Below are 56777 nucleotides of genomic sequence, written 5' to 3' on the forward strand. Positions count from 1 at the left end.
GAAGGAAGATCAGCGGTTGTGGTCTGCGGTACAAAAGCAAACGGGCTTTGATCCTGAACGCACGTTATTTGTCGATGACGGTGAACCCATCCTGAATGCGGCAAAAACCTTCGGTATCCGCTATTGTCTGGGTATAGAAAATCCGGATTCGACCATGGCAGATAAGTCATTTCAGGGCCATCCCTCCATTAATGACTTCCGTAGCCTGTTGCCCTCGATTCAACCCGTAACAGGCCCAGCTAAATAATTCCGGCAGGTTCAGGGGAGTTAGATGAAAGGTAAAACGGACGACGACGATAATGCAGTACGTCTCGATAAATGGCTGTGGGCGGCTCGTTTTTATAAGACGCGCGCTCTGGCTCGCGAGATGATTGATGGTGGCAAAGTGCATTACAACGGTCAGCGGGGGAAACCCAGCAAGCTGATGGAACTGAATGCCGAAATCACGCTACGTCAGGGAAATGACACAAAAACGATCACCGTTCTGGGGCTGACCACTCATCGCCGCAGCGCGGAAGACGCACAAAAACTGTATCAGGAAACCGACGCAAGCATTGCCAGCCGGGAGAAAATCTCCGAGGCACGCAAAATGAATGCTATGCCGCATCCGGACCGACGTCCGGACAAAAAGGAACGGCGGACCCTGATCAAATTTAAATATGGCGATTCTGAATAAATCGCCACAAAGAGAGAAAATTATGTCTAATCACGACCAATTGCATCGCTACCTGTTCAATCATCACGCCGTTCGCGGTGAACTGGTCTCGCTCAAAGAAACCTTTCGGGAGATTGTTGCCGGTCACGACTATCCGGCAGAAGTGCATAATCTGCTGGGCGAAATGCTGGTGGCGACCAGTCTGCTGACCGCGACCCTGAAATTCGACGGCGATATTACCGTACAGCTGCAAGGCGATGGCCCGCTGAAACTGGCCGTGATTAACGGTAATAATAAACAAGAATTGCGCGGTATTGCGCGTCTGCAAGGCGACATCGCCGAAGGCAGCTCTCTGAAAGAAATGATCGGCAACGGTTACATGGTTATCACCATTTCTCCGACCGTTGGCGAGCGTTATCAGGGCGTAGTCGGTCTGGAAGGTGAGAACCTGGCAGAGTGTCTGGAAAACTACTTCATGCAATCCGAGCAGCTACCAACCCGTATCTTTATCCGTACCGGAGAAGTGGAAGGCCAGCCAGCGGCAGGCGGTATGTTATTGCAGGTTCTGCCCGCGGAAGATACCGACCCGGAAGAATTCAGCCATCTGGCGCAGCTGACCACCACCATCAAGACCGAAGAGCTGCTGAACCTGCCGGCTAACGAAGTACTTTACCGCCTGTATCATCAGGAAGAAGTCACATTGTACGAACCGCAGGCAGTGTGTTTCCGCTGTACCTGCTCGCGTGAACGCTGTGCGGGTGCGCTACTGACGCTGCCGGATGAAGACATTCTCGAAATGCTGGAAGCTGATGGCAAAATTGAAATGCACTGCGATTATTGCGGTGCAGACTATGAATTTGACGCGATGGATATGGCGACGCTGAAAGCTGGCGGAGATGTTCACTCCGGTGATGACCACGTTCACTGATCGTTAACAACTTAAAACTGAGGGACTTTTTACCGAAAAGTCCCTTTTTTATTTCCTTCACATAACCTTTTTGCATACCTTTCGAGTTTTTCATCACAATTCTGGAAAAACATTTACATCTCCCGTTATTCTTTGAGACTTGTCGCGGTTAAAACGCGATAAATACCTACAATAACAACTGATTTATCCCTACCGAGGGATTCAAAGTTCAGTGAGGAGCAGGGAAATGCCTACGACTATCGGGATCACCGCCGAAAAACTCGCCCTTTATGGGATCCATCAGAATAGCGAAATCGTCTATAACCCTGATTACGAAACTCTTTTTAACGAAGAGACGGCGCCGGGTCTCGAAGGCTTTGAGCGCGGGCAGGTAACAGAACTGGGTGCCGTCAATGTCGATACCGGCATTTTTACGGGTCGTTCGCCGAAAGATAAATACATCGTCCGCGATGACACCACCTGCGATACGCTGTGGTGGTCTGATCAGGGCAAAGGCAAAAATGATAATAAGCCGATGTCGCAGGAAACCTGGACATCACTGAAGGCTCTGGTGAGCAAGCAGTTGTCCGGCAAACGTCTGTTTATCATTGATGCTTTCTGCGGCGCAAACGCCGATTCCCGCCTGAAAGTCCGCTTTATTACCGAAGTCGCCTGGCAGGCGCATTTCGTCAAAAACATGTTCATCCGCCCGACGGAAAGTGAGCTGGAGAACTTCGAACCAGATTTCATCGTGATGAACGGGGCGAAATGCACCAATCCTGAATGGCAGAAACAGGGGCTGAATTCGGAAAATTTCATCGCCTTCAACCTGACCGAACGTATCCAGCTGATCGGCGGCTCGTGGTATGGCGGCGAAATGAAGAAAGGCATGTTCGCCGTCATGAATTATCTGCTGCCATTGCAGGGCATCGCGTCCATGCATTGTTCGGCTAATGTCGGCGAAAAAGGTGATGTCGCGGTATTCTTCGGGCTTTCTGGCACAGGTAAAACCACGTTATCGACGGATCCGAAACGCAAACTGATCGGCGACGATGAGCACGGCTGGGACGACGATGGCGTCTTCAATTTTGAAGGCGGCTGCTACGCAAAAACCATCAAACTCAGCAAAGAAGCCGAGCCGGAAATCTTCAAAGCCATCAAACGCGATGCTTTGCTGGAAAACGTGATGGTCAGCGAAGATGGCAAAATCGATTTTGATGATGGCAGCAAAACCGAGAATACCCGCGTTTCTTACCCGATTTATCATATTGAAAATATCGTGAAGCCGGTTTCCAAAGCCGGACATGCCAGCAAAGTGATTTTCCTGACCGCTGATGCGTTTGGTGTGCTGCCGCCGGTTTCGCGCCTGACGGCTTCGCAGACGCAATATCATTTCCTTTCCGGTTTTACAGCCAAACTGGCGGGCACTGAGCGTGGCGTCAATGAACCGACCCCGACATTCTCCGCCTGCTTCGGTGCCGCATTCCTGATGCTGCACCCGACGCAATACGCACAAGTCCTGGTGAAACGTATGGAGGCCGCGGGCGCGCAGGCATATCTGGTGAATACCGGCTGGAACGGCACCGGCAAACGCATTTCGCTTAAGAATACTCGTGCGATTATTAATGCCATTTTAGATGGCACTATTGATGATGCCGAAACGTTCACTCTGCCGATGTTTAACCTGGCAGTTCCGACTGAGCTGCCGGGCGTCGACGCTCATATTCTGGATCCGCGCAATACTTACGCCAGCCGTGAACAGTGGCAGGAAAAGGCAGAGCATCTTGCGCAGTTGTTTATCGATAACTTTGATAAATATACCGACACACCGGCAGGTGCCGCATTAGTCAGCGCCGGACCAAAACGGTAGCCCGGCATTTATCCCCCATCAGGCGCGGGCTTCCGCGCCTTTTTTATTGCAACCGGTCAGGCGGCATTTAGAATGACTGCATTGCTGTCAGAGGAACCTCATATGGCGACTATTACCGTTCGTAATCTCGATGACGATGTGAAGGAATTACTGCGTATCGCGGCGGCCAAAAAAGGCCACTCGATGGAAGAAGAAGCGCGCTTAATCCTGAAACAGGCGTTAGTCCCCACTCAGCCTGACTTTGGTTTGGGCAGCCAGCTCCGCCAGCGTTTTTCCACCGTGATTACAGAGCCACTGGAACTGCCACCCAAATGATTATTCTCAACACTTCCGTCATTCTTGAGATGATCAACCCCAGGCCACAAAAGAACGTTCTGCAATGGCTGGACGCGCAGGACACCACACAACTGTACCTGACCAGCCTGAGCGTGGCGGCACTGTTCACCTGGGTTGAGGCATTGCCGGAGCATCAGCAAAAAGCCCCGCTTTCACAAGCGTTGCTGGAGATGCTCAATCATGATTTTGCCGGTCGTTTATTATCGTTTGATGCGGCAAGCGCCCTGTATTACCCGCAAGTAGCAGCCTCACTCAAAGCAGCCAGTATTGAGATGCCGGAACGCGACATTCAGCTCGCGGCTATTTGTCTGCATCACCAGGCGACTCTGGCGACGGATCAGGCAGACATGTTTACCCACACAGCCGTCGCACTGATTAATCCATGGGATGCGGGGGATACGCCGAGATGGCGGGAAGAAGCAGCAGAGTATTACGTGATGAGCAGGAAGAGCTGAATTGTGGGTTGCCATCCGAACGTGAGCTGTCGCCCACACCGTCTTAGGTCAAAACCGTGAGCTGCCGCCCACACCGGCCTTAAGGGTGGCTTATCGCCACCACCCTTAAGAATCCCCGGCTCTTTTACTGCGCGCTATCGCGGGCACGACGGGCATGTTTCGGCGCAGCGCGATAAGTGATCAACGGTATGAAGAAACCGAAACTTTCACCTGTCAGCCCTAATCCCAATCAAGCGGGAGATTATGCTCCCCTTAATCAAACCGGCTTCTGCTGAACCGCCACCGCTTTCAGCATCTCCACCGGTAACGGCAGATAGGCCCGGATCCGTAATCCCCCGCGGTCACTTTTGCCGATATCCAGCGTACCTGAATGAGCATCCACAATACGCTGAATAATCGCCAGACCCAGCCCGGTTCCGCTGGTAGTTCGGGCGCTTTCGCCGCGCACAAATGGCTGGAAGAGATGTTTAAGCTGGTCCGGCTCAATACCCGGGCCATCATCTTCAACCTGGAACCATGCGCGCTGGAGCTCACGACCGCTGCTGACTTTGATCCAGCCATCGCCGTAACGGGCGGCGTTGACTACCATGTTCACGACAGCACGCTTGATTGAAAGCGGGTGCGCATTCACCAGCAATTCACCGTCGGCCAGATCAGAGTCGATCTCACGCTCATAACCACTTTCTGTCGCAATCACTTCGCCCAAAATACCGTTAAGATCGGTGATTTCTGTGGGCATTTCCTGACCGGTGCGCAGATAATCGATGAACTGCTCAATGATGGCGTTGCACTCTTCAATGTCTTTATTGATCGACTCGGCGAGATAACCATCACCATCGCTCATCATTTCAGTCGCTAATCGAATACGCGTCAGCGGTGTTCGTAAATCGTGACTGACGCCGGCCATCAGCAAGGTACGGTCATCGGCCAGAAGTTTGACACCGGCGGCCATCTGATTGAACGCCCGCGTCACTGAACGCACTTCAGACGCGCCGTATTCCCGTAATGGCGGAGGAATAATGCCTTTACCCACTTGTAATGCCGCATGCTCCAGCTCGACCAGGGGTCGGTTCTGGATGCGGATAAACAGCCACGCGCCACCTATCGCCAGCAACATAATCGCCAGTGTGTAACGGAACAGCGGGGAGAAGTCCCCCTGATGGATTTCAGTAAGCGGAACACGCACCCAGATGTCAGGCGACAGCCAGGTTTTCAGCCACACAACAGGGGTATTTTTATTCACCTCGACGCGCACATCGGTAGGGCCACCGAGTTGCTGTGCCATCTGCTGACTGAGGAATTCGTAGTGCTGCGCCCAGCGCAGACCACTCTCTTCGGCGGCAGAGTTGGTATAAAGGGAAATGCCCAGCTCGCGGTAAATTTCGCGACGAAACGCCGGTGGAACGGCCAGCAACGTACCATCTTCCAGCTGCAAGCGATCGGTCATCAGCATACGCACTTCGTAAGCCAGGACCTTATTGAACTGCTGCAGACTGGGAAGAATGGCGAAGTTAAGCACCACCAGATAGGTCGTCACCAGGCTGACGAACAGCAAGGTGACGATTAATAACAGTGTTCGGGCAAACGAGCTACGCGGTGAAAAGCGTATTCGCTTCATGCCTTACTGCCGTCCGGCACAAATACGTAGCCCAGACCCCACACGGTCTGAATGTAACGCGGATGCGCTGGGTCTTCTTCTACCATGCGACGCAGACGAGAAATCTGCACATCGATAGAACGTTCCATCGCACTGTATTCACGACCACGTGCAAGGTTCATCAGCTTGTCACGGGACAGCGGCTCGCGAGGATGGCTCACCAGCGCTTTCAGCACGGCAAACTCACCACTGGTCAGCGGCATAGGCTCGTCTTCACGGAACATTTCGCGGGTACCGAGATTCAATTTGAACTTACCAAACGAAATCACCGCTTCTTCCTGAGAAGGCGCACCCGGCAGCTCATTCGCCTGACGACGCAATACAGCGCGGATACGGGCAAGCAGTTCACGCGGGTTAAACGGTTTTGGAATGTAGTCGTCGGCACCAATCTCCAGACCCACGATACGGTCAACTTCTTCACCTTTTGCGGTGACCATAATGATCGGCATCGGGTTACTTTGGCTGCGCAGACGACGGCAGATGGACAAACCATCTTCCCCAGGCAGCATCAAATCGAGAACCATCAGATGGAATGACTCACGAGTCAGCAGGCGATCCATTTGTTCAGCATTGGCAACGCTACGCACCTGGAAGCCCTGTTCAGTCAGATAACGTTCCAAAAGTGCGCGAAGGCGCATGTCATCATCGACCACCAGAATCTTGTGATTTTCTTGCATTTAAATCTCCCAAAGGCGTGAATGCCTGAAGCTTGTATTGTTAGAAATGTCAGCTAAAACAGACAGCGTTTAATGGTATATATTCTAGACGAAATTGTAACAATGATTATGGATTTCCTAATTTATCAACAATATCAGAGGAATCTTCTGCCACCTAAGGTTGGTTTGTTACGGTTTGTCGTCATGGGCTTCGGGTCATGCGTTGTACGGGTTCCTTAATTCTGCTCATAAATTGTCCATCCGTGCCTTCGACGTTCGGTAAAGCGACACTTTGTGAAACAAATATTTCTCCAAAGCGTCTCAATATATTACCCAGGCAGCCCGTGCATTAATATTTTTAAGAACCGGGTGCATTATACGAATTCTATTAAAGCGTTTAATTAAAAATATAACCCCATTCAAATCCGTTAGATTTTATATTTCCAAAAAAAAAGAAAAATCAATACCATGAATTAAATACAACCAACTGATCATGAAAACATATATATAACCTTTGTTTTTATATCAAAATTCATCACAATAAAATCCCTACCCTGTTCAATCGATAAAACAGTTGATAGACTCCGTTTTACACAGACGCCTCATTAATATTACTTACCTATTTTTAGATGCATCTGTGCTCCGATTTTTCAATGTTTTATTTCAGAATGGATGCAAAATGAAAAAGACAAATAAGCTCATAGTTGGCACTTTACTCCTGGCGTTAGCGGGAAGCAGTTATGCAATAGATGGTAAAATAAACTTCACTGGTGCTATTATTAAAACGGCCTGTGTGATTAATAATGGCAGCGATATAGATGTTCAGTTAGGAACTTATTCCGCTGCTCAATTTCAGCAAATCGGTGATACTTCACCTGAAATCCCCTTTACTTTGCCGCTGACAAATTGCCCTGTAGCACAAAAAGACACTGATCCGGTGCCGCACTTTATCATCTGGATGGAGGCTGAGGCCGTGGATGCTACTCACCCGAATCTGGTCAAACTGGGGAATTCTTTTAGTGATCCGATGGCAGACGGCGTAGGTATTCAGATTATGGATGCGGCGACAAAACAAGTCATGCTTCTCAACACGCTGCCAACATTGAGTTATGACATCAAAACAGCCACGATGAATGTCAATCTTCTTGCGAATTACAAGTCATTCAAAAATCCAACAGAAATTATCGCAGGACCGGCAGATGCCAGCGTTAATGTCACCCTGGATTATCGTTAAGAAATAGAGCCCGGCAGATTTTTTATAGAATCTGCCAATAAAATAATAGCCTTACCTTTTATTCATATCACTTACCCGAGAGTAATAAAGACATGCGTGAACTGATATGCTTTATTATTAAAATTTCAATAATATTTTTTACTTTCATTCAGGTAAGCTATGGCGGGGGGATTCTTGTCGGACAGACCCGTGTCATTTATAACGCCGATAAAAAAGAAGCCTCATTGCCACTGAGCAATAAATCTGAAAAAAATCCTTTTCTTATACAGTCATGGATTGAGAACGGCGATACTAAAACTCGCGGACCCTTTGTTGTAACGCCACCACTGTTTCGGCTCAATGCAAATGAAGACAGCAGTTTACGGATCTCATATACGGGAGGTGAATTACCTAAAAACAAAGAATCTGTATTTTATATTAATGTAAGGGCAATTCCTTCAACACCTAAAAATAGTCTCAATGAACTCAGACTCATTATAAATACCCGGATAAAACTCTTCTACCGACCGTCTGGTCTGGAAGGGAAACCTTATGACGCTTACAAATTGCTGCAATTTTCCCGCACGTCAGGCGGGCTAACTATTAAAAACCCCACACAGTTTTATGTGGTGTTCAGCTATCTCATGGTCGGAACTACCCTCTATAAAGATGTGGAAATGGTCGCTCCGGGCGGACAAATCACCGTCAAACTGCCGGAAAGTAATCATAGCAATACCATTGAGTGGAGCTCGATTAATGATTATGGGGGCGACTCCCGACCAGAAAAACGAGCGCTGTAGCAGTCACGGAAAAAACAATCAGTCAGACAAGCCTTTTGAAGTTCAGGGACGATAACAATGGATCACCCTCCGTTTGCAAAACATCCGGCCTGCTGCCGGCACCAGTTTCATCAGCACCGTTTATTTTTACTGTTCTGCATGACTGGCTTGGTGAATATCAGCGCAATGGAGGTTAAACCGGCGAGGGCTGCAGAAGCAGCTTATTTTGATCCCAACTACCTACAGCGTACCGGTCAGGAAACGGGAAATGTCGACCTCTCGGTATTTACTCTTAGCGATAAAGCCCAGGTTCCTGGCGTCTATGACACAGTGATTTATGTCAATCATGACAAAGTCCTGCAACAGAAAATCCGCTATGACGCTTTGCCTGATGGATCACTGGCACCACAAATTTCGACTGATTTACTGCGATCTCTGGGCGTGCGGGTCGATGCTTTTCCGACATTATCCCGCCATCAACATGATGCACCGCTAGGGGCTTTAACACAGTATATACCTGCTGCAACAGCCACTCTGGATTTCAACCGCATGAGGCTCGATGTCAGCATTCCACAGGCCGCGATGGATAAAAAAGCGAATGGCTATGTTGACCCCCAAAGGTGGGATGATGGCGTACCGGTGCTGTTTTCCAATTACTCATTTTCTGGCGCTCAGCGTAAGAATCAAAATAGCAACGATGACTCAAACCAGTATCTGAATCTGCAAAATGGATTTAACGCGGGCGCATGGCGCTTTCGAAACTACAGCACTTACAGCAGCAGTGACGGACAGCAAAGCTGGGACGCTATTGCCAGCTATGTCCAGAGAGACATTAAACGGCTCAAATCTCAATTGCTCATCGGGGAAAGTGCAACACCAGGTGATTTATTTCCGAGTTTACAGTTTACGGGGATTCAGCTCTCCTCTGACGATAATATGCTACCTGACAGCCAGCGCGGATTTGCCCCGACTATCCGGGGCATCGCCAGTTCTAACGCAGAAGTTACCGTCCGGCAGGACGGATACATTATTTATCAAAGCTATGTCGCGCCGGGTGCCTTTGAAATAAACGATTTATATCCTTCTTCTTATAGTGGCGACATGGAAGTCACCATCAAAGAAGCCGATGGCAGCGAACGTAAATTCAATCAGCCCTTCTCCGCTGTACCAATTATGCAACGTCCGGGTCGCCTGAAATACAGCACCACATTCGGGAAATATCGTTCCACTGATAATGAGGATAATGAACCTGACTTTGCACAGGGAACGGTGATTTATGGCATCTCAAACGAAATTACTGTTTACGCCGGCACACTCGCTTCACCCGATTATCTTTCCGGCCTGGTGGGTACAGGGTTCAGTCTGCTATCTCTGGGATCTATTTCTTTCGATATGACCCACGCGCAAACTCAGCAGGACGATGGGCAGCGCGACAACGGGCAGTCCTATCGCATCCAGTACTCAAAAAACGTTGAATCTACTGATACCAATCTCACTCTCGCCAGTTACCGCTATTCGACCAGTAAATTCTATGATTTTGATGAAGCCAATCAGCGGCAAAATGACAATGATTCACAAGATAATCATAAACGCAGCAAGCTCCAGCTCAGCATTAACCAGACGATATGGGAGGGCGCCAGCTTATATGTCACGGCTTACAAGCAAAGCTACTGGGGTGGGAGTGAGCAGGAAAAAAACCTCTCGTTCGGACTCAACACCAGCCTGAATGGGATCAGCTATAACGTTTCTTACTCCTACAGCAAATTGCAGGGAGACGAGGATGATCAACAGATAGCCCTGAATATCCGAATTCCGCTAAGCCGCTGGCTGCCGAACAGTTGGGCTACTTACAATGCAACCCATCAGAAAGGGGCGCAAACGCGGCAGCAAGCCGGACTCACTGGCACATTACTTGATGATAACCGGCTCAGTTACTCGCTCCAGCAAAGTCATGCTAATCAGGGCGGCAGTGACAGCAGTAGTCTGAATGCCTCTTATCGTTCGGCGTACGGTACGCTCAATACCGGTTATTACTACGATAAAGAATCGCAGCAAACCAGCTATGGTCTGGCCGGTGGCATCGTCGCGCACTCACATGGCATCACACTATCCCAGCCATTAGGGGACTCGTTTGCACTGATTGATACCAATGGCGCGAGCGGCGCGCGTGTGCAAAATATCCCCGGCGTCAAAACCGACTGGCGGGGCTTTGCTGTGGTTCCTTATCTCACGTCTTATACCGAAAATCATATCGTTCTGGACACTGCCACCCTGCCTGCCGACGTTGATGTCACGCAAAACTCCGAACTGGTCATTCCGAACAAAGGCGCCATGGTTGTCGCACATTTTGATGCGCACGTGGGCGTTCGCGCATTGATTACGCTTATCCAGCCGGGCGGTAAAAAAGTACCTTTTGGCGCAGTCGCGGTGAGCGAAGACCAGACGCAGGAAAACATCGTTGACGATGGCGGCCTATTGTATTTATCCGGGATCAAAACGGATGAACCGAGTGTTATCCACGTGAAATGGGGCACTACCGCCAGTCAGCAATGCAAAGCCACCCTTAATCTGCAACCAGCGGCCTCTCAGATTCAGTCGGTAACAGCCTCATGTCTTTAAGGAAATTCACATGAAAATATCCAAACCTGGAACCTCCGTCGCTTTATTCGTAATGACTGCGTTTCTCGCGGGGATTTATTCTGCGCAGGTTCGGGCCGGAGTCGCCGTGTGTGAACCGACGAATGGCAGCGCGGGGTCTTATGAAAATACGTTGATACGCAATTTACGCAGTCAGGAAAATGTCAAAGGAGCGTCCCTCAACCAGGCGATGAACAGCCCTCAGCAAAGCTATCACATCAGTTGTAATTGCACGGATTCAGATGCCTCAGCAGCCAACGGTGTCCTCATCATGTATAGCCTTGTGTCCTCACTACCGCTTGGACATGCGACCAATTACTATAAAATTACTGATCATCTTGATCTGATGACGCAAATCACTCTCCCCAAGAATGGTGATGTGACCGTCCCCACCAGTAAAGCCGTCAGTGACGGCACTCATCACTGGGACAAAGGCGGCACAGGCATTTGTCAGCAGCAAAAGACTCAGGATACCTTTGTCACCGGCTCGCAAGGGGTTCTGACGTTTTATCTCACGACACCGTTTGTGGGTGAAATATTAATCCCTCGAACAGAAATCGCCAGAGTCTATGCTTCTTCGGCAACCAGCGTAACGACCGCGCCGCCACTAGGTGCGCCTGTTGCAATTCTTTATATCAGCGGCACACTGACTGCCCCGCAAAGCTGTGAAATCAATCAGGGTGAAGTTATTTCCGTTAACTTCGGCACCATTCAGGCCAGCCACTTCACTAAATTGAATAATGCGCCGGATAATTACCGGCCAGTGACATTTGATATCAGATACGACTGCACATCTCAGGGATTACCGGTGATCCCCACAGGTGACAAATTACTGATGCTATTAGATGGTGCAGACGTGGAAAAACAATATTATCTGGTTGCACGGCGCAGGCCTTCTGACAACAAGGCTGATATCGGCATTGTGGTCGAGGATTCTTCGGGAATTTATATGCCATTCCTTCAGGGGGTTTTACCGATGAACCAAAACGGGCTTGGCAAAATTACCCTGACAGCGATGCCGATAAATCTGGTCGGGGGGGAACTTGATACCGGTGAATTCCAGGCAATGGCCACCCTGAGAGTGGACATACGCTGAAGCGGTCATTGTGCCGCGCAACACTCTCTAATGTGCCTGGCCAGCGCCCTCAGTTCACAATCTCAATACTGATCAACCGGCTGTCCGCGCGTCCGTGATCGTCCACGGCGCGGATGCGATACTGCCCATTGTTAATGGGCTGCCAGTCGATGGCAGATTTGCTGGCCGAGCTGCCAAGATAGATATCATCCACAAACCAGTACACCGTTTTACTGTCCGCATCGGTTACGGCGTTAAATGAAATCCGGTCGCGGCCCTGCTGGGACTGGCGCAGCGTATAAGTGGTGTTTTTCAGTGGCGATGTAATGCGCGGCGGATTGCCGCTCACGTCCACGCCCTCATCTTTGCAGTGGTTCACCGGTGGTTTGCGTTTGGGTAATCCGGCCTGAGCAAATACGTTGGCCAGATCAGATGGCCAGAATTCAAACACTTCCGTGCGAGTCTCGTCCTCGTCATAAGGCGGGCAGGCGACTTCACCAGTCAGTTTATCGAGCAGTACCGGGCGGTAAACGGTATCGACTTTGATTGGAGACTTTCCGGGAATAAACCAGGTTTTGCCTTTTTGCTGGCACCACGGCGTTGGCAAATCTCCGCTGGCAAGGCAGATGTCTACCCGCTTCACCCCTTTGGGCAACGAGCGTTTAGGCTCCTGCACGTCGGGATAACTGGCCGTAATGCTGTCGATAATATTGAAAAACAGCGGCGCAGCTGCGTCGGCACCGACAAATACGTTATTGCCTTTGCTGTCGAAATTCCCCTCCCATACCACTAATACGTAAGGGCCGAAAATACCGACACTCCATGCATCGCGAAAGCCCCAGGACGTGCCGGTTTTCCAGTACACCGGCAGCGAGGACGGTGCCTGAGCCAGCGTATCGCCCGGACGGCGGTGCTGACGCAGCATATCCAGCGTCATAAAACTGGCTTCTTCACTCAGCAAACGAACAGGAGTTGTCTGTTGCGGATCGTTTTTTTGCATCCGCAGCGGTTGCAGCACGCCGCGGTTCGCCAGCAATGCATACAGTTTTGCCAGTTCCTGCATTGTCACTTCACCGCCACCCAGCACCAGCGACAGGCCGTAATGGTTTTCACTGGCCATATCAGCCACACCGGAAAGCCGCAGAAACTGATAAAACGTCGGCTGACGCAGCTGCGATGCCACATAAACGGCAGGAATATTACGGCTGAAATTCAGGGCATCGGTCGCGGTCACCGGGCCGAGAAAACGCCGGTCAAAATTTTCCGGCGCGTAAGCACCAAAAGCAGAAGGCACATCCTTCAGGATGGTCATCGGATGCAGGACGCCCTGCTCCATCCCCAGCGCATAAATAAACGGTTTGAGCGCGGATCCCGGCGAGCGTTTAGCATTAGTGCCATTCACCTGCCCCTGAATGCCGCGGTTGTAATAATCGGCGGATCCCACCAGCGCACGCACGCCCATATCGCGGGTATCGACCAGCAGAACGGCGGCGTTGTGAATACCACGGCTTTGATTGCGGGTGATAAACGCGTTGACCTGTCGTTCAGTCAGTCGCTGCAAACCGGCGTCTATCGTGGTGTCAGTTCGGGTATCTGTTCCGGAAAACTGCTGATTTTGCTGACGCAGCTGTTCAATGAAATGCGGCGCAATATACGGCATCTGCTCGGGCTGGCGCAGTGCCAGCGGCAATCTGAACAGGGAAATCTGGCTGCTGTCTGTGGCGTATTGCGCCTGCCAGCGTACGAACAGACGGTTTCTCGCCTGTATCAGCGCACTGCCGATAACGCCGGTTTTAGGGTCAATGCGATAACTCGGTGATTGTGGCAAAACTGCCAGCGTCAGCGCTTCTGGCAAGGCCAGGTCCTTTGGTGCTTTATTGAAATAAATCAGGCTGGCTGCGCCGATACTCTCAATATTGCGGCCATACGGCGCACTGTTCAAATAGGCTTCAAGAATGTCGCGCTTGGAATAGCTCAGCTCAAGTTGTACCGCCCGCAGCACCTGCAAAATTTTGCCCGACGGTGTGCGGGTATTCAGATGCCAGTGCATGCGTGCCAACTGCATGGTGATGGTCGATCCTCCCTGCATTTTTCCGCCCGCCACATAACTGCGCCAGAATCCACGCATCAGACTGAACGGATTGAAACCGGGATTGTAGTAAAAACTACGGTCTTCATGCAGTAAGAGACCTTCCACCGCCAGCGGAGAAATCTGTTCCAGCGGCGTCCACAGACGATAACGATCGTCGTTAGCCAGTGTGATACGCATCAGCGTACCCTGCCGGTCGTAATAAACAGAGGAAAAGGGTTGTCCCTGAGAAAGTGGTGGATGGGGCCAGAGCCGGCATGCCAGTACGATCAGCGCCAGTAAAAAAAACGCCATCGCAATATTTTGCAGCAGACGTTTTGCTGTTTTGGAAAAGGCAGGAAAAGAGATCATCTTGCTACTCAGAACAGGTTACGCCCCGCCGTTAATGACGGGGCGACTGCGTTTTTGTTATTTTTTAGCAACAGCCGCTTCGTCAGCTGGCACGACAATCAGTTTTTTGTCACTAACGGAAAGCGCCTGAACTTCGCGGTCATACATCGCTTCACCGTAAGCTGGCGGAATCACAAAACTGCCGGTATTAGTGGCTTTAATCTGATACACAAACTCCTGCACATCAGTGCTGGCGCTGCCATAAATCACCACGCGGTCTTCACGAATATCGCTGTAATCCGGCGCCCATGTTGAACCCGATGCCGCCAGCGGTGACTGCCAGGACGCGGAAGCTTCTGCGTCACTGTTTTCGTCACTCCCGTCAGATTCCGGTTCCGGTGGCGTTTGCTGAATCACTTCGAAACCGCCCGGCAGCAAATCGACAATCGCCAGATTGCTTTGGCCTTCCGCTGAATTGGCGCGGACTTTCAGATGCACGTTGATCTTCTGCCCCAGCGTCACCTGCGTGACCGCATTGCCTTTTTCATCCGTGTAATCGCGGGTGATTTCCAGACCACGTGAAATCGCTTTCTTCGGCGCGGACAGGTCATAACCGGCCTGAGTCACCACATACCAGGCTGGCGCATTGTTGCCGTTTTCGATGCGAAGCGCCTGTGCATCCGCAGTGAAGTTCGCTTTAGCAAACAGCCCCTGAACCTGTGAAATCAGCTGTGGTTCCACATTTTTAGTTTTGCTTAACTGCGTAATCTTCAGCGCGTCCGGTGCAGTTGCCTGTGCCGCCACCTGCGTGGAATAACTCTCCAGCGCCAGAATACTCATCGCAGAAGAATACGTGGTATAGCGTTCCTCTTTCAGCGCTTTGACCATATTCTCCAGCACCTGCGGCGGAATAGCGGAAACCTTTTCCGGGAAGTGACGGGTGATCAGATACAGCCGCGTCGCGTCCTGCACCAGCGGATCAAAGTAATTTTGCGTCCACCAGGCTTTGTCATACGCCTTGCTCAGCTGCTTCCATGTCGGTTGCAACAACGTATTCGCTTCATCATCCATTTTAAGCAGACGATAAGACGACGCCAGATACATCGCGCTGAGATCGGTTTTCCATGTGTCCGGATAACGTTGCTGCAACGTGTCCTGCACCGACGCCAGCGAACTGGTGGTGATTTCACCCTGACGGGTCAGCAGATACACCGCCCACGCGCGCAGACGAAGCGTATACAAATCATCACTCTGATTCGTTGCCAGTTCGCGCAGTGCAGAATTTGCCTCTTCCAGCATACCGGCAGGCAATGCGACGCCAGCGGCTTTCGCTTCCAGCAGATATTGCACCACATAAGGCGTGACGAACGGATCGGTCTGCGGTGACGACCGCCAAAGGCCAACCGCACCGCTGTCATTCTGACGTGAACGTAATACCGCCAGCATATCTTTCAGCTGTTTGCTGCTTTCTGCCTGACTCTGTACGCCTTTCATCTCCGGATGGAGAGTACCGAGGATCAGAGGAACCGAGCGGCTGACAATCTGCTCAGAACAGTAATACGGATAATTCGCCAGATACTGTGACAACCCTCGGGTCAGCACCAGCGGCGAGTTGGAGACGGCCGCCGTACGTACCGCGTAGGCATCAAACATCTGGCGCAGATTATCGACGTTCTGGCTGCTGCCGCTCATGCGCCCCATTACCGACTGTGTGCGGAACGGCATTGCCGGACGCACCGACGTACTGATCGTCCGGCGGCTGGTTTTATCAGCGTACTTTTCATCTGAAACCCTGGCCTCAAACACCAGCGGTGCATCGCCCGGCAGGGCTTTGGCGCGCAGACGGAAGTTAACCACCCCTTCGCGTTTCTCAGCCAATGACAGGTTCTGATCGACGTTACCCACCACTTCCAATTGCGCCGGCACGCTCAGATGAATCGCTACCGGAATGCTTTTTCCGTTCAGCCCGTCGAGGTTATTGCTGACCCCGACACTGACGTCAAACTCATCACCCGGCGCTACCATCGACGGCACATTCGGCGTCATGATGAAGTTATCGCGCACGGTCGCAGAAGTCTGCGCCTTACCGATTTTGTCTGGCGTAACGGAAATCGCCATTACGCGGATTTTACCGTTGAAGTAATCCGGCACCTGATAATCGAACTGCTTCTCGCCGTTCACTTCAGTAATACCCGACCAGTACGCCACCGGCTTATCTCGTTTACGCTTGAACGGATTGACGTTCAGATCCAGCCCCTCACCGGCGTCACCGCCCGGCGCTGCGGCCAGCTGCATCAGTTTGCTGAACTCCGGCAGGATGAGATCGAGAATTTGCGAGCTTTCCACGCCCAGCTCGCGCTTGCGGAAGAAATATTCCAGCGGATCTTTCAGGCGATAACGCGCCACCTGCAAAATCCCTTCATCGACGGCAAACAACGCAACCTGCTGCGGACCATCCGTCATTACCGTCATCGCCAGGTTTTCGCCCGGTTTTATCACTTCAGGCGCATCGACTTCGAGGTAGTTTTGGCGCGCTTTTGTGCTGATTTTAAACGGCATCACGCCGTAGCTCAGCGGACTCATAAAGATTTCATTGGAATTCACATCACGCACGAACTGTACGTTGATGTAGCCATTGCCTTCCATTCCCGCAGGCACGCGGATTTTCTGCACCGAACTGGTGGTATCGGTGTGGAACCACTGCCAGCTGTAAACTTTATCTTTCTCGATAGTGATCAGCCCGCTGCCGGTATAAGGCGCGTTGATGGCCACTTCAATTTCTTCACCCGGCTGATATTGTGCCTGATTGAGTTTCAGTTTCAGCTCGGCATTTCGGTCGAGCGAACGGCTCAGATTGGCGTTACCGGCCACGGTGTAGCCGATGCGGTTCAGCACATTGCCTTTCGCATCTTCCACCACCAGCACGAAATCGCCCGGTTTATCCGTCGCCAGCGTCAGGTCATTGCCCTGCGCGGTCAGTGACAGCGGCTGTTCCGACAGCTGCACTTCTTTCATTTTTGACTGGTATTTGTAAACGCCAGAGTCCTGTTTGGTCAGCACAGAGATGTATTTCTGCTCGACGAGCGCAACTTTCAGGTCCGGCAACGCAATCTTATTCAGCGAAGGATCGACCGCAATCACGTTCAGATGACGAACGGCGTTGTGGTTGATGTAACCCAAATCGCCGTCGGCTTTCACCCCGACCAGATAGTCATAAGGCGAAACCAGTACCCGCGCCGTCGCGGCTACAGAACGGCCACCACCGGCCACAAAGGCTTCAGAAAGCAGTTGCAGCTGATAGGTCGCATCCGCGTAAGATTTCAGATCCAGCCCGATAGTCGCCGCGCCTTTTACATCGGTGGTACGGTCTTCCAGCTCTGTTTCAAAACCGTCGTTGTTCTGGCGGTTCTCGTAGAACGCGTAATCCGGGAACTGATCGAAGCTCGGATACATCGGGCGCAGCGTCAGTTTCGACGTCACACGCCGGTCCTGTGCAGGCGTGCCGAACAGGTTCTGCACGTCAATATTGGCCTGCAATTCAGACGGTTTCACCCAGCCTCGTTTACGATCTGGCGTCAGTTGCAGTGTGACCTTCAGCTGATCCGGCTCGAATTCTTTGACGTTGACTGAGGTATGACCCAGTAAAGTCGAAGACTCATTGTCTTTGCCGATCAGATATAAATAGACGTTCCATTCACCGGTTGGCGAATTATCGTCAGTCGTATAACTCAGCTCATTGAAACCGCTGGCACCAAGCGTCAGCGGGATAGTGCTCATCAGCTTGTCGCGCGGGTCATGAATTTCGGCACGCACCGGCACACCGGCCAGACCGTTGCTCCAGTCCGCAGCGCGCGTAATCAGGCCGATATTGAACGTATCCCCTGGACGATAAACGCCGCGATCGGAGAACAGATAACTGCTCAGCGTACGCGGATCGTTCGGGGTAATTTCACCGTCGACATCAAAACGGGAGAAATCGAGGCCGCGGTCATTATTTCTGTCCGCGGGCAGGAAGGACACATCGCCCTCTTTTTCGACCAGGAACATCACCGGCTGGCGCTCGCTGGTATACACGTCCAGCGCAGGGAAACGCACGTGGCCGTCCGCGCTGGTCATTTGCGTCAGCAACGTCACGCCATTTTTCGCGATGACTGAGACTTTCGCATTCGCCACCGGCGTGCCGCTGTGAATCGACTGCACAAAGACGTCGCGGGTTTTATCCTGCGAACGCTTGGCAATAATCCCCAGATCAGTCACTACCACAAAGCGGGAATCGCCTGCCGGTGCTTCGTCTTCGCTCTGGTAATCGTCCTGATACACATTGCCGTCGTCATCCGCTTCCGGTTTCACTTCCTTCTTCTTCGGATCCCATTCCGACAACGTCAGCAGGAATACGCCACGGTGTGAAGACGGATCGGTGGAAAGATAACGCGAGAGATCGACGCCCTGATAATTCACTTCACCCGGCTTGTCGTTGTTAACAGCGGTCTGATACTTAAAGTGCTCGGTAAAATACTCGTCATTAAGACGATTAAATTCTGCCGATGAATACTGACGGCTTTTGAACGACACGATGTGTTGCAGCTGGCTTGGGATCACCCGTTTGATATCCAGACGCATCCCCGGCACGTTGCGCGCCGCGACGCTGATCTGCTTATCGCCATTTACCGACAACAGCGAGCCCTGCGACATAAATTGCAGGGATTTCGGATAATCTGGCACCGCGACAATCCGGTAAACTTTTTCCGGCATTTTGTAGCCACCGGACGAGGTCAGAATGTTATCTATTTCCACCAGCATGGCGCGGTGCGCCGGTGCATCAAAGCGGAAACTGAACTGTGGCTGATAATCACTTTCGGCGTCATTGAGCTGAATATTCAGCGGCGTGGACTGCGCGAGAACATTATTTTCCACGCTGTCGACTTCCCAGCTGGCGTAATCATCCGGGCCTTTGGCTTCATCCTGATCGTTCGGATTATGCTGCGGCAGTAACCAGACTTTGACTGCCTGGCGGATATCTTTGTCTTTGACCGCATCGCTGAACCCGACGATCAGCGCACGCTGACCTTTCGCACCGTCGGCATCCACCACCTGCGCGCTGGCTTCGTTAACCATCAGGCTGTAAAGCGTAGGCACGGACACCGCGCCATTTCGGGCTTGCGTGGTCGGCGCAGAAGGTACTGACGCTTTCACGCCCTCACCGATTGTCACCCGCACGGAACCGCCGTGTTCGAGCGATTTAAGGGGTTCTGAATGCACCCAGGCATTGATTTTTTTCTGGTCGTAAACCACGGAATAATTGAGTTTCGACTGCGTTTTGGCTTTCCCTTCGGTCAGACCGAGAGAAATCTGTTTTTCAAAACTGGCCACATCCACCGGCGCGTTAAATTTAACGTTAAAAATCGCGCTGCGTTTTTGCGGGTCCTGCGGATCCTGATAGTACTCGGCCTGCCCCAGCTGATAATCGAACGCCGGTGCGGTGAATTCATAACGGGTTTTCGCCAGCTTGATTTGCGGCGCGAGCAGGACGTCAGGCGTGAAATCAACTTCATATTTCGTGCCCATCGGCAGCGGGTTTTTAGGGGTGAACACTAAGGTGTAGCCGCTGACCCATTTCCATTCGCCTTCGGTAGCCGGTTTCAGGGATATCCCTTTTTCGACCACTTTACCGACATCGGTAATCGGCGCGACGGAGTTGCGGAAATTGAAAATCGCCTGCTGCGGCGCGAGTTTTTGTGCTGCGTAATTGATGGCTTCCGGACCGCTGATACGCACGCTGGTATCCTGATACACCATCGGCGCCGGTTCGATGGGCTGTGGCCGGTTAAGCCACCAGTGCCAGCCGTAAACGCCCGCACCCGCGGCGCACAGCAAAACCAGAATCGCCAGACTGATGGCTTTAGGGTACTTATCCACTCCGCCTTCAAGACGCGTAAAACCACGTTTGAGGCCGCCGGACATTGCTGTCCACCAGGCAGGCGCGCGCCAGTCGATATTGCCGACGATCGGTTTAAAAATGCGCCCCAGCAGACCTGATACAAAGGCCAGCACGCGCAGCAGGCCTTTTATCAATGTAAAAGGCAGACGAAGTAAGAATTTTAATAAATCCATTTGTACCTGTACCCCAATCCCTGTAGATGGTTAAACGCGAGTGATATTTTTATTTAATTCATTATATTACGTGAAATATCTGAAGGTAAAAAAACGTAAGAAACCGCACAGAAGGATAATAGCTCTCTGGCTAAAAAGCCATCATATAAAGCGTAGCAGTGCGTCGGATTTTTCGGGCGATTTGTGCGCTGCCAGGAATGCGATTGTGTGAAACAATGGCGGCAGATTTATGTGCAGGAAACGGTGAGAAAGTGACAGGTAATATGAAAACGAAACTGATTACCCGTGAAGGCTACGACAAGCTCAAAACTGAGCTGGATTTCCTGTGGCGCGATGAGCGTCCGGAAGTGACCAAAAAAGTCACGTGGGCGGCAAGCCTGGGCGATCGCAGTGAAAATGCCGATTACCAGTACAACAAAAAGCGACTGCGTGAAATCGACCGCCGTATCCGCTATCTGACCAAATGTATGGAACAATTACGCATCGTCGATTATTCACCACAACAGGACGGCAAAGTGTTTTTTGGCGCGTGGGTGGAGGTGGAAAATGACGACGGCGACATCAAACGCTTTCGCATTGTCGGTTATGACGAAATTTTTGGCCGCAAAGACTACATTTCTATCGATTCTCCGATGGCGCGCGCCCTGCTGAAAAAAGAAGTCGGTGACAGTCTGATAGTAACCACGCCGGTTGGCGACGCGACCTGGTACGTCAACGAAATTGACTACGGGAAATGATCAGCTAACTCTCAAAACGCGCAGGCAGGCGGCCTGATGACTGGCATTTTTAGTCTTCAAACCGTATAACTGTGCCCTGCTTTTTTAAACGAAAGAACTGATACCAGACCTATGAATGATCAACTGAGCCGCATTATCGCAAGTGAATTGCAGGTTCGCCCGGAGCAGGTTGCTTCCGTGGTGCGTCTGCTGGATGAAGGTAATACCGTGCCCTTTATTGCGCGGTATCGTAAGGAAGTCACCGGCGGGTTGGATGATACCCAACTGCGTCAGTTGGACACCCGTCTGGGTTATTTGCGTGAGCTGGAAGACCGCCGCCAGACTATCCTCAAGTCCATTGATGAACAGGGCAAACTGAGCGAAGATCTGGCGAAAGCCATTAATACCACGCTGAGCAAAACCGAGCTGGAAGACCTATATCTGCCGTTCAAACCGAAGCGCCGCACGCGCGGGCAAATCGCTATCGAAGCCGGGCTGGAACCGCTGGCAGATTTGCTGTGGAACGATCCGCAAAACGAGCCGGATGCAACTGCCGCGAAGTTTATCAATGAGGATAAAGGCGTGGCAGATACCAAAGCGGCGCTGGATGGCGCGCGCTACATTCTGATGGAGCGTTTCGCGGAAGATGCGGCGCTGCTGGCGAAAGTCCGTGATTACCTGTGGAAAAATGCCCATCTGACTTCCCGCATGGTCGATGGCAAAGAGCAGGAAGGCGCGAAATTCCGCGATTACTTCGACCACCACGAACCGATTTCTCAGGTGCCTTCGCACCGTGCGCTGGCCATGTTCCGCGGCCGCAACGAAGGTGTCTTGCAACTGGCGCTGAACGCCGATCCGCAGCATGACGAGCCGCCAAAAGAAAGCTACGCTGAACAGCTGATCATCGACCATCTGGGTTTGCGTCTGAATAATGCGCCTGCCGACGTCTGGCGTCGTGCCGTGGTCAACTGGACATGGCGCATCAAAGTGCTGCTGCACCTTGAAACCGAACTGATGGGCACCGTGCGCGAACGCGCCGAAGATGAAGCGATCAACGTTTTTGCCCGCAACATGCATGATTTGCTGATGGCTGCACCCGCGGGTATGCGCGCGACCATGGGTCTCGATCCGGGCTTACGTACCGGCGTGAAAGTGGCCGTTGTGGATAACACCGGCAAACTGGTGGGTATCGATACCGTTTATCCCCACACCGGTCAGGCTGCGAAGGCCGCACAGCAGGTTGCTGCGCTGTGCATCAAACATAATGTCGAACTGGTCGCTATCGGTAACGGTACCGCGTCCCGCGAGACTGAGCGTTTCTTCGTCGAGCTGCAAAAACAGTTCCCGGCGGTAAAAGCACAGAAAGTGATTGTCAGCGAAGCTGGTGCTTCGGTGTATTCCGCTTCCGAGCTGGCAGCGCTGGAATTCCCGGATCTGGACGTTTCGATTCGCGGTGCGGTCTCTATCGCGCGTCGCTTACAGGACCCGCTGGCTGAGCTGGTGAAAATCGACCCGAAATCTATCGGTGTCGGCCAGTATCAGCACGACGTCAGCCAGTCACAGCTGGCGAAAAAACTCGATACCGTGGTGGAAGACTGCGTGAACGCCGTGGGTGTGGATCTCAACACCGCCTCCGTTCCGCTGCTGACCCGCGTTGCCGGTCTGACCCGCATGATGGCGCAGAATATCGTTAGCTGGCGCGATGAAAACGGTCAGTTCCGTAACCGCGAACAGCTGCTGAAAGTCAGCCGTCTGGGGCCGAAAGCGTTCGAACAGTGCGCGGGCTTCCTGCGTATCAACCACGGCGACAACCCGCTGGACGCTTCAACAGTTCACCCGGAAACCTATCCGGTGGTCGAACGCATTCTGGCGGCGACGCAGCTGGCGCTGAAAGAGCTAATGGGCGATTCGAATGTGCTGCGCGGTCTGAAAGCCAGCGAATTCACCGACCAGCAGTTCGGCATGCCGACCGTTACCGACATCATCAAAGAGCTGGAAAAACCGGGCCACGATCCGCGTCCTGAGTTTAAAACCGCGACCTTTGCCGATGGTGTGGAAACCATGTACGACCTGATGCCGGGTATGATCCTTGAAGGCTCTGTCACCAACGTCACCAACTTTGGGGCGTTCGTCGATATCGGCGTGCATCAGGATGGTCTGGTTCACATCTCCTCACTGGCGAACAAATTCGTTGAAGATCCACATACCGTGGTGAAAGCCGGCGATATCGTCAAAGTGAAAGTGATGGAAGTCGATCTGCAACGTAAACGTATCGCGCTGACCATGCGTCTGGATGAACAACCGGGCGAAGCACCGGCACGCCGCTCTTCCGCACCGGCGACAGGCGATAACCGCGATAACCAGAAACGTCCTGCGCAAAATAAACCGGCGGGCCGCAATGCCGCCCCGGCGGGTAATAATGCGATGGCCGATGCCCTGGCCGCTGCACTCAGCAAAAAACGTTAATTTTTCGCGTTTCCTGCCATACACGAAAGCCGCTGATATTCAGCGGCTTTTTTTATGTGTCTTTTTTCGACACTTTTTAAACTCAATCCTAATGAATCAATCACTGAGGTAAATCAATAAATCTCGCCTGTTGCAGGCATAGGATAGCCATGCGGTGGAGAAACCCGCGAAGAGGAACACCTCTTTTCTTTTGTCTCCATACGCGTACTAATTATGATAACTATTCTCGTTTGTACTTCTTTGCGTATTCAATACGCCGTCAGCCTCAGGCAGACAATTTCGCACCAGGGACAATTTCTGAGCAGTTTGTTCGCAACATAAATCGCTAATCAGTGGACTCACCGGGCAGGGACGCACGGCGCAGCAAGACCAAACGCCGTCACCCCATAACGCCTGACATCCTCGCGAGGAACTATGCAACTTCAATCGAAACGTGCTTATAAAATTACCGGCTTTTCTCATGAAATCAGTCCGGCCTATCGTCAGAAACTGCTGTCTCTCGGCATGCTTCCGGGATCATTCTTCAACATTATTCGCGTAGCGCCGATGGGCGATCCGGTGCAAATCGAAACCCGCCGCACCAGTCTGGTTGTGCGCAAAAAAGACCTCGACCTGCTCAAACTTGAGATCCTGGCCTGATATTTTTTAACGATGATTTAGAAAGATTGCTTAGCGCGGCTCTTTGAGTTTTCCGCGTTTTTTCCTTTCTCACACGTAGATCTGAACGTATGAAAGCACTGACTATTGGCCTGATTGGTAATCCAAACTCAGGTAAAACGACTCTTTTCAACCAGTTAACAGGTTCCCGACAACGCGTCGGTAACTGGGCTGGCGTCACTGTAGAACGTAAAGAAGGCCAGTTTGCCACCGCAGACCACCAGATTACGCTGGTGGATTTGCCCGGTACCTATTCACTGACCACAATTTCTGAGCAAACCTCACTCGACGAACAAATTGCCTGCCATTACATTCTGAGCGGCGACGCGGATCTGATGATTAACGTCGTGGACGCCTCAAACCTTGAGCGCAATTTATACCTGACCCTGCAACTGCTTGAGCTGGGCGTGCCCTGTATCGTCGCGCTGAACATGCTCGACATCGCCAAAATCCAGAATATTAATATTGATATCCCGGCGCTGTCTGCGCGGCTTGGTTGCCCGGTTATCGCGCTGGTTTCTACCCGCGCCAGCGGTATCAAAGAACTGAAAGCGGCCATCGACGAATTGCCACAAGTGGCCGCGCTGGAACGCGTGAAATACCCGCCGGTGCTGCAACAGGAAGTGGAAGTGCTGGCCGCTGAAATGCCGCAGGACATGGCGCTGCAACAACGCCGCTGGCTGGCGTTACAAATCCTCGAAGGGGATATTTACAGCCAGACACACGCCGGTAATGCGCAGGCATTATTGCCGCAGGTGAAAGCCCGTCTGGCAGAGCAAAATCTGGAAGATCCGGCGCTGCTGATTGCTGATGCGCGCTATCAGAGCATTGCTTCACTGTGCGCGGACATCAGTAATTCGCACCTCACCGCGCCGAACAAACTGACGCAGGTGCTGGACCGCGTGATCCTCAACCGTTTCCTCGGTGTGCCGATTTTCCTGCTGGTGATGTATCTGATGTTCGTGCTGGCGATTAACATCGGCGGCGCGCTGCAACCGATTTTCGATATCGGCTCGGCGGCGATTTTCATTCAGGGTATGCAATGGGTGGGTTTCACCCTGCACTTCCCGCAGTGGCTGACCATTTTCCTCGCGCAGGGCGTCGGTGGTGGTATCAACACCGTGCTGCCGCTGGTGCCGCAAATCGGCATGATGTATCTGTTCCTTTCCTTCCTTGAAGACTCCGGTTATATGGCCCGCGCGGCGTTCGTGATGGACAGGCTGATGCAGTCGCTCGGTCTGCCGGGAAAATCCTTCGTGCCGCTGATTGTCGGTTTCGGCTGTAACGTGCCGTCGATTATGGGCGCACGCACGCTGGATGCGCCGCGCGAACGTCTGATTACTGTGATGATGGCGCCGTTTATGTCCTGTGGCGCACGTCTGGCGATTTTTGCCGTCTTCTCTGCCGCCTTCTTCGGACAGGATGGTGCGTCGGTGGTGTTCTCGCTGTATCTGCTGGGTATTGTGGTCGCTATTCTCACCGGCCTGCTGCTCAAATACACCATCATGCGCGGTGAAGCCTCACCGTTTGTAATGGAACTGCCGGTTTATCACGTTCCGCATCTGAAAAGTCTGCTGCTTCAAACCTGGCAACGCCTGAAAGGTTTCGTGCTGCGTGCCGGTAAAGTCATTGTGATTGCCAGTATTTTCATCGGCGCACTAAACAGCTTCTCTTTCAGCGGACAGGCTGTGGATAACATTAATGATTCCGCGCTGGCCTCGGTCAGTAAAGTGCTGACGCCGGTACTGGCGCCAATGGGCGTTCACGCAGATAACTGGCAGGCAACGGTCGGTCTGGTCACCGGCGCGATGGCGAAAGAAGTGGTGGTCGGTACGCTCAATACGCTGTATACCGCAGAACATATCCACAATGAAGAATTCGACGCCGCTAACTTCCATCTGCTCGATGAACTGGGGGGTGCCGTAAACGAAACCTGGCAGGGCCTGAAAGACACCTTCAGCATCAGCGTGCTTTCCAATCCGATCGAAGCCAGCAAAGGTGACGGCGAAATGGGTGTCAGTTCGATGGGTGTCATGAGCACGAAATTCGGGACCGCTATTTCGGCTTACAGCTACCTGATTTTCGTGCTGCTGTACGTTCCTTGCGTGTCGGTCATGGGTGCGATTGCCCGTGAAACCAGCCGCAGCTGGATGACGTTTTCAATCTTCTGGGGACTGAACGTGGCGTATTCGCTGGCAACCTTGTTCTATCAGGTGGCCACTTTCAGCAACCATCCGGCGTATAGTGCGGGGGTTATCCTCATCGTGCTGCTTTTCAACGCCATCGTACTTACCTGCCTGCGCAAAGCTCGCAGCCGTGTCAGCCTCCATTTGCAGCCACGTAATATCGCGGCCTGTTGCGAACCGGCGACCGGCAACGACTGTCACTAGGAGATAAGATGACGACGCTGATTCAGGTTCGCGACTCTCTCGCGCTGGCTGGCCGGGCGGATGCCCGCCAGCTCAGCCTTCAGCTGAATGCACCGCAGCCGCTGGTGCAGGCCATGCTGGAGCGGCTGGTGGCGATGCACAAAGCAGAAACGATAGAAGCGGATGACAGCTGTCTGAGCGGCAGCTGTAAAAGTTGTGCCGAAGGCAAAAAATGCCTGACGGTATCTTATTCTCTCATCCGCTAACGCCCTTACTGAATAGTCGCGCTGCGGCTATTCAGTTATCATCGACAGGTCGCAACGGCCATCAATGCGCCGCAGGAGCCTGTATGATCGACAGTGAAATCACCTTCCGTAAACTCGAAATTTTCCTCGCCTATATGGAAAAACAAAACATCACCCGCGCAGCCGAGCAACTGGGTCTGAGCAGCGTGAGCGTACATCGCGCCCTACATTCGCTGGAGGAAGGATTACGCTGTCCGTTGTTTATCCATCGCGGCCGCAATCTGCTGCCTCTGCCCGCTGCCGAAGCGTTGCTGGAACATGCCACGCAGGTGATTGAGCAGATGGAGCACGGCATTCAGGCAACGCAGCGCGCTGCCGGTTTTGGGGATAAGCGCCTGAAAGTCGGCACCTTATATTCGCTGACGCTGGAAACCATTCCGCGCCTGATCATGGGGCTGAAACTACGCCGTCCGGAGCTGGAACTGGAGCTGGTGATGGGTTCTAACAGTGATTTGCTGCACAAGCTGGAAGACGGTCAGCTGGATGCCATCCTGATTTCGACCAGTGATTCGAGCGTGGATGCACAGCGCTACGATCAGTTACCTCTTTTTCAGGATGATATTTTTCTTGCCGCACCTGCCAGCGCAGAGCTGGCCTGCGAAGGAACCGCGGATTTACGCGATTTTAAAAAGAAGAAATTCGTTTCACTGGCAGAAGGGTTTGCGACTTACCACGGCTTTCAGGAAGCCTTTCAGGTCGCCGGTTTTGAGCCGGACATTGTCACGCGGGTGAACGATATTTTCTCGATGCTGAGTCTGGTACAGGCGGGCGTCGGTTACACGCTCATTCCCGGCAGGATGAAAGGGGTGTATGAAAATACGGTGAAGCTCCTGCCGCTGGCCGAAGCCTATCAGATGCGCCAAACCATCTCGCTGGTCTTCCCGCACAGCCGCGAGCACGATCCGAATCTCCTCGCCCTCGCCGCTGAAAGCCGGATGTATGCGCTAGCGAGCAGAAAGCGCTGAGAGATGTTCACTGTTTTGCGCAATCAATACGACCGGCCAATGCGTTTTAACAGGATGATCGCTCCAGATAGCAGACTCAGGAATGCTAACACCGTCATATCGCATTTTCGAACCGTCATAAGGATAAAATTGTCCTTTATCGGTATCAAGTATGAAAACCAATAATCCCGCTGAATCCTGCGCAAGGCGTTTCCACAGGGCGCGGCCGCCGGTGTAATGATCGTTATCACTCATCAAAGTGAGATGCTTGTTTACCACCAACGTTTCATACAATAACGTCGCCAAACGGTAATCCCGCATTCCAGAATTAACCACCACGCCTTCAACCTGAAATGCTTTTTCGTCCTCCCAGAACTGGCGCACCTCAAGCAAGTCATGGTTGTTCTCCCTGCGTGCAAGCTCCAGGGTCGCTACGACGTGGTGTCGTTTTTCGCCCCGGTTGTCAGTTCTGGTTTGTGCTTCTGCAATAGCAATAAACGGAATTTTTTCATCATAGATGATCAACATATCAATGTTGTTGAATCGTATCTCATCGATAATTTCAAACCGTCTGGCAAGAGTGGCTGGACTGTACGACCTTTCAAGCACGATCATTTGCGAATCCCCGCGAATTAAAACTGGCATGATATCCCTTCGTTCAGAGTGGTTGGACAATAGCACATTGCACAAAAATCAAACAGCGCAAGGCGTTTCAACACCAACCTACCATGCCTTTAATCAGCGTTCGTTTTCCCTTAACCGCGCTGCGAGACGTCCCGTAACATGCATCCCCGACTGGCATAAAGACAGCGCTTCGCCCTGATCCATTGCGCGGCGGGTCAGACCGGTCAGCACTGCACCGGGTGGCATTTCAATCGCCAGGCGCACATCGCGCTCATACGCCGCGACCATCGCATCACGCCAGTTGACGGTGCGCGCCATGTTCATGGCCAGATCGTCGGCAATTTTTTCCGGCTGCCAGTACACTCGCCCTGTCGTTCCGCTGAGATAACCGCAGGTCGGGCGGGAAATGTGAATCTCTTTAAATGCCCCGACCAGCTTAGCCGCAGGCTCATCCAGCAACGCACAATGCGACGGCACGCTGACCGCCAGCTGATGCGTTTTCTGCGCGCCCAGCCCTTTTGCAAGCTGCATCACTTGCGCCATCGCGGCGTCGCTGCCGGCAATTACAAGCTGGTCTTCAGCATTGATATTGGCGAGATACACCGGTGATTCAGTGTTGTTCACCTGCGCCACCAGTTCTTCCACCTGACTCTGACGCAGACCGGTAATGGCTGAAAGACCAAAACCCTGCGGATAAGCCTGCTGCATCAGTTCACCGCGCAGGGCGACCAGACGCACGGCATCATCAAAGTCGAGCGCTCCGGCAATCACTGCGGCAGGGAACGCACCAATCGACAGCCCGCTGCAAAAATCTGCCTCAATGCCTTCGGCCTGACACTGTTTCGCCCACACCACACCGGCAATCAGCAGACACAGCTGTACGGCGCGGGTGGAGCGCAGAGCATCGGCGCTGTCGAGCAGCAGAACATCTTCGGCAAGCGCATTGCTGGCCTGTTCAATGAGGGAATGCGTGAGGGGGTTATCCGGCAGGCGATGCAACATCTGTGGCACCTGCGGGCCCTGTCCGGGGAAAGTAAATAGGATTTTCATTGTGCTCCTTGCTTCTTTTAGCCGGGTTCAGTCCGCCGGCAATTGCCACGGGTCACGCACCAGTTGCGGGCCGGATGCCGTTTTCAGCATGACGTCACCGCCGCGCAGCCATTCACTGAGAGCAAATCCGCCCTGTGGCGTATTGATCTGGACATCGGTGCGGCAGGGAAGCCGCTGAAGCTGGTCGTAAAAATCAGAGAACCGGGAGGCATCCACCGGCGTGTCGCAGCGCACCAATAAATCAAGATCACTGTCCGCATGCATGACCGGGAGATCACTGACCAGCGCGTAAGCACAACTGCCCGTCACGCCCCACTGGAAAGGCAGATTCAGGCTGCTTAGCGTGATTAACGCCTGCACCGGTTGTTGGGAAACAAACGGCGAATGCAGCAAGGCATTGACGTCGCTGACCAGTGATTCGGGCGAGACGACCCGCACTACCACCGCCGGATCTATCCAGGCAGCGGCTCGCTGAATGCGGGTCAACCCGCGAATACCCACAGGAATTGCACCATCAGCACGCTTATCACGGCGCACCACCAGCGGCAGCGACGTGCGCCAGCCGGTGTTTACCCACGCGGGTAAAGTGTCGTCGCTTTGCAGCACTGAACGGTCGCTTATCCAGACAAAATCATGGGCACGCGGGTCACTCATCTTTCAACCTTTCTGATTAGTGCAATGCAGCCGTCAGAGAGATAAACAGCGGCAAGGTCACGATACACAATATGGAGCTTATCAGCAGCGACGCTTCTGCATCCGGAGACTGAACGCCGAAACGGTTACCGAACACGATACCGAAGAAACCGGCTGACAATGCAATCATCAGGATCGCCGTCACAGCAATCTGACCGCTCAGACCGAACGCCAGAACCAGACCCCAGGCAATAAACGGCTGGATCAGGTTTTTCGCGACACAAGACAACAGCACCGGAGCGTTAATTTTCAGTTTACGGGCCGACAGAATAACACCGGTCAGGAACAGCGCAGACGCGGTCGCGGACAGACCCAGCGGCTTGATCGATGCCAGGAAAATTTCCGGCATTTTAATGCCAATCGCTGACAAAATCACACCCAACAACGGTGCCCAGACGATCGGTTTTTTCACTGAACGCCACATCAGAACCGGCAGCAGTGCCAGAGAAGAACCCTGATTCTCGCCACTCAGACGCGCTTTCTCACGTTCAAGGATCAGCAGACAGAACGGTGTCATCAGCACGGAACCGCAGGCGATTGAAACCGCAACCGACAGTGAAGTCGACGGCGCCCCCCCCATCACACTGCTCAGAATGGGCAAACCGAGCGCCGCATAGTTTGGCAGTGCCACGGTCAGCGTCAGAACGGCAGCGTCCTGCGGAGTCTTTTTAAAGACCTTGGTGCAATTAAAGTAAATCGCTGCATAAGTTATCCACATGGCCAGAACCAGCACCAGGATCAGCGGTGACTGTTCCACAATGCCCGACCACGGGGTCTGTACGGTCGCTGCAAACAGCGCAGCGGGTAAAGCAAAATCCATCACGAAAATATTAAGTAAAGAGACATTCTGGTTATCCACCATTTTCGCTTTCCCGGCATAAAAACCGAGGATCATGATGACGAAAATAGGGGCAAGCGCGTGCAATATTACGTAAGTCATAGCGTTTTTCCTGAGGCAAAAAATGAATGCTCAGTCGGCGCCGGTGCGATGGTTTTTTTAGTATGACAGTCCAGTTGCAGACAACAGCAGGTTCTCACCCTGACGAATATGTCAGGGCGGAACCCGCAATGCGGCTGCGTCACGCTGTTTGCAGGTGCGTTACCGGTTGAGACTGAAAGTTTTAACGAATTACCATTCCTGACGCATCAGCTGGCGAACGCGCTGCGAACTTGCGCGGTTTTCTGCACCCAGACGGTTGCTGAGGCTAACGCCTTCTTTGCGAGCGTCCTGGATGTTTTGCCAGACAGCGTTTTGTACGCTGGTAATGTCGTCAGGTGTTGCCTTGTCCGGATCAGCGATGTCGAGCAGTTGTGACAGCAGCCCCAGAGTGGCGTAGTTTTCGATGTCATAAGCCATCGGCGGAATGGTGGCGGCCAGTTTTTCCAGCGCGTCCACGGAGCGTAAGGTAATGCGCGCGGCGGATTCTTTCCCCATCGCGTGGATCATCACGCCGTTATTTTTGAAAGCGATCAGCTTGTTAGCCTGATAACCGTGCGCCAGAAACGCACCGGACATCGCTTTGCCGACAATCAGCCCGACCACCGGATGTCCGGCCAGACGAGCTTTGGCATAAGCACCAGCGGCACCGGCCAGTGCCTGATGAATACCGAACGCTTCTTCGCGGCGACCATAAGCCTGACTTGGCACATCAATCACCGCCACGATGGCGCGTTTGATGCTGGCGCTGGCGTCAGCATCAATCACATCATTGACCACTTTTGCCAGATTCCAGCCTTCGAGCAGGCCGACTTCGCCACCCGCAGCACGCGGATACTGGTTATTTTTGTCCGGTACCACGGTGATGAAACGCACCGGCTGGTCATTCATTTTGCCGTCAGCCGCTTTCACGGAAGGGCAAAGACCGCTAACCGGTGTGGCGTCTTTGGTCAGTTGTGCGAACCAGTAATCACCCCGGCTGGCTGCATTGTTTGCTACGTTGCTCATGCGCGATCCTCCCGGTTAAACAAAGCTTCCGTCACGTCACGGCTGGCCTGCTGCGCGGTGTCAAAACCGGTCAGTTTTGGCAGGTAATAATCATAATTATCAGAACGATGTGTCGCTGGTACGCCCGCCTTAATAAAGGCCAGCACGCCGTCTTTGACTTCATTCAGGGAATCTTTCACCAGTACATCAACAAACCCGCTGTGATAGCGCACCTCGCCACCGGTCATGCTCCAGATAAACGGACGGTCGCGGGAATCGTATTCATCGATACCGGCTTCCTGTTCAATAACCTGCGGGCCATTGAGCCCCAGACGGGCTTCGCGGGTCACAATCAGATAGCTGCACAGTGCGGCGGCAATCGACATCCCGCCAAAACAACCGACAGTCCCGGCCACCACGCCGATCACCGGCGTATAACGGCGTAAATCAACAATCGCGGCATGAATATCCGCGATCGCAGCCAGACCCAGATTGGCTTCCTGCAAACGCACACCGCCAGTTTCGAGCAGCAGAACCGCCTGCGTCGGGATGCCGTTGCGGTTATCTTCTGCGGCAAGTTCCAGCGCAGCGGCCATTTTGGCACCGGACACTTCGCCCATACTGCCGCCCTGGAAGCTGCCTTCAATCGCAACGACCACTGCGGGCTGACCGTTAATCTGGCCTTTTGCGACCACCATGCCGTCATCGGCCTGCGGCACGATGCCCTGCGGTTCCAGCCACGGAGACATAACGCGTTCGAACGGCCCGAGCAGTTCGCGGAAAGTCCCGGCGTCCAGCAGTTTGCGGGCGCGCTGACGGGCACTCAGTTCGATAAAGCTCTGATCAGTATCAGTTGGCATTTTCAGCCTCCTCAAAGACCTGTTCGATACGCAGACGGGCAACCCCTGGTGTGGCGCCGAAATCATTAATGTCGAGACGGCCTGCCGGTAATTCGCGCAGCGCATTCAGACGGTTAAAAAAGTTCTGCCATAAGGTATGACTGCCGTCGACGGATGTGGTGACGATAATTTTCAGCGCGCTGGCTGTGTCGGGTTCATACAGCGCTTCTAAGTCGCCGGAACCTACCACGCCTGCTTCGGCGCGGCCTGCCAGCGGTTTTGCCGCCGGGTAGTTAAATTCAAAACGTTCCATAACACCTCTTTGTACTGATGTTAGTTAATTCGTGTCGGGTTCAGACCACGCTCACGCGGTCGAGGAACAGCGTCGCGGCCAGTAAATCAGCGGCACCGCCGGGCGATATGTTGTCCGACAGCATCCGGTGTTCGAGATGGTGCAACAGTTGTTTGCCTGCCATCGTGCTGGTGCCACCGGCTTCCAGTACGGCCTGAGCCCCCTGATGCATGCCTTTAAGAGCAGGCAAACCGCCGCGTGACAGCACACAGGTGTCGGCAAGCGTGGTCATCACCGCCAGTAAAGCATCGACCTGCGCTTCGCTTTCGCTCGCGCCGCGTGTCCGGCTGTGGTGAAGCTGCGGGAGTGCCCGGTCGAGAATATGCGGGAAACCACCCTGTGCTTCTTCACGGGCACCCGGCACCTGATAACGTTGCACGGCGTGCGAACCCTTACTGAATTTTTTCGGGCTGAAAGCATCGGGTAACGCTGCAATTTTCGCGGCGCGTTGCGCGATACTCAGTGGCAGCAAACGTTCCGGCTGCATGGCGACGGCGCTGACCAGCAGCCCCATCGCCCAGATAGCACCCCGGTGAGTATTCACTCCGCCGGTTTCGGCCATCATGTGTGCTTCGCCTGCACGACCTAAACGGCCCACTTCCTGGCGCAGGGCGATATCTGCCGGGCGCTGCCAGCTGTGTAAAGCCAGCAAATAGAAAGTGGATGTCAGGCTACGCGCCGAACGCACCATCAGATCCAACGTTAAATCCTGATGTGCGCCGGAACTCCGGCTGTCTACCAGCCCCGGTTTCGGGCTAAGCCGCGCTTCGTCGATCAGCGCCTGCGTCGCCGTTTCTGCCAGCCTTTCGGCCAGTTCTTCCGCTGTGAGTACAGCGCCAATCGTTAAAGTCTGCGGCATCGTGATTACCAGCTACGGAATTTGGCTGGCGGGTTATATAAACCGCCGGACCAGTCAACCAGTTCGCTCACGCTGCCTGCCGCCAGTAAAGAACGGGTGGCGTCGGTGCGGCGAATACCCATGTCTTCCGGGAAGACCACCAGTTCCTGACGACGCAGGTCGGCGACGCGTTTGGCGTCAACGCCCAGACCGATGTCAGTGATACCGGCTACCGCAGCGACCATCGCGCGGCGTTCTTCCAGAGAGCGGGCGCGGTGCAGATAGGCGATCCCTTCTTCGGTCAGCACGTGTGTCACGTCGTCGCCGTAAATCATCACAGGTGCCAGCGGCATACCGGATTCTTTACCCACATCGACGGCTTCAAGTTTCTCAACAAACGTCGGTTTGCCACCGGCCTGGAAGGTTTCCACCATCTGTACGACCAGTTTTTTACCGCGAGCCATCGGATCCGGCTCTTCAATCATGTCGAGCCAGGCTGGCGTGGAGTGACGGCGACCGTGCGGGTCATGGCCCATATTTGGCGCGCCACCGAAACCGGCCAGACGACCGCGGGTCACGGTAGAGGAGTTCGCCAGGCCATCGACCTGCAAGGTGGAGCCGATGAACATATCCACCGCATACTGGCCTGCCAGCTGACAGAACGCACGGTTGGAACGCATGGAGCCGTCAGAACCGGTGAAGAACACGTCGGGGCGGGCACGGATGTATTCTTCCATCCCCAGTTCGCCGCCGAAGCAGTGAACGGTTTCGACCCAGCCGCTTTCGATGGCAGGGATCAGCGTCGGATGCGGGTTCAGCGTCCAGTGCTTACAAATTTTGCCGCGCAGGCCGAGCTGTTCGCCGTACGTCGGCAGCAGCAGTTCGATGGCGGCGGTGTTAAAACCAATACCGTGGTTCAGCGACTGCACGTTGTGTTTCGCGTAGATGCCTTTAATCGCCATCATCGCCATCAACACGTGGACCGGTTTAATCAGACGCGGGTCACGGGTAAACAGCGGTTCGATGAAGAACGGCTTGTCGGCGACGACCACGAAATCAATCCAGTCGCCCGGAATATCGACGCGCGGCAGGTCGGTGTCTTCTTCGACCAGTTCATTAACCTGCGCAATCACGATACCGTTTTTAAAGGCAGCGGCTTCGACCAGCGCTGGCGTGTCTTCAGTGCTTGCGCCGGTATAAAGATTGCCTTTGCGGTCCGCTTTGAAACCGGCGATCAGTGCGATGTTTGGCACCAGATCGACGTAAAGACGGGAATAGAGCTCGATGTAGGTATGGATCGCACCGATTTCCATCTGGCCGTCTTCCAGCAACTGCGCAATACGCAGGCTTTGCGGGCCGGAGAAAGCGAAATCAAGCTTGCGGGCAATGCCGCGTTCGAAGAGATCCAGATGTTCAGCACGGCTGACGCTCGGCATGATCATATGTAAATCATGCAGCTTCTCAGGGTTCACTTTTGCCAGTGAACGGGAAAGGAAGTCAGCTTGTTTTTGGTTGTTACCTTCCATCACCACCCGATCGCCGGAGGCGATCAGCGTTTCGAGGATAGGAATAATTTTGTCGGTGGGTAAGACTTTACCCTCGGCCACGGAACGGACACTGTCGATACGCCGTTGTTTTTCGCTGCGGCGGGTGTCCCACACTTTCGTGGTCTGCGGATGTTGCGGCATGCCAAACCTCCCTGGGTTGAGCTTGCTGAAGTTTTCCCGGCGTGATGAAAAAAGAGGACGGTGGGAAGTTTCAGTCAAGTGGCGGTTGCATCACAATTGACCTGTTTAATTAGCCTGTTAAGTGTAGGAAGCGGTGAGATAACCATCAATTAAGGGCACTGACACTTCGTTACTCTGAGAGTAACGATTGAGGGGAATTCTTTAAAAACAGTTTGATACAGAACAAGGAATGGGAGCAATCACGCAAAAACAGGCGAAAAAAAGGGATGCGCCAGGCATCCCTCTTTTGCAGATCAGAGAATTATTTGAAAACTTCTGCGGTAGCAGTGATTTTCTTTTTCTCCTGCGCAGCGATAACGACGTAGTATTTCCCGCCTTTTTCATCAGCCAGTTTGGAAAGCTCATCTTTAGCATCCATTGGCGCAGTGTATTCATTGCTGGTGGTGACGGTACCCAGGCTGGTGTAACCCTTTTCTTTGGCGTCTTCTTTGCTGATCATCTCAGCGGCCATTGCATTCACAGAGAACAAACCTGCCAGAACAGCTGCAATAATAATTTTATTTGATTTCATGACATTACCTCTAAATTGGATGAATAATTTTGTAAGAAAGCAGTCAAGATATGAACGGCAGGTGAATCTGTGCTGGCACGAACCTTCCTGGTCAACCACCAGATTTCTCCCCAGAGACACAAACGGGTAATGGAAAACCTTCCCCCTCTCACCTCCGCCATCTATCGGCTTAAGTATTAATCACCTTCGGGAATTATCCAGAAATTAGTAAAAAATATTTACATTGATTTTCATTCTGCAATCAGGAACCGTCGGACACACTCACAAAACGCGTCCGGATGAGAGATAAACGGTGCATGCGCTGCTTTTTCAATGACTTCAGAATCAGAGCCCGGCAGTAACGCATCCAGCAACGGCACCACTTTTCGCGGTACCAGCCCGTCGAGCGCGCCGTAAATGCGCAATAACGGCAAAGTCAGCTGCGTCATCGGCTGGCGTAAATCGGACGTGCGCAAAATATCCAGTCCGCCGTTGAGCACGTCCACCGGTGGCATAGGCAGATTCAGAACGATCGATTTCAGCAAACGGGCATCCTGACGCGCACTGTCGCTGCCAAGGGTTTGCAACGCCAGAAAACGCTCGACCGTTCTCTGGAAATCTTCGCTCAGCTGGTGCTGAAAACCCTGAAGCACGTCAGGGCGGATCCCCGGCCAGTTTCCCTGCGCCGCGTCTTCCTGAGCGGTAAAGCGGGGAGAAGACGCCACGGTAATCAGTTTTTCCACGCGCTGCGGCGCGCTCAGCGCAATCTGGCTGGCAACCAGCCCGCCCAGCGACCAGCCCATCAGCGAGGCCTTTTGTGGCATAGCCGCCAGGACCGTATCCGCCATTTCCGCAAGCGTCATCGCCCCGAAACCTTCACTGCGGCCATAGCCCGGCAGGTCGATCAGGTGCAGACAAAATTGCGGCGCAAGTCGCTCTGCGGTGTAACGCCAGACTTCGGCATTCAGCCCCCATCCGTGAAGCAGCACAAGATGGCGATCTCCTTCGCCGATTGTCTCCTGGTAAAGCGTGTTCATAGCGTATTGTCCGTGTCTGTCTGAATGGCAAAAGGAACCCGCCACTATGCTAACAATTGCCAGCCGCTGTTGGCTATGCCAGTGTCCGCTGCATCTCGCGGTTCAGGGTATTTGCAGCCTGTGCCAGAAACATTTACCCGCCGCACCGCCCTGCTGTCTGCGCTGTGGATTACCGTCTTCCGGCGGCGAGACCGATTGCGGACGGTGTTTGCTTAAACCACCGCCATGGGATGCGATGATTTTCGCCAGTCCTTATGAAATGCCGGTAAGCGGACTGGTTTTGCGGTTCAAATTCTCCAACCAGCCGGAGCTCGACACCGCCCTGGCCCGTTTGCTTCTCCTGCGCTGGCAGGCACGTTACCGGATGCGCAATCTGCCCAGACCCGACGTACTTCTCAGCGTGCCGCTGCATCAGAAACGCTATTTCTCACGTGGCTACAATCAGAGTGAATTGCTGGCAAAGCCGCTGGCGCGCTGGCTGCATTGTGAATACCTGCCCGATGCCCTGAGCCGTGACAGGCGCACAACGTCGCAGCAAAGTCTGACCGAAAGGGAAAGGAAGTGGAATTTGCGTAACGCCTTCACATGCCATGTCAGTCTGCGGGGTAAACACGTGATGCTGCTGGATGACGTGGTGACGACCGGCAGCACGGTGCGTGAAATCAGTAAAATTCTTCGCAATCAGAGGGTTGCTTCTGTGCAAATCGCCTGTATCTGCCGGACATTACAGACATGAGCACGTGCTGCTAACACCGGCGCAACACTGAGGGTGACGGGTAAAAACAAAGGGCGTATTATAACCAACTAGAGTAGTCAACTATTGAGCGAATGTTATGATCCTTATTACCGATGCTGCCCAAGAGCACTTTGCCAAATTGCTGGCAAGCCAGGAAGAAGGCACCCAAATCCGCGTATTCGTGATCAATCCCGGTACGCCGACCGCAGAATGCGGTGTCTCCTATTGCCCACCTGACGCCGTAGAAGCGACGGATACCGAACTGAAGTTCGAGAAGCTGTCTGCTTTTATCGATGAATTAAGCGCGCCTTATCTGCAGGACGCGGTCATCGACTTCGTCACCGATCAGCTGGGTTCTCAGCTGACGCTGAAAGCGCCGAACGCCAAAATGCGTAAAGTGTCTGACGATGCGCCACTGATGGAACGTGTTGAATATCAGCTGCAATCGCAGATTAACCCGCAGTTAGCCAGCCACGGCGGTCGTGTTTCCCTGATGGAAATCACTGACGACGGTATCGCTGTTCTGCAATTCGGCGGCGGCTGTAACGGCTGTTCCATGATTGATGTCACCCTGAAAGACGGCATCGAGAAAGAACTGCTGCAAAACTTCCCTGAACTGAAAGGCGTTCGTGACCTGACTGAACACCAGCGCGGCGAACACTCTTTCTACTGATCAACCGTTGATCAGCCGGAACATAAAAAGCACCCTTCCGTTGGGTGCTTTTTTTATGCCTGCCTGCGCTGGTTCAAATCAGCCAGCAGCGCATCAATATGCTCATCGCCAAACATGTCCTCCAGCATTCGTGTCAGTTTTCGCCGCCAGTTGGGGTATTCGGTATTGGTGCCGGGCACATTCACCGGCAGATCCATATCCAGCCAGTCTTCCGGTTGCAGGCCGAGTAACGCACTGGCACTTCCCGCCAGATAACGCTGTAACCCGCTATTAATCAGCGGCGTCATGGGCATACCTTCGGCAATACGAGACGTCGATTTCGGCACGCACTGTGTCAGATGTAGCGCATTCAGCAATCCCTGTTTGCTGTTTTCACGCTCCCCGCGCAGTTTCTCCAAAACCTGCGGGTCCGGATAAACACCCAGCGATGCGCCGAGCGTTAAATCGCCACCCTCCCAGTAACCGCGCAGCGTCGGCAGGTCGTGCGTGGTGACCGTTGCCATCGCCTGGGAAACATAGTCTTGTGGCGGACGGTAAACGAAGTTTTTATCGTGCTCGAAATACAATACTTTGTAGGAGTACACGCCGCTGTTACGCAGGCTGGCGACAATCTCTTTTGGTACGGTACCGAGATCTTCACCAATCACCATGCACTCATGACGCTGACTCTCCAGCGCGAGAACGCCGAGCAAATCCTCCAGCGGATAGCGGACGTACGCGCCATTCCCCGCCTCCTGATCCGCCGGTATCCACCACAAACGCAGTAAACCCATCACGTGATCAATACGCAGTGCCCCGCAATCCGCCATATTCGCCCGCAGCAAATCAATAAATGGCTGATAGGCACGGGCTTTCATTTCATGGGGATCAATGGGTGGAAGGCCCCAGTTTTGCCCCTGCGGCCCGAGAATATCCGGCGGTGCGCCGATGGTTGCTTTCAGGCAATACAGCGCCGGATCCGACCAGGTTTCCGCCCCGCCCTGCGCCACGCCAACGGCCAGATCACGGTACAAACCGATGGGCATTTTCAGTTCGATACTGTGCTGATAACATTCAGAAAACTGCGTATGTGCCAGCCATTGCTGCCACTGATAAAATTCGATTTCGCTGGCGTACCGTTCACTGAACTGCGCCACGTCAGTACTTTGAGCATCGCGATAGGCTTGCGGCCACACCGGCCAGCCCCACTGTCCTAAATCGAGATCGCGCAGATGCACATGCAGCGCGTCGAACAGCGCCTGTTGCCGCAGACTGTCGCCGCCAAGTTCGACGAAACGACGGAAATCCTGCTTACGCGGGCTGTCTTCCGTCAGTTCGCAAAACAGCGGCCAGGCGAGTTTCAGCGCTACGGATTTCAGCGCCATCACCAGCGAATAATCGACATAATCGGTGCTGCGCGCCTGCAATAACGCGTCATGCGTTTCGATGGAATTCCACCAGGTTTGCGCCGCACTGCTGGCGGCAAATTCTTCGACGGCATTCACGTCGATATAAGTCAGATTCAGCCAGCGACGGGACGACGGACTGTACGGGCTGGCACTTTGCGGATTTGCCGGATACAGCGAATGAATGGGATTGAGTCCGACGAACGCCCCGCCACGTTTTCCAACTTCTTCGACCATTTTTTTCAGGTCACCGAAATCACCCACACCCCAGTTATTTTCAGAACGTAGCGTGTAAAGCTGAACCGTCGCGCCCCACAGTTTTTTGCCTTCCAGCAATGCCTGCGGTTCATAACAGCGCGGCGGCACGACAATAATCCGGCACGTCCAGACATTATCATTTTGCGCTAATGTCAGCTGATGATAACCCGCAGGCAGCGCTGCGCCGAGGTTCAGCACTTTGCCTGCCTGAATTTCTCCCTGCTTATGACTGCCATTTTCAAGCGTCAGCTGCCAGGTGAATACGCCGGTGACTTCCGGTGTCAAAAGCACTTTTTTGCCCTGCGTAAAGACTTTAACCGGCGGCACCGGCGTGACATCGGGCACCCCGGACAGATCACGCCCCATTGCCGCGAGGAGGGCGGCACGCGTGTCATCGGATACTGTTTCGACGTCATCGGTCATATTGATAAAACTGTCTAAAATCCCAGCCCGGCGGGCTGCCTCAACGAGTTGCTTATCCTCCATGTCTGCTCCTATCGTTTGGCCTGCCAGATACGCTGCTGATAATCGCGGATGGAACGGTCAGCGCTGAACATCCCGACGCGCGCCGTATTCAGCAACGTGCGGCGCGTCCATTCATCGGCATTGCGGAACAGCGTATCGACCTGTTTCTGCGCTTCGCAATAAGCTGCAAAATCCGCCAGCACCAGATACGGATCGCCGCCATCGAGCAGGCTGTGAAGCATCAGATCAAAAGCTTTCTTGTCCCCATTGGCATAAAAGCCGCTGGCCAGTTCATCGAGAATGGCCTTGAGATGTTTATCTTTTTTTACCAGCGCTTTCGGCTTGTAGCCCTTTTTCAACTGCGCTTTCACTTCATCGACCGTCAGGCCAAAGATAAAGATATTGTCCTCGCCGACCTGTTCGGCAATTTCGACGTTTGCCCCGTCGAGCGTGCCTACGGTCAGCGCGCCGTTCAGCGCCAGTTTCATATTGCCGGTGCCGGAAGCCTCTTTCCCTGCGGTAGAAATCTGCTCAGAAACATCCGCTGCCGGGATCATCAGTTCAGCCACCGACACACAATAATCCGGTATGAACACCACTTTGATACGATCGGCAACGATCGGATCGTTATTGATCTTCTCCGCCACCTGATTGATCGCATAGATAATATTTTTAGCGAGGTAATAACCGGGCGCGGCTTTGGCACCGAACAGGAAAACACGCGGCACGATGTCGAGTTTCGGGTTATCACGGATCTGACGGTACAGAGAAAGAATGTGCAGCAGATTGAGATGCTGACGTTTGTACTCGTGCAGACGTTTTATCTGCACATCGAAAATCGCGTCTGGATTAAGTCTGATCCCCATGCGATGCCAGACGTATTCTGCCAACCGCACTTTGTTGTCATGCTTGATTTTGCGGTACTGCCTGCAGAATTTTTTGTCTTTAATGCCGTCTTCCAGACCTTTCAACAAATCCAGATTGCTTACCCACCTGTCGGTTTTCAGACGATCATCAATCAGCGCGGAAAGCGCCGGATTACACTGTTTCAGCCAGCGACGCGGCGTGATGCCGTTAGTCACATTGTGGAACTTCTGCGGCCACAGCTGGTGATATTCCGGGAACAAATCTTTCACTACCAGATCTGAATGCAGCGCTGCCACGCCATTGACGGCAAAACCGGCGACCACGCAGAGATTCGCCATGCGCACCTGTTTGTCGTGATGCACGGCCAGCTTCGCCCAGACAGCCTCATCGCCCGGCCACTCTTTGCTGACCAGTTTCTTAAAGCTGGCGTTGATCTGTTTGATTATCTGGAAATGGCGCGGCAGCAGACTGCGCACCAGCCGCTCGTCCCAGGTTTCCAGCGCTTCCGGCATTAACGTGTGGTTGGTGTAAGCGAACGTGCGGCTGGTAATGTGCCACGCCTCATCCCAGCTCAGCTGATGCTCGTCAATCAGCACGCGCAGCATTTCAGGAATGGCGATGGTCGGATGCGTATCATTGAGCTGGATGACTTCATAATCCGGCAGCTCGCTGATTTTGCGGCCATGAAAATGGTGACGCCGCAGGATATCGGCCACCGAACAGGCGCACTGGAAATACTGCTGCATCAGGCGCAGACGTTTACCGGCCTGATGATTATCATTCGGATAGAGCACTTTGGTAAGTTTGGCGGCTTCGACGCCCTGCTGTTCGGCTTTCAGAAACTCGCCGTCATTAAACTTTTCGAGATCAAACGGATGCGGATGCGTGGCCTCCCATAAACGCAGCGGCTGCGTGATGCCGTTGCGATAGCCCATCACCGGCAGATCCCAGGCCTCGCCACGCAGGGTAAATTCCGGCTCCCAGCGCGAGACGCCCTGTTCGTTTTTAACGATTTTACCGCCGATCCCGACGCTGACCGCCAGTGAACTGTTATGACGGAACCACGGGTAATCGTTGCGGTGCCAGTCGTCCGGCGACTCTTTCTGTTTGCCATCGACAAAGCGCTGGCGGAATAAACCGTACTGATAATTCAGGCCATAACCGATACCGGGCTGCCCGACCGATGCCATCGCATCGAGATAACAGGCCGCCAGACGCCCCAGTCCGCCGTTGCCCAGTGCAGGATCGATTTCTTCTTCCAGCAGGTCAGTCAGATTGATATCGAACTGTTCCAGCGCAGTGGCAATTTTTTCGTACCAGCCGAGATTAATCAGGTTGTTGCCGGTGAGACGCCCGACCAGAAATTCCATCGAGATATAGTTAACGTGGCGCGTGATTTTTTTGCTTATGCTGCCGGCGGTATCATTTTGCGGCGGTAACTGTTCAGCGACGGCGGCACTGACCGCGTGCCACCACTGATGCCGGGTCATATCTGAAGCTGAAGTGAGTCCGAATGCTTGCCACTGGCGGGTGAGCGCCGCCAAAAAAACATCCTGCTTGAACGTGATCTTCGACATAGGGCAGTCTCTTTTCTGTCTGAGGGGACGGAATGCTTCCGTGAGAAAAAGCCTGATTGCGTGTACTACACAAAATAGTTCGAGATGCAGGAAGGCGGCAACTAAACGAATCCCGAAGAGCTGACATAAGTCAGTGATTCGGGTGAGTGAGCGTAGCCAACGCCCCTGCGGCTTGAACTATGATGGGTAAAAAGTGTGATCCCAATACACTTATGTATAAACCCTATGTCGAAAAAATGCTCACTTCTCTTTGTTTCTAAAACCGTTGGTTATTTCTGTCCGTAATACGCATCCGGCCCGTGTTTGCGGCTGAAATGTTTTTGCAGCAGGTAATCATCCATCGGGGTCTGGGTGCGCCGGATTGAGCCCGTGATCCATGCCATTTTGGCGACTTCTTCCAGCACGACGGCGTTATGAACCGCCTGCTCAGGCGTGGTTCCCCAGCAGAACGGTCCGTGCTGGGCGACCAGAATACCCGGCATATGCAGCGGGTCGGTGCCGGTCAGCGCTTCGACAATCACTTTGCCGGTTTCCAGTTCATATTCTCCGTTCACTTCATGGTGCGACAACGGTCGCGTACAGGGGATGGCACCGGCAAAATAATCGGCATGCGTGGTGCCTAGCGGCGGGATGGCAATACCGGCCTGCGCCCAGGATGTCGCATACGTAGAATGGGTATGCACAATACCGCCAAGCTGCGGGAAACGGGCGTAAAGCTCTAGATGCGTGGCGGTGTCGGAGGATGGTTTGTAATGCCCCTCCACGACTTCACCTTCCAGGTTGACCACCACCATATCGCTGGCCTGCATTCTTTCGTATTCCACCCCGCTCGGCTTAATGACCACCAGTCCGCGCTCGCGGTCGATGCCGCTGACGTTACCCCACGTAAAGGTCACCAGACCAAACGCGGGCAGCGCCATATTGGCCTCAAAAACAGATTGTTTCAGCACGTCCGTCATACTGTTTCCTCAATATTCAGCCCGGCTTTCTGCATTTTATCGACCACCCAGGCGCGCGCGTTACGCACTTCCTGCATCGGATCGGCTGCGGTTTCGCTCCACATCTCGATCAGATACGGCCCGCGATAACCGCTTTTTTGCAACGTGGCAAAACAACGTTCAAACTCCACCACGCCACTGCCGAACGGTACGTTTTTGAATACACCGGGCTGCGTGTCTTTGATGTGCACGGCGACAATATGTCCCGCGCCACTTGCCAGTTCCATCTGCACGTCGTTGTCCCATGCCGACAAATTGCCGATATCAGGATAAAGCTGGAACCAGGGATTATTCAGGTAATGCGCGTAACCGAGCGCTTTACTGATCGAGTTCATCAGCGGGTAATCCATAATTTCCATCGCCAGCGTAACCTGTGCGCGGCTGGCCATTTCGACCGATTCCTGTAAACCGTCGCGAAAACGCTCGCGGGTATGGTCGTTGGCCTGCTGGTACCAGACGTCATAACCGGCAAGCTGGATCACACGGATCCCCAAATCCTGCGCCAGTACGATGGCTTTACGCATGATTTCCAGCCCGTGATCACGGGTTTCATCATCTTCTGCACCGAGCGGGAACCGCCGGTGTGCGCTCAGGCACATCGACGGAATACGGATACCGGTGCGCGAAATCGCGTCCACCACGCTCAGTCGCCGCTCGCGTGACCAGTCAAGCCGCGCCAGCCGGTTATCGGTTTCATCCACCGACATTTCAACGAAATCAAAGCCCAGTTCTTTCGCCATAGTCAGGCGCTTCAGCCAGTCTTCACCGGCGGGTAGCGCTTTTTCGTAGATCCCGAGCGGAACGGCTTTATGCATCATGCGATGTTCCTTAGCCCCAGAGCTGGCGGATAGATTTTTTGAACTGACGCGCCGCATCAACCGGATCTTTCGCATCACGGATACTGCGTCCGGCGATGAAAACGTGCACCGGAATGTCTTTAAACAGCGGCAAATCTTCCAGTGCCAGACCGCCGGTGATGGTCACCTTGAAGCCCATGCCGGAAAGGCGTTTAATCGCCGTGATATCAGCATCGCTCCACGCCACACCGGCGGCCTGCGCGTCGCGGCTGCGGTGATAAACCACCTGCCGGATACCGGCTTCATGCCATTCCTGCGCCTGTTCCCACGTCCAGTACCCCGTCAGTTCAATCTGCACATCACCATTGAATTCGTTCGCTACTTCCAGCGCACCTTTGGTGGTGTTGATGTCGGCGCAGCAAATCACCGTCACCCAGTCAGCATTGGCTTCGAAACACATACGCGAGAGGATTTTTCCGGCATCAGCGATTTTCGCATCGGCCAGCACGATTTTTTCCGGATACAGCGCTTTCAGATCACGCACCGCCCGCACGCCTTCTGCGACACATAAAATCGTGCCGACTTCGATAATGTCGACTTCGCTGGCGATCAGCCGCGTGGTTTTGTAGGCGTCTGCCATTGACTGGTTATCCAGCGCCACCTGCAACATCGGTAATGACTGAGACATCATGAATTCCTTCTCTGCTTACGAATTAGTGAACCGCCGTAGCGGAAGTCTGGTCGATCAAATCCAGTACCTGCTGCGCGGTAGTGCAGGCACGCAGGCGGTCAAAATTGGCTTCGTCAACAAACAGATTCACCACCTGCATGATGCCGATTTCCTGATGCGTGTTGGAATCCACCGCCGCCATCGTAATGAGGATATCCACCGGATCGTTATCCTCATGGTTAAACACCAGCGGCGTTTTCAGCGTGACCAGCGCAAAACCCGTTTTCAGCACACCTTCTTCCGGACGCCCATGCGGCATCGCCAGCCCCGGTGCAATCACGAAATATGGCCCGAACTGTTTAACGCCATCCAAAATTGCCTGGTAATAGCGCGGCTCAACCACACCGGCTTCCACCAGCATATCGACGCCAATTTTCACGGCGTCCTGCCAGGTTTCTGCTTCTGCATTCAGGCGAATCGAATTGTTTTCAGCCAGTGAATCTCGCAGCTTCATAAAGCTCTCCTTACTTTTTCAGCGACGACGGAAAGTGCGCGTTGATCACTTCCATCACTTTCGGACCGAAATCTGCCGCCGACAGCATGTTGCGCACGCCGACAACGTATTTATTGCCGCTGACGGTGATTTCATCCGCTACATGCGTGGAGGCGACAATAATGTCGGCGCCGCTCAGCTCTGATTTGTATTCCCCCACTGCGCAGCTGTTCATAGTGTGATCCACGCCTTCCTGCGTCAGAAACTGGCCGATTTTCATCTTCATGATCATCGAACTGCCCTGCCCGCAACCGCATACCGCCAGAATTCGTACTGTCATGGGAACCTCGTTGATTTGTCAGAAAAAATTAGTGAGAAGTGGACTGATTAAGTACCTGTTTTTCCGCATCTTCTTCAGCGCGCAATGTGCGACCGGCGAAGAACATGTAGAGCAATGCGATGACCGCGATGACGCCCATAAAGGCCATGCCGATGCTGAAGAAGCCCTGCATCATTGGCGGCGCCAGAATCGACCAGTCGGCCATGCCCATCCAGGCGCTCAGGCCGGTGAGTTTGATGGCCCAGACGCAGCCAAAGATTTCGATCATTCCCATCACCAGACAAATTTTCAGCGCCGCGCGCCAGCCGCCGAAGTGGTTGGCAAACACACCGATGGTGGCGTTGGAGAAGAACATCGGGATGAAACCGGGGATGATCATGATGGAAGAGCCCATGCCAAACAGAATGGCAACGGCGATCAACTGGCCGATGGTGCCCCACATGAAGCCCCAGACCACGGCGTTCGGCGCAAAACTGTAAATAGCTGCGCAGTCGATCGCCAGAACGGCACCGGGAATTAAACGCTGGGAGATGCCGTTAAAGGCTTCGGTCAGTTCAGCGACGAACATTCGCACGCCCTGAATGATGATGAAAATCGCTACCGCAAACATCAGACCGGTTTGCAGGATGTAAATCGTCCAGTGGGTTTTTCCGGCCATTTGCTGCAGGGTATCGAGACCGAAGGAACAAAGAATAATGCCGAAGAACACAGTCATCACGATGGCGGTAGAGACGATATTGTCGTGGAAAATATTCAGCCAGCCCGGCAGTTTCAGGTCTTCCACGCTCTCTTCTTTCTTGCCCAGATACGGCGCAATTTTATAGGCAATCCACGAAGCAAACTGCTGCTGATGACCAATCGAGAACCCGCTGTTTTCCGTCACGGCCTGCGTCGGTTTGTACATCATGTTCGACGTAATGCCCCAGTACAACGACACCAGAATCGCTGTCGACCAGATGGTGGTCCACATCGGATAACCCATGATGAAGAAGAACACCGCAATCAGTCCCGCCTGCTGGAACATGATGTGGCCGGTGAGCATGATGGTACGAATGCCGGTAATACGGCGGAAAACCACCATCAGAATATTCAGCCCGAGTGCGATAAGTACCGCATAGCCGACCCAGCTGTAGGCGTCACCCATGCGTTCAACCGTGGCCATCATCGAGGCGTAAGTATCCGATATAGCACCGTTGATGTGGTAAACCTCTGAAAGTTTTGCCACAACCGGTTTGAAGGTGCCGGTCAGAATGCCGGATCCTGCCTGAAGCAACATAAAGCCGATAATGGTTTTGATCGTGCCCTTGATGATCACCGTCGCGCTTTTTCTGAGCAGGATGTAACCGAGCATGGTCACAATACCCAGCAGCAACGGCGCGTTGGTCATTACCTGATTAAAGAATACGGTGAAGATGGTGTAGAGGAATTCCATAAGACTCTCCGTCTGACCTTGTTTGATCTTCCTGCCGCTTCACAAATGCGCCAGAAAGTGAGGGACAGACGCACTCTAATGCTCACAACAAATCAGATAAAGATTCACAATGATTATTTGTGAGCAGTCTCGCAAGATATCGTCAGGAGATGAATTTCCACATACATTAAAAAACATTATTATTCATATATTTCAATTAAATAATTCACATTACAAACATTCTCCGCATAATCAATTCATCTCATAACCTCAACTCTCACCCCGGATTACGTCAAATACACGACCATTAAAATCATTGTCACGCTGAGTTTTCGGTGATAACTTCCTCATAAATAAATCACATATAATCATTAAATGATTTATTGTGACGTCGTTATTCAGAACTAACTCAGATGAGGGAATACTATGAGCAAAGTAGAAACGATCAGCCGCGAATCCTGGATCCTCAGCACTTTTCCGGAATGGGGCACCTGGTTAAACGAAGAAATCGAGCAGGAAAAGGTCGCGCCGGGCACGTTTGCCATGTGGTGGCTGGGCTGTACGGGGATCTGGCTGAAGTCTGAGGGCGGTGCGAATATCTGCGTCGATTTATGGTGCGGCGTCGGTAAGCAAAATCACAGCAGCCCGCTGATGAAAACTGGCCACCAGATGCAACGCATGGCTGGCGTGAAGAAGCTTCAGCCAAATCTGCGCACTACGCCGTTTGTACTCGATCCCTTTGCTATCAGGGAGATCGACGCGGTGTTATCCACCCATGATCATAATGATCATATCGATGTGAACGTCGCCGCCGCCGTGATGCAAAACTGCGCTGCCGACGTACCCTTTATCGGCCCGCAAACCTGCGTAGATTTATGGATGAGCTGGGGCGTTCCTGCCAGCCGCTGCATCGTGATGACGCCGGGCAAAGTGGTGCGAATTAAAGATGTGGAAATTCACGCGCTGGATTCCTTCGATCGCACGGTGCTGATCACCCTGCCCGCTGACCAGAAAGCCGCAGGCGTATTGCCGGATATGATGGATCAGCGCGCGGTGAATTATCTGTTCAAAACACCGGGCGGAAACCTGTATCACAGCGGCGATTCACACTATTCCAACTACTATGCCAAACACGGCAACGAGTATCAGATTGATGTGGCGCTCGGCTCTTATGGCGAGAACCCGCGCGGCGTTACCGATAAAATGACCAGTGTGGATATGCTGCGCATGGCGGAATCACTGAACACCAAAGTTGTTATTCCGTTCCACCACGATATCTGGTCGAATTTCCAGGCCGATCCGCAGGAAATCCGCGTGCTGTGGGAGATGAAAAAGGATCGCCTGAAATACAGCTTCAAGCCCTTTATCTGGCAGGTCGGCGGTAAATTCACGTATCCAGACGATAAGGATAATTTCGAATACCATTATCCGCGCGGATTCGAGGATTGCTTTACGACAGAAACGGATCTGCCTTTTAAATCCTTCCTTTAAGACATCCTCCGAACAAGCGGAGGCGAAATGCTCCGCTTGTTCATAAACAATGCATTTTGCATTTATGCTCGTTTATAATCATGGAATAATCATTTAACGATTTTGCGCGGAGCCACCATGACTGAGCCACAACGCCACAATGCCATTCTCGATCTCCTGCAACGTCAGGGGCAGATTTCGGTCGCAGATGTGATTGATCAATTTGATATCTCACCGGCCACGGCGCGTCGTGACATCACCAAGCTCAACGAACTGGGAAAATTGCGTAAAGTGCGCAACGGCGCTGAAGCCGTCAATCAGCCGCGCCATAACTGGACGCCGCTGAACATCCATCAGACACACAATCTCAACGAGAAAATGCGTATTGCCAAAGCCGCTGCGGGGCTTTGCCAGCCGGGTGAAAGTGTGGTGATTAACTGCGGTTCGACGGCGTTTTTGCTAGGCCGCGAAATGTGCGGAAAAGATATTCAGGTCATCACCAATTATCTGCCACTGGCCAATTATCTGATTGAGCAGGAACATGACAGCGTGGTAATCATGGGCGGTCAGTACAATAAAAGTCAGTCAATAACGCTGGCACCTCAGGACGGTGACGCCAGTCTGTATGCCGGACACTGGATGTTCACCAGCGGTGCCGGGCTGACCACTGACGGCCTGTATAAAACCGACATGCTGACGGCGATGGCCGAGCAGAAGATGCTGAATTACGTTGGAAATCTGGCGGCACTGGTCGACAGCAGCAAAATCGGCCAGCGCGCGGGCATGCTGTTCAGTCGCACCGAGCAAATCGACGTTCTGATCACCGGCAAAGAAGCCGACAGTGAAATTATCGAACAATTACGTCAGAAAGGCGTGAAAGTCATTCTGGTTTAAGCATTACCCCTGCATTTCATCTGGTCTTAGTCGGGCAATTATTGGGTAGAATAGCGGCATAACCTTTTATGAGGCGCCACCAGAATGGAACAATTTGAAGCAATCAGCGTAGAACAAGCGCATACCCGCCTGCATTCAGGCGAAGCTGTGATGGTCGATATCCGTGACCCGCAAAGTTTTGGCGCAGCACATGCACCGGGCGCTTATCACCTGAGTAATGACAGCCTGCCCGCGTTCATCCAGCAGGCTGACGCCAAAACGCCGGTGCTGGTGATGTGCTATCACGGCATCAGCAGCCGTGGCGCCGCGCAATTCCTGATCTCTCAGGGTTTCGAATCGGTGTACAGCGTTGACGGCGGTTTCGAAGCCTGGTCAAAAACCTTCCCGCAAGATATCGAAGCCTGATCCCTCCCTTTATTTGCTTACGGCGCAAGCTATAGTCTTTATAACCAGGCTAACAAGTTTGCGCCGAAAATGTTCTTAAGCTGAAAAAGCTACCTTTCTCCAGTGTTGATATAATTTCCGTCTACTATCGACAGGATTTCAAGATGAAACATCTGAACACTTCACGTTCTTTAGGGTTGCGTACGCTCGCCGTTCATGCCGGACAACAGCCCGATACCGTCACCGGCGCGATTGCCACGCCAATCACCGCCACGTCGGCCTTCTCTTATCCGGATTTTGACAGCGGCGCACGCCGTTTCAGCGGTGAAGAACCGGGCTATATGTACAGCCGTTTCGCCAATCCGACCGTGACCGTTTTCGAACAAAAACTGGCGGCGCTAGAAGGCGCAGAAACCGCAGTGGCCTGCGCGAGTGGCATGGCGGCAATCAGCGCAACATTGTTCGCTTTACTGGTTCCGGGCGATGAAATCATTCATATCGGCACGCTGTATGGCGGCACCGAAGGCGTGGTGCGCAACCTGCTGCCGCGTTACGGCATCAAACCGGTTCACGTCGCGGATGTGAGCGAACTGGAAGCTGCATTCACCAAAAACACCAAAGTGGTGCTGGTAGAAACGCCAGCGAATCCGGGGCTGGATATCGCCGATCTGGCGGAAATCGCCCGTCTGTCCAAAGCGGCCAATGCGGTCAGTGTGGCGGATAACACCTTTGCCACGCCGTATCTGACACGTCCCCTGGAGCTGGGCATTGATATCGTTTTGCATTCCGCAACCAAATACATCAGCGGTCACGGCGATGCGACCGGCGGCATAGTGGCCGGTTCCGCCACGCTAATCACGCCAATCCGTACCCTGAGCCTGAAACAGTTCGGCGGCAACCTCAGCCCGTTCGAAGCCAGTCTGATGATCCGTGGCCTGAAAACCCTGCCGCTGCGCGTTGAAGCCAGCTCATTAAGCGCACAGGCAGTGGCGGAATTCCTCGACGGACACAGCGCGGTCGGCACCGTGTTTTATCCTGGACTGAAACAGCATCCCGGTCACGCCACGGCATCTAAACAAATGAAACTGTTTGGCGGGATTATGGCGATTGAGCTGAAAGGCGGTCTGAACGCGGCGCGGACTTTCCTCGATAAGCTGAGCATCATCACGCAGGCGGTTTCTCTCGGCGACACCGATTCGCTGGCCTGTCATCCCGCATCGACCACGCACAGCGCTGTCGCGCCGGAAATTCGCCGTCAGAGCGGTATCACCGACGGACTAGTACGCATCAGCATTGGTATCGAAGACACCGACGACCTGATAGCCGACCTGCAACAGGCGCTGGAAGGGTTGTAAGCTCTCAATATTTGCAGCACCGTCATCAGGCGGTGTTGCAAAAGACTTCGATCCCCATCACATCACTACAATTATTCTGTTTCCGTTAATGACACCGCATTTGTAATTTCCCCTTCCCGCCCTGTCTGACGTTATAATCGACTTCCTTCACGCTGGCAGATAAGGTATTGCCCTAAAATGACGGCAGCAAATCAAACAATTAGGGAAACCGCTTAACGCTATGGTGCGCATTCTAAATCTGAACAATCCCCGTCTCGCTCAGGCGTTTGTCGATTACATGGCAACCCAGGGTTTTACACTGACCATAAAACTAGAAAGTCAGGAAGTTCAGCTCTGGCTGGAAGACGAATCCCGTCTGGAAGAAGCCGAAAAACAGGTCGCGCTGTTTGTCCGCGACCCGCTGCACCCGCGTTATCAGGAAGCCAGCTGGAAAACCGGAAAAGCGCAGCCGCATTTAAAAATGTCGCACACCCCGTTTCTGAAAAGTCTGCGCAGCCGCGCGGGCCCGCTGACCATCGGCATGATCGTGTTATGTCTGGCGGTGTTTATCCTGCAACAAATGGTCGGTGACGAATTAGTCATGAGCTGGCTGGCGTGGCCGGACAGTTCACGCGTCTTCCAGGTCTGGCGCTGGTTTACACCTGCCCTGATGAATTTCTCGTTTGTCGCATTACTGATCAATCTGGCCTGGTGGTGGTATCTGGCCAGCCAGATTGAAATGCATCTGGGCAGCGGAAAACTATTCACCGTCACGCTGATTTCTGCGTTAATCAGCGGCTGGGGCCAGTCGATGGTCAGCGGCGTCTGGTTTGGCGGATTATCGGGCGTGGTGTACGCGCTGATGGGTTATGCGTGGCTGACCGGACAACTGAAGCCGGAAAGTCGTTTATACGTGCCCGGCGGATTGCTGGTTATATCTCTGATCTTTATGTTTATCGGTTATGCCACTGGTGGCGCAGCCGTGGCTAATGCCGCACACGCCTTTGGCCTGGGTCTTGGGCTGGTGATGGCATTTGTTGATACGCGCTCACCGCGCAAAAAACGCAAGTAAGCAGGGGATTCGGGTGAAACAAACACAACGCCATGATGCGATTATCGATTTAGTCCGCCAGCAGGGTTATGTCAGTACCGAAGAGCTGGTGGAACATTTTGCAGTCAGCCCGCAAACTATTCGCCGTGATCTCAATGATCTGGCCGAACAGAATAAAATTCACCGTCATCACGGCGGCGCGGCATTACCTTCAAGCTCGGTGAATGCGGCGTACAACGACCGTAAAGTGATGTGGTCAGAAGCGAAAGCGCGGATTGCCGCGCGCGTTGCCAGCCAGATCCCCGACGGTTCGACCTTATTTATCGATATCGGCACAACACCGGAAGCCGTGGCACATGCGCTGCTTAATCATAAAGACCTGCGCATCGTCACCAACAATCTGAATGTCGCCACGCTGTACAGTGCGAAAGATGACTGCCGTCTGTTCCTCGCAGGTGGCGAAGTCCGCGCCCGCGATGGCGGGATCATGGGCGAAGCAACGCTCGATTTCATCTCTCAGTTCCGACTCGATTACGGCATTCTCGGCATCAGCGGCATTGATATGGACGGCTCTTTGCTCGAATTCGATTATCACGAAGCGCGAACCAAACGCGCGATTATCGAAAACTCCCGCTGCGTCATGCTGGTCACCGACCATTCTAAATTTGGCCGTAACGCGATGGTGAACCTCGGTAAAATGGATTTAATCCACTATATGTTTACCGACAAACAGCCGCCGGACAGCGTTAAGCGCATCATCGAAAAATACGACGTTCATCTCGAGCTCTGCTGATTTCTGCCTTTTTGAGGAGCGCGAAATGTGCGCTCCTGCATTTCCCACTCTTCTCTCCTCTCTTCAAAACGAACAATTTCGAAAAATTCCACGCTTCATCGCGTTCGGTTTCGTTCCCTCTTTGCCGTTATGCTCGAAACCGACACAAAAATGTTACCTTCATCACGCATAATTGTTTTTATTTGGTTAACGCTTGGCTTGTTTGTCGATTCTCGATTACAATCGTGAGCGAAAACGAACATAAAAGAGCTATTGCGAACATCTGGAGGAAGATGACGTGGAAACCAAAGACTTGATCGTAATTGGTGGCGGTATTAATGGTACCGGCATCGCAGTAGATGCAGCTGGCCGCGGGCTGTCTGTTCTGCTGCTTGAAGCGCAAGACTTGGCCTGCGCGACCTCTTCGGCCAGTTCGAAACTGATCCACGGTGGCCTGCGCTATCTGGAACACTACGAATTCCGTCTGGTTAGCGAAGCGCTGGCTGAACGTGAAGTGCTGTTGAAAATGGCACCGCATATTGCGTTCCCGATGCGTTTCCGTTTACCGCATCAGCCGCATTTGCGCCCGGCCTGGATGATCCGCGCCGGTCTGTTCCTGTATGACCATCTGGGCAAACGCACCAGCCTGCCGGCCAGTAAAAGCCTGAAATTCGGCAGTGAATCCGTGCTGAAATCCGAGCTGACCAAAGGCTTTGAATACTCCGACTGCTGGGTTGATGATGCGCGTTTAGTGGTCGTCAACGCACAGGAAGTGGAAGAGCGCGGCGGCGAAGTCCGTACCCGCACCCGTGTGACCCGCGCCTGGCGTGAAGACGGCCTGTGGATGGTCGAAGCAGAAGATATCGACACCGGCAAAACCTATACCTGGCGCGCCAAAGGTCTGGTGAACGCCACCGGCCCGTGGGTGAAACATTTCTTCGACGACGGCCTGAAGCTGAAATCGCCATACGGTATTCGTCTGATCAAAGGCAGCCATATTGTGGTGCCACGCGCGCACAATCAGCCACAGGCCTACATTCTGCAAAACGAAGATCACCGTATTGTGTTTGTGATCCCGTGGATGGATGAATTCTCGATCATCGGTACCACCGACGTGGAATATCACGGTGACCCGAAAGACGTGAAAATCGATGATAAAGAAATCGGTTATCTGCTGAAGGTCTACAACGACCACTTTAAGAAACAGCTGACCAACGAAGACATCGTCTGGACTTATTCCGGCGTACGTCCGCTGTGTGATGACGAATCTGATTCACCGCAAGCCGTAACCCGTGATTACACGCTCGACGTTCACGATCAGGACGGCAAAGCGCCGCTGCTCTCCGTGTTTGGCGGCAAGCTGACTACCTACCGTAAACTGGCGGAACACGCGCTGGAAAAACTGGTGAAGTACTATCCGAAAGCCGGTCCGGCGTGGACCAAAACGGCCGTGCTGCCCGGCGGTAAACTGAATGGCGACCGCGATACTTACAGCGCTAATCTACGCACCCGCTTTAAATGGTTACCAGAATCGCTGGCCCGTCGTTATGCGCGTACTTACGGCAGTCAGACGGAATTGTTCCTCAATGACGCGACCAGCCTGGAATCGCTGGGCGAAGATTTCGGTCATGGATTCTACGAGGCTGAACTGCGTTATCTGATGGAAAAAGAGTGGGTTTCACAACTCGATGATGCCATCTGGCGCCGCACCAAACTCGGCATGTGGCTGGACAAAACCCAGCAACAACGTGTCGCCGAGTGGCTGGAAACACACAAACAGCAGAAGAAACATTTGTCGCTGGCGTCTTAAATTCTCTCTATCCCTTTCTAAATCCCTGACCTTTCCCGTCGGGGATTTTTTTATTTATCTCACTTCACTTTTTCTGCTTTCCTTGCGTTTGCGACACCCGTCACACCAAACGTTCTTTTCTGCGCCTACTCTCACCCATCTTCTTGATTTGGTTATATTTGTTTGGTTTATGCAACAGTAAATACACCTCTTTCAAATCAATCATTCCACGGACGTTTCGATAAAAGGATTTACCCCATGACCGGATTTCCGGCGGCACGGCAGTTTGATATGACCGCCATTGGCGGCCAGATTGTTCAAGGCTCGCTGGGCGTAATGATTGGCGCGCCGACCGGTGTGGCGTGTTCGGTCTGCCCCGGCGGGGTCAAAGAAGGCAGCCCCGTTAACCCGTCGCTGGGGGCCAAAGTCCTGCCAGATGAGACCGATATCGCGCTGCCCGCGGCGCTGCCGTTTGTGCTCAGCCGTTCGTACAGCAGCTATAAAACGGATACGCCCGCGCCGGTCGGGCTGTTCGGCCCCGGCTGGACCGCGGCGGCGGACATCCGCCTGCAAATTGGCGCGGACGAACTC

49 protein-coding genes (1 of these 49 only partly in view) are annotated in these 56777 nt (G+C 53.2%); 26 read left to right on the plus strand and 23 right to left on the minus strand.

Translation table 11 applies throughout. The features are described 5' to 3' along the window. The 6 genes from yrfG to J1784_RS08175 all read left to right on the plus strand — a co-directional run. Positions 1-247 carry the 3' end of a GMP/IMP nucleotidase gene (gene yrfG / locus J1784_RS08150; RefSeq protein WP_217148769.1) on the plus strand. 443 nt of this gene lie to the left of the window's left edge, so the window shows 247 of its 690 coding nt (coding positions 444-690); its start codon lies off the left edge, out of view; the stop codon is at positions 245-247. Positions 248-271: 24 nt separating this feature from the next. Next, positions 272-676, plus strand: coding sequence for a ribosome-associated heat shock protein Hsp15 (hslR, locus tag J1784_RS08155; protein WP_217148770.1), 405 nt, complete (start codon positions 272-274; stop codon positions 674-676). A 22-nt stretch (positions 677-698) separates the two neighbouring features. Beyond that, the gene (gene hslO / locus J1784_RS08160) at positions 699-1583 is read left to right on the plus strand and encodes an Hsp33 family molecular chaperone HslO (protein WP_217148771.1); all 885 of its coding nucleotides are present in this window, start codon (positions 699-701) and stop codon (positions 1581-1583) included. 226 nt (positions 1584-1809) lie between these two features. Next, positions 1810-3432 carry a phosphoenolpyruvate carboxykinase (ATP) gene (pckA, locus tag J1784_RS08165; RefSeq protein WP_217148772.1) on the plus strand — a complete coding sequence of 541 codons (1623 nt, stop codon included), beginning with the start codon at positions 1810-1812 and terminating at the stop codon, positions 3430-3432. A 102-nt stretch (positions 3433-3534) separates the two neighbouring features. Next, entirely contained in the window at positions 3535-3747 is a 213-nt protein-coding gene (locus J1784_RS08170) for a FitA-like ribbon-helix-helix domain-containing protein (RefSeq protein WP_217148773.1), read from the plus strand. Next, positions 3744-4223 (plus strand): PIN domain-containing protein, encoded by a 480-nt coding sequence (locus J1784_RS08175; RefSeq protein WP_217148774.1) that lies wholly within the window; start codon positions 3744-3746, stop codon positions 4221-4223. Before J1784_RS08170 ends, J1784_RS08175 begins: the two co-directional genes overlap by 4 nt. A 256-nt stretch (positions 4224-4479) precedes the next feature. Here the strand turns inward: J1784_RS08175 and envZ are convergent, their stop codons facing one another. Both envZ and ompR read right to left on the minus strand, forming a co-directional pair. Next, positions 4480-5841: a two-component system sensor histidine kinase EnvZ gene (gene envZ, locus J1784_RS08180; RefSeq protein WP_217148775.1), complete on the minus strand. Its 1362-nt coding sequence runs from the start codon at positions 5839-5841 to the stop codon at positions 4480-4482. After that, positions 5838-6557 carry an osmolarity response regulator transcription factor OmpR gene (gene ompR / locus J1784_RS08185; RefSeq protein WP_009635740.1) on the minus strand — a complete coding sequence of 240 codons (720 nt, stop codon included), beginning with the start codon at positions 6555-6557 and terminating at the stop codon, positions 5838-5840. Before ompR ends, envZ begins: the two co-directional genes overlap by 4 nt. A gap of 658 nt (positions 6558-7215) precedes the next feature. Between ompR and J1784_RS08190 the strand changes: the two genes are divergently transcribed. The 4 genes from J1784_RS08190 to J1784_RS08205 all read left to right on the plus strand — a co-directional run bounded on the left by J1784_RS08190 (position 7216) and on the right by J1784_RS08205 (position 12261). Beyond that, a complete protein-coding gene (locus J1784_RS08190) occupies positions 7216-7770 on the plus strand; it encodes a fimbrial protein (protein ID WP_217148776.1) in 555 nt (184 codons plus the stop codon). A 92-nt stretch (positions 7771-7862) separates the two neighbouring features. After that, positions 7863-8549, plus strand: a complete 687-nt coding sequence (locus J1784_RS08195) for a fimbrial biogenesis chaperone (RefSeq protein ID WP_217148777.1) — start codon at positions 7863-7865, stop codon at positions 8547-8549. 57 nt (positions 8550-8606) lie between these two features. Then, positions 8607-11147 (plus strand): fimbria/pilus outer membrane usher protein, encoded by a 2541-nt coding sequence (locus tag J1784_RS08200; protein ID WP_217148778.1) that lies wholly within the window; start codon positions 8607-8609, stop codon positions 11145-11147. A 10-nt stretch (positions 11148-11157) separates the two neighbouring features. After that, positions 11158-12261: a fimbrial protein gene (locus tag J1784_RS08205; protein WP_238485450.1), complete on the plus strand. Its 1104-nt coding sequence runs from the start codon at positions 11158-11160 to the stop codon at positions 12259-12261. Positions 12262-12310: 49 nt separating this feature from the next. Here J1784_RS08205 and pbpC read toward each other — a convergent pair whose 3' ends face one another. Together pbpC and J1784_RS08215 are read right to left on the minus strand one after the other, a co-directional pair. Beyond that, positions 12311-14680 (minus strand): penicillin-binding protein 1C, encoded by a 2370-nt coding sequence (gene pbpC / locus J1784_RS08210; RefSeq protein ID WP_238485451.1) that lies wholly within the window; start codon positions 14678-14680, stop codon positions 12311-12313. 57 nt (positions 14681-14737) lie between these two features. Next, the gene (locus J1784_RS08215) at positions 14738-20770 is read right to left on the minus strand and encodes an alpha-2-macroglobulin family protein (RefSeq protein ID WP_217148779.1); all 6033 of its coding nucleotides are present in this window, start codon (positions 20768-20770) and stop codon (positions 14738-14740) included. Between the two features lie 263 nt (positions 20771-21033). Between J1784_RS08215 and greB the strand changes: the two genes are divergently transcribed. The 6 genes from greB (at position 21034) to J1784_RS08245 (ending at position 28248) form a co-directional block, all read left to right on the plus strand. Further along, positions 21034-21507, plus strand: coding sequence for a transcription elongation factor GreB (gene greB, locus J1784_RS08220; protein ID WP_217148780.1), 474 nt, complete (start codon positions 21034-21036; stop codon positions 21505-21507). 111 nt (positions 21508-21618) lie between these two features. Then, on the plus strand, positions 21619-23952 hold the full coding sequence (locus tag J1784_RS08225; RefSeq protein WP_217148781.1) for a Tex family protein: 2334 nt from the start codon (positions 21619-21621) through the stop codon (positions 23950-23952). 414 nt (positions 23953-24366) lie between these two features. After that, the gene (gene feoA, locus J1784_RS08230) at positions 24367-24591 is read left to right on the plus strand and encodes a ferrous iron transporter A (RefSeq protein ID WP_152327536.1); all 225 of its coding nucleotides are present in this window, start codon (positions 24367-24369) and stop codon (positions 24589-24591) included. Between the two features lie 89 nt (positions 24592-24680). Next, on the plus strand, positions 24681-26999 hold the full coding sequence (gene feoB, locus J1784_RS08235; protein WP_217148782.1) for a Fe(2+) transporter permease subunit FeoB: 2319 nt from the start codon (positions 24681-24683) through the stop codon (positions 26997-26999). 8 nt (positions 27000-27007) lie between these two features. Further along, entirely contained in the window at positions 27008-27244 is a 237-nt protein-coding gene (locus tag J1784_RS08240; protein WP_217148783.1) for a FeoC-like transcriptional regulator, read from the plus strand. Between the two features lie 83 nt (positions 27245-27327). Continuing rightward, on the plus strand, positions 27328-28248 hold the full coding sequence (locus tag J1784_RS08245) for a LysR family transcriptional regulator (protein ID WP_217148784.1): 921 nt from the start codon (positions 27328-27330) through the stop codon (positions 28246-28248). On the opposite strand, the gene J1784_RS08250 is transcribed toward J1784_RS08245, so the two are convergent. From J1784_RS08250 to bioH, 11 genes are all read right to left on the minus strand, one after another. After that, positions 28228-28872 carry a hypothetical protein gene (locus J1784_RS08250; RefSeq protein ID WP_217148785.1) on the minus strand — a complete coding sequence of 215 codons (645 nt, stop codon included), beginning with the start codon at positions 28870-28872 and terminating at the stop codon, positions 28228-28230. The genes J1784_RS08245 and J1784_RS08250 overlap by 21 nt on opposite strands. Before the next feature lie 93 nt (positions 28873-28965). Then, on the minus strand, positions 28966-29901 hold the full coding sequence (mdcH, locus tag J1784_RS08255) for a malonate decarboxylase subunit epsilon (protein ID WP_217148786.1): 936 nt from the start codon (positions 29899-29901) through the stop codon (positions 28966-28968). Between the two features lie 27 nt (positions 29902-29928). Continuing rightward, positions 29929-30555 carry a malonate decarboxylase holo-ACP synthase gene (locus J1784_RS08260; protein WP_217148787.1) on the minus strand — a complete coding sequence of 209 codons (627 nt, stop codon included), beginning with the start codon at positions 30553-30555 and terminating at the stop codon, positions 29929-29931. Positions 30556-30571: 16 nt separating this feature from the next. Beyond that, complete coding sequence (locus tag J1784_RS08265; RefSeq protein ID WP_217148788.1) at positions 30572-31534, minus strand: AEC family transporter; 963 nt, start codon at positions 31532-31534, stop codon at positions 30572-30574. Positions 31535-31723: 189 nt separating this feature from the next. Continuing rightward, entirely contained in the window at positions 31724-32539 is an 816-nt protein-coding gene (gene mdcE, locus J1784_RS08270; RefSeq protein WP_217148789.1) for a biotin-independent malonate decarboxylase subunit gamma, read from the minus strand. Continuing rightward, positions 32536-33378 carry a biotin-independent malonate decarboxylase subunit beta gene (locus J1784_RS08275; RefSeq protein WP_217148790.1) on the minus strand — a complete coding sequence of 281 codons (843 nt, stop codon included), beginning with the start codon at positions 33376-33378 and terminating at the stop codon, positions 32536-32538. The genes mdcE and J1784_RS08275 overlap by 4 nt, the downstream gene beginning before the upstream one ends. Beyond that, complete coding sequence (locus J1784_RS08280; protein WP_217148791.1) at positions 33368-33670, minus strand: malonate decarboxylase subunit delta; 303 nt, start codon at positions 33668-33670, stop codon at positions 33368-33370. Before J1784_RS08280 ends, J1784_RS08275 begins: the two co-directional genes overlap by 11 nt. 40 nt (positions 33671-33710) lie before the next feature. After that, the gene (locus J1784_RS08285) at positions 33711-34568 is read right to left on the minus strand and encodes a triphosphoribosyl-dephospho-CoA synthase (RefSeq protein WP_217148792.1); all 858 of its coding nucleotides are present in this window, start codon (positions 34566-34568) and stop codon (positions 33711-33713) included. 5 nt (positions 34569-34573) lie between these two features. Beyond that, positions 34574-36235, minus strand: coding sequence for a malonate decarboxylase subunit alpha (gene mdcA / locus J1784_RS08290; protein WP_120509621.1), 1662 nt, complete (start codon positions 36233-36235; stop codon positions 34574-34576). 301 nt (positions 36236-36536) lie between these two features. After that, the gene (locus tag J1784_RS08295) at positions 36537-36806 is read right to left on the minus strand and encodes a YdgH/BhsA/McbA-like domain containing protein (protein ID WP_120135270.1); all 270 of its coding nucleotides are present in this window, start codon (positions 36804-36806) and stop codon (positions 36537-36539) included. A gap of 230 nt (positions 36807-37036) precedes the next feature. Continuing rightward, complete coding sequence (bioH, locus tag J1784_RS08300; protein WP_217148793.1) at positions 37037-37822, minus strand: pimeloyl-ACP methyl ester esterase BioH; 786 nt, start codon at positions 37820-37822, stop codon at positions 37037-37039. Between the two features lie 46 nt (positions 37823-37868). Here bioH and gntX point away from each other — a divergent pair, with 46 nt between their 5' ends. Both gntX and nfuA read left to right on the plus strand, forming a co-directional pair. Continuing rightward, on the plus strand, positions 37869-38558 hold the full coding sequence (gene gntX / locus J1784_RS08305) for a DNA utilization protein GntX (RefSeq protein WP_217148794.1): 690 nt from the start codon (positions 37869-37871) through the stop codon (positions 38556-38558). Positions 38559-38655: 97 nt separating this feature from the next. Continuing rightward, the gene (nfuA, locus tag J1784_RS08310) at positions 38656-39231 is read left to right on the plus strand and encodes a Fe-S biogenesis protein NfuA (protein ID WP_120135273.1); all 576 of its coding nucleotides are present in this window, start codon (positions 38656-38658) and stop codon (positions 39229-39231) included. Between the two features lie 53 nt (positions 39232-39284). Here nfuA and malQ read toward each other — a convergent pair whose 3' ends face one another. The 8 genes from malQ to ulaA form a co-directional block, all read right to left on the minus strand. Continuing rightward, the gene (gene malQ, locus J1784_RS08315; protein ID WP_217148795.1) at positions 39285-41360 is read right to left on the minus strand and encodes a 4-alpha-glucanotransferase; all 2076 of its coding nucleotides are present in this window, start codon (positions 41358-41360) and stop codon (positions 39285-39287) included. 8 nt (positions 41361-41368) lie between these two features. Continuing rightward, entirely contained in the window at positions 41369-43783 is a 2415-nt protein-coding gene (gene malP, locus J1784_RS08320) for a maltodextrin phosphorylase (RefSeq protein ID WP_217148796.1), read from the minus strand. Between the two features lie 269 nt (positions 43784-44052). Further along, positions 44053-44742, minus strand: coding sequence for an L-ribulose-5-phosphate 4-epimerase (locus J1784_RS08325; protein WP_217148797.1), 690 nt, complete (start codon positions 44740-44742; stop codon positions 44053-44055). Next, positions 44739-45599, minus strand: coding sequence for an L-ribulose-5-phosphate 3-epimerase (locus J1784_RS08330; RefSeq protein ID WP_217148798.1), 861 nt, complete (start codon positions 45597-45599; stop codon positions 44739-44741). The genes J1784_RS08325 and J1784_RS08330 overlap by 4 nt, the downstream gene beginning before the upstream one ends. Before the next feature lie 10 nt (positions 45600-45609). Continuing rightward, positions 45610-46266 carry a 3-keto-L-gulonate-6-phosphate decarboxylase UlaD gene (locus J1784_RS08335; RefSeq protein WP_217148799.1) on the minus strand — a complete coding sequence of 219 codons (657 nt, stop codon included), beginning with the start codon at positions 46264-46266 and terminating at the stop codon, positions 45610-45612. 25 nt (positions 46267-46291) lie between these two features. After that, on the minus strand, positions 46292-46762 hold the full coding sequence (gene ulaC / locus J1784_RS08340; protein WP_217148800.1) for a PTS ascorbate transporter subunit IIA: 471 nt from the start codon (positions 46760-46762) through the stop codon (positions 46292-46294). Positions 46763-46772: 10 nt separating this feature from the next. Then, positions 46773-47081, minus strand: coding sequence for a PTS ascorbate transporter subunit IIB (gene ulaB / locus J1784_RS08345; RefSeq protein ID WP_217148801.1), 309 nt, complete (start codon positions 47079-47081; stop codon positions 46773-46775). Between the two features lie 28 nt (positions 47082-47109). After that, positions 47110-48513 carry a PTS ascorbate transporter subunit IIC gene (ulaA, locus tag J1784_RS08350; protein WP_217148802.1) on the minus strand — a complete coding sequence of 468 codons (1404 nt, stop codon included), beginning with the start codon at positions 48511-48513 and terminating at the stop codon, positions 47110-47112. A 405-nt stretch (positions 48514-48918) separates the two neighbouring features. Between ulaA and ulaG the strand changes: the two genes are divergently transcribed. From ulaG to J1784_RS08390, 8 genes are all read left to right on the plus strand, one after another. Beyond that, entirely contained in the window at positions 48919-49983 is a 1065-nt protein-coding gene (gene ulaG / locus J1784_RS08355) for an L-ascorbate 6-phosphate lactonase (protein ID WP_217148803.1), read from the plus strand. Positions 49984-50100: 117 nt separating this feature from the next. Continuing rightward, positions 50101-50856 (plus strand): HTH-type transcriptional regulator UlaR, encoded by a 756-nt coding sequence (gene ulaR, locus J1784_RS08360; RefSeq protein WP_217148804.1) that lies wholly within the window; start codon positions 50101-50103, stop codon positions 50854-50856. Between the two features lie 84 nt (positions 50857-50940). Continuing rightward, positions 50941-51261 (plus strand): thiosulfate sulfurtransferase GlpE, encoded by a 321-nt coding sequence (gene glpE / locus J1784_RS08365; protein ID WP_217148805.1) that lies wholly within the window; start codon positions 50941-50943, stop codon positions 51259-51261. A gap of 143 nt (positions 51262-51404) precedes the next feature. After that, complete coding sequence (locus J1784_RS08370) at positions 51405-52595, plus strand: trans-sulfuration enzyme family protein (RefSeq protein ID WP_217148806.1); 1191 nt, start codon at positions 51405-51407, stop codon at positions 52593-52595. A 220-nt stretch (positions 52596-52815) separates the two neighbouring features. Then, complete coding sequence (gene glpG, locus J1784_RS08375) at positions 52816-53646, plus strand: rhomboid family intramembrane serine protease GlpG (protein ID WP_217148807.1); 831 nt, start codon at positions 52816-52818, stop codon at positions 53644-53646. A 13-nt stretch (positions 53647-53659) separates the two neighbouring features. Next, entirely contained in the window at positions 53660-54418 is a 759-nt protein-coding gene (locus J1784_RS08380) for a DeoR/GlpR family transcriptional regulator (protein WP_120132894.1), read from the plus strand. Between the two features lie 277 nt (positions 54419-54695). Next, on the plus strand, positions 54696-56207 hold the full coding sequence (gene glpD, locus J1784_RS08385) for a glycerol-3-phosphate dehydrogenase (protein ID WP_217148808.1): 1512 nt from the start codon (positions 54696-54698) through the stop codon (positions 56205-56207). Between the two features lie 237 nt (positions 56208-56444). After that, a partial coding sequence (locus J1784_RS08390) for a DUF6531 domain-containing protein (RefSeq protein WP_217148809.1) occupies positions 56445-56777 on the plus strand: 333 nt, incomplete at its 3' end.

Origin of the sequence: Rahnella ecdela (genome assembly GCF_019049625.1) — a bacterium.
Taxonomy (GTDB): domain Bacteria; phylum Pseudomonadota; class Gammaproteobacteria; order Enterobacterales; family Enterobacteriaceae; genus Rahnella; species Rahnella ecdela.

Excerpts from the sequence above, each read along its gene's own strand:
- hslR (WP_217148770.1), top strand. The coding sequence starts at position 272 with ATGAAAGGTAAAACGGACGACGACGATAATGCAGTACGTCTCGATAAA.
- hslO (WP_217148771.1), top strand. The coding sequence starts at position 699 with ATGTCTAATCACGACCAATTGCATCGCTACCTGTTCAATCATCACGCC.
- pckA (WP_217148772.1), top strand. The coding sequence starts at position 1,810 with ATGCCTACGACTATCGGGATCACCGCCGAAAAACTCGCCCTTTATGGG.
- J1784_RS08170 (WP_217148773.1), top strand. The coding sequence starts at position 3,535 with ATGGCGACTATTACCGTTCGTAATCTCGATGACGATGTGAAGGAATTA.
- J1784_RS08175 (WP_217148774.1), top strand. The coding sequence starts at position 3,744 with ATGATTATTCTCAACACTTCCGTCATTCTTGAGATGATCAACCCCAGG.
- envZ (WP_217148775.1), bottom strand. The coding sequence starts at position 5,841 with ATGAAGCGAATACGCTTTTCACCGCGTAGCTCGTTTGCCCGAACACTG.
- ompR (WP_009635740.1), bottom strand. The coding sequence starts at position 6,557 with ATGCAAGAAAATCACAAGATTCTGGTGGTCGATGATGACATGCGCCTT.
- J1784_RS08190 (WP_217148776.1), top strand. The coding sequence starts at position 7,216 with ATGAAAAAGACAAATAAGCTCATAGTTGGCACTTTACTCCTGGCGTTA.
- J1784_RS08195 (WP_217148777.1), top strand. The coding sequence starts at position 7,863 with ATGCGTGAACTGATATGCTTTATTATTAAAATTTCAATAATATTTTTT.
- J1784_RS08200 (WP_217148778.1), top strand. The coding sequence starts at position 8,607 with ATGGATCACCCTCCGTTTGCAAAACATCCGGCCTGCTGCCGGCACCAG.
- J1784_RS08205 (WP_238485450.1), top strand. The coding sequence starts at position 11,158 with ATGAAAATATCCAAACCTGGAACCTCCGTCGCTTTATTCGTAATGACT.
- pbpC (WP_238485451.1), bottom strand. The coding sequence starts at position 14,680 with ATGATCTCTTTTCCTGCCTTTTCCAAAACAGCAAAACGTCTGCTGCAA.
- J1784_RS08215 (WP_217148779.1), bottom strand. The coding sequence starts at position 20,770 with ATGGATTTATTAAAATTCTTACTTCGTCTGCCTTTTACATTGATAAAA.
- greB (WP_217148780.1), top strand. The coding sequence starts at position 21,034 with ATGAAAACGAAACTGATTACCCGTGAAGGCTACGACAAGCTCAAAACT.
- J1784_RS08225 (WP_217148781.1), top strand. The coding sequence starts at position 21,619 with ATGAATGATCAACTGAGCCGCATTATCGCAAGTGAATTGCAGGTTCGC.
- feoA (WP_152327536.1), top strand. The coding sequence starts at position 24,367 with ATGCAACTTCAATCGAAACGTGCTTATAAAATTACCGGCTTTTCTCAT.
- feoB (WP_217148782.1), top strand. The coding sequence starts at position 24,681 with ATGAAAGCACTGACTATTGGCCTGATTGGTAATCCAAACTCAGGTAAA.
- J1784_RS08240 (WP_217148783.1), top strand. The coding sequence starts at position 27,008 with ATGACGACGCTGATTCAGGTTCGCGACTCTCTCGCGCTGGCTGGCCGG.
- J1784_RS08245 (WP_217148784.1), top strand. The coding sequence starts at position 27,328 with ATGATCGACAGTGAAATCACCTTCCGTAAACTCGAAATTTTCCTCGCC.
- J1784_RS08250 (WP_217148785.1), bottom strand. The coding sequence starts at position 28,872 with ATGCCAGTTTTAATTCGCGGGGATTCGCAAATGATCGTGCTTGAAAGG.
- mdcH (WP_217148786.1), bottom strand. The coding sequence starts at position 29,901 with ATGAAAATCCTATTTACTTTCCCCGGACAGGGCCCGCAGGTGCCACAG.
- J1784_RS08260 (WP_217148787.1), bottom strand. The coding sequence starts at position 30,555 with ATGAGTGACCCGCGTGCCCATGATTTTGTCTGGATAAGCGACCGTTCA.
- J1784_RS08265 (WP_217148788.1), bottom strand. The coding sequence starts at position 31,534 with ATGACTTACGTAATATTGCACGCGCTTGCCCCTATTTTCGTCATCATG.
- mdcE (WP_217148789.1), bottom strand. The coding sequence starts at position 32,539 with ATGAGCAACGTAGCAAACAATGCAGCCAGCCGGGGTGATTACTGGTTC.
- J1784_RS08275 (WP_217148790.1), bottom strand. The coding sequence starts at position 33,378 with ATGCCAACTGATACTGATCAGAGCTTTATCGAACTGAGTGCCCGTCAG.
- J1784_RS08280 (WP_217148791.1), bottom strand. The coding sequence starts at position 33,670 with ATGGAACGTTTTGAATTTAACTACCCGGCGGCAAAACCGCTGGCAGGC.
- J1784_RS08285 (WP_217148792.1), bottom strand. The coding sequence starts at position 34,568 with ATGCCGCAGACTTTAACGATTGGCGCTGTACTCACAGCGGAAGAACTG.
- mdcA (WP_120509621.1), bottom strand. The coding sequence starts at position 36,235 with ATGCCGCAACATCCGCAGACCACGAAAGTGTGGGACACCCGCCGCAGC.
- J1784_RS08295 (WP_120135270.1), bottom strand. The coding sequence starts at position 36,806 with ATGAAATCAAATAAAATTATTATTGCAGCTGTTCTGGCAGGTTTGTTC.
- bioH (WP_217148793.1), bottom strand. The coding sequence starts at position 37,822 with ATGAACACGCTTTACCAGGAGACAATCGGCGAAGGAGATCGCCATCTT.
- gntX (WP_217148794.1), top strand. The coding sequence starts at position 37,869 with ATGCTAACAATTGCCAGCCGCTGTTGGCTATGCCAGTGTCCGCTGCAT.
- nfuA (WP_120135273.1), top strand. The coding sequence starts at position 38,656 with ATGATCCTTATTACCGATGCTGCCCAAGAGCACTTTGCCAAATTGCTG.
- malQ (WP_217148795.1), bottom strand. The coding sequence starts at position 41,360 with ATGGAGGATAAGCAACTCGTTGAGGCAGCCCGCCGGGCTGGGATTTTA.
- malP (WP_217148796.1), bottom strand. The coding sequence starts at position 43,783 with ATGTCGAAGATCACGTTCAAGCAGGATGTTTTTTTGGCGGCGCTCACC.
- J1784_RS08325 (WP_217148797.1), bottom strand. The coding sequence starts at position 44,742 with ATGACGGACGTGCTGAAACAATCTGTTTTTGAGGCCAATATGGCGCTG.
- J1784_RS08330 (WP_217148798.1), bottom strand. The coding sequence starts at position 45,599 with ATGATGCATAAAGCCGTTCCGCTCGGGATCTACGAAAAAGCGCTACCC.
- J1784_RS08335 (WP_217148799.1), bottom strand. The coding sequence starts at position 46,266 with ATGTCTCAGTCATTACCGATGTTGCAGGTGGCGCTGGATAACCAGTCA.
- ulaC (WP_217148800.1), bottom strand. The coding sequence starts at position 46,762 with ATGAAGCTGCGAGATTCACTGGCTGAAAACAATTCGATTCGCCTGAAT.
- ulaB (WP_217148801.1), bottom strand. The coding sequence starts at position 47,081 with ATGACAGTACGAATTCTGGCGGTATGCGGTTGCGGGCAGGGCAGTTCG.
- ulaA (WP_217148802.1), bottom strand. The coding sequence starts at position 48,513 with ATGGAATTCCTCTACACCATCTTCACCGTATTCTTTAATCAGGTAATG.
- ulaG (WP_217148803.1), top strand. The coding sequence starts at position 48,919 with ATGAGCAAAGTAGAAACGATCAGCCGCGAATCCTGGATCCTCAGCACT.
- ulaR (WP_217148804.1), top strand. The coding sequence starts at position 50,101 with ATGACTGAGCCACAACGCCACAATGCCATTCTCGATCTCCTGCAACGT.
- glpE (WP_217148805.1), top strand. The coding sequence starts at position 50,941 with ATGGAACAATTTGAAGCAATCAGCGTAGAACAAGCGCATACCCGCCTG.
- J1784_RS08370 (WP_217148806.1), top strand. The coding sequence starts at position 51,405 with ATGAAACATCTGAACACTTCACGTTCTTTAGGGTTGCGTACGCTCGCC.
- glpG (WP_217148807.1), top strand. The coding sequence starts at position 52,816 with ATGGTGCGCATTCTAAATCTGAACAATCCCCGTCTCGCTCAGGCGTTT.